Annotated in this window: 47 protein-coding genes and 1 pseudogene; 23 read left to right on the top strand and 25 right to left on the bottom strand. The window is 62.4% G+C overall.

All coding sequences use genetic code 11. The annotated features are described in order from the left end of the window. From ACYP01_RS02350 to ACYP01_RS02320, 7 genes and pseudogenes are all read right to left on the bottom strand, one after another. Positions 1-1,306 (bottom strand): annotated as a pseudogene (locus tag ACYP01_RS02350) (FAD-dependent oxidoreductase); the annotation flags it as partial. Further along, positions 1,303-2,397, bottom strand: a complete 1,095-nt coding sequence (locus tag ACYP01_RS02345; RefSeq protein ID WP_459678496.1) for a Gfo/Idh/MocA family protein — start codon at positions 2,395-2,397, stop codon at positions 1,303-1,305. The pseudogene ACYP01_RS02350 and the gene ACYP01_RS02345, both read right to left, overlap by 4 nt. Beyond that, on the bottom strand, positions 2,397-3,221 hold the full coding sequence (locus ACYP01_RS02340; protein ID WP_322001616.1) for an aldo/keto reductase: 825 nt from the start codon (positions 3,219-3,221) through the stop codon (positions 2,397-2,399). Before ACYP01_RS02340 ends, ACYP01_RS02345 begins: the two co-directional genes overlap by 1 nt. Next, a complete protein-coding gene (locus tag ACYP01_RS02335) occupies positions 3,218-5,170 on the bottom strand; it encodes an NADH:flavin oxidoreductase (protein WP_322001617.1) in 1,953 nt (650 codons plus the stop codon). Before ACYP01_RS02335 ends, ACYP01_RS02340 begins: the two co-directional genes overlap by 4 nt. A gap of 44 nt (positions 5,171-5,214) precedes the next feature. After that, positions 5,215-6,096 carry a shikimate dehydrogenase gene (locus tag ACYP01_RS02330; RefSeq protein ID WP_459678492.1) on the bottom strand — a complete coding sequence of 294 codons (882 nt, stop codon included), beginning with the start codon at positions 6,094-6,096 and terminating at the stop codon, positions 5,215-5,217. Between the two features lie 63 nt (positions 6,097-6,159). Continuing rightward, entirely contained in the window at positions 6,160-7,536 is a 1,377-nt protein-coding gene (locus ACYP01_RS02325; protein ID WP_030535326.1) for an MFS transporter, read from the bottom strand. Positions 7,537-7,675: 139 nt separating this feature from the next. Further along, positions 7,676-8,593: a LysR family transcriptional regulator gene (locus ACYP01_RS02320; protein WP_020970528.1), complete on the bottom strand. Its 918-nt coding sequence runs from the start codon at positions 8,591-8,593 to the stop codon at positions 7,676-7,678. A 134-nt stretch (positions 8,594-8,727) separates the two neighbouring features. On the opposite strand from ACYP01_RS02320, the gene ACYP01_RS02315 reads away from it, so the two are divergent. Continuing rightward, the gene (locus tag ACYP01_RS02315; protein WP_064444223.1) at positions 8,728-9,420 is read left to right on the top strand and encodes an SDR family NAD(P)-dependent oxidoreductase; all 693 of its coding nucleotides are present in this window, start codon (positions 8,728-8,730) and stop codon (positions 9,418-9,420) included. A gap of 22 nt (positions 9,421-9,442) precedes the next feature. Here ACYP01_RS02315 and ACYP01_RS02310 read toward each other — a convergent pair whose 3' ends face one another. Next, positions 9,443-10,216: a hypothetical protein gene (locus tag ACYP01_RS02310; protein WP_459678488.1), complete on the bottom strand. Its 774-nt coding sequence runs from the start codon at positions 10,214-10,216 to the stop codon at positions 9,443-9,445. A gap of 105 nt (positions 10,217-10,321) precedes the next feature. Between ACYP01_RS02310 and ACYP01_RS02305 the strand changes: the two genes are divergently transcribed. Together ACYP01_RS02305 and ACYP01_RS02300 are read left to right on the top strand one after the other, a co-directional pair. Continuing rightward, positions 10,322-11,149: a crotonase/enoyl-CoA hydratase family protein gene (locus ACYP01_RS02305; RefSeq protein WP_387388903.1), complete on the top strand. Its 828-nt coding sequence runs from the start codon at positions 10,322-10,324 to the stop codon at positions 11,147-11,149. Then, positions 11,146-12,684: an AMP-binding protein gene (locus ACYP01_RS02300; protein WP_151098137.1), complete on the top strand. Its 1,539-nt coding sequence runs from the start codon at positions 11,146-11,148 to the stop codon at positions 12,682-12,684. The genes ACYP01_RS02305 and ACYP01_RS02300 overlap by 4 nt, the downstream gene beginning before the upstream one ends. Here the strand turns inward: ACYP01_RS02300 and ACYP01_RS02295 are convergent. After that, positions 12,677-13,309, bottom strand: coding sequence for an alpha-ketoglutarate-dependent dioxygenase AlkB (locus ACYP01_RS02295; RefSeq protein WP_007733562.1), 633 nt, complete (start codon positions 13,307-13,309; stop codon positions 12,677-12,679). The two genes, ACYP01_RS02300 and ACYP01_RS02295, sit on opposite strands and share 8 nt — an antisense overlap. A gap of 147 nt (positions 13,310-13,456) precedes the next feature. On the opposite strand from ACYP01_RS02295, the gene ACYP01_RS02290 reads away from it, so the two are divergent. Continuing rightward, positions 13,457-13,873 carry a DUF7144 family membrane protein gene (locus tag ACYP01_RS02290; protein WP_459678484.1) on the top strand — a complete coding sequence of 139 codons (417 nt, stop codon included), beginning with the start codon at positions 13,457-13,459 and terminating at the stop codon, positions 13,871-13,873. 94 nt (positions 13,874-13,967) lie between these two features. Here ACYP01_RS02290 and ACYP01_RS02285 read toward each other — a convergent pair whose 3' ends face one another. Then, positions 13,968-14,195, bottom strand: coding sequence for a hypothetical protein (locus ACYP01_RS02285; protein ID WP_020970523.1), 228 nt, complete (start codon positions 14,193-14,195; stop codon positions 13,968-13,970). A 248-nt stretch (positions 14,196-14,443) separates the two neighbouring features. Between ACYP01_RS02285 and ACYP01_RS02280 the strand changes: the two genes are divergently transcribed. After that, positions 14,444-15,235, top strand: coding sequence for a MerR family transcriptional regulator (locus ACYP01_RS02280; protein WP_459678481.1), 792 nt, complete (start codon positions 14,444-14,446; stop codon positions 15,233-15,235). A gap of 83 nt (positions 15,236-15,318) precedes the next feature. Then, complete coding sequence (locus ACYP01_RS02275; RefSeq protein WP_459678479.1) at positions 15,319-15,783, top strand: hypothetical protein; 465 nt, start codon at positions 15,319-15,321, stop codon at positions 15,781-15,783. 53 nt (positions 15,784-15,836) lie between these two features. On the opposite strand, the gene ACYP01_RS02270 is transcribed toward ACYP01_RS02275, so the two are convergent. After that, a complete protein-coding gene (locus tag ACYP01_RS02270; RefSeq protein ID WP_459678477.1) occupies positions 15,837-16,211 on the bottom strand; it encodes a hypothetical protein in 375 nt (124 codons plus the stop codon). A 136-nt stretch (positions 16,212-16,347) separates the two neighbouring features. On the opposite strand from ACYP01_RS02270, the gene ACYP01_RS02265 reads away from it, so the two are divergent. After that, on the top strand, positions 16,348-16,716 hold the full coding sequence (locus ACYP01_RS02265; RefSeq protein ID WP_459678474.1) for a hypothetical protein: 369 nt from the start codon (positions 16,348-16,350) through the stop codon (positions 16,714-16,716). Between the two features lie 22 nt (positions 16,717-16,738). On the opposite strand, the gene nicT is transcribed toward ACYP01_RS02265, so the two are convergent. The 3 genes from nicT to ACYP01_RS02250 all read right to left on the bottom strand — a co-directional run bounded on the left by nicT (position 16,739) and on the right by ACYP01_RS02250 (position 19,084). Continuing rightward, on the bottom strand, positions 16,739-17,884 hold the full coding sequence (nicT, locus tag ACYP01_RS02260; protein ID WP_459678472.1) for a Nickel transporter NicT: 1,146 nt from the start codon (positions 17,882-17,884) through the stop codon (positions 16,739-16,741). A 140-nt stretch (positions 17,885-18,024) separates the two neighbouring features. Then, complete coding sequence (locus tag ACYP01_RS02255; RefSeq protein WP_003940007.1) at positions 18,025-18,354, bottom strand: branched-chain amino acid transporter permease; 330 nt, start codon at positions 18,352-18,354, stop codon at positions 18,025-18,027. Then, positions 18,347-19,084 carry an AzlC family ABC transporter permease gene (locus tag ACYP01_RS02250; RefSeq protein WP_003940360.1) on the bottom strand — a complete coding sequence of 246 codons (738 nt, stop codon included), beginning with the start codon at positions 19,082-19,084 and terminating at the stop codon, positions 18,347-18,349. Before ACYP01_RS02250 ends, ACYP01_RS02255 begins: the two co-directional genes overlap by 8 nt. 79 nt (positions 19,085-19,163) lie before the next feature. On the opposite strand from ACYP01_RS02250, the gene ACYP01_RS02245 reads away from it, so the two are divergent. Both ACYP01_RS02245 and ACYP01_RS02240 read left to right on the top strand, forming a co-directional pair. After that, positions 19,164-19,604, top strand: a complete 441-nt coding sequence (locus ACYP01_RS02245; protein WP_020970517.1) for an Lrp/AsnC family transcriptional regulator — start codon at positions 19,164-19,166, stop codon at positions 19,602-19,604. Between the two features lie 57 nt (positions 19,605-19,661). Next, a complete protein-coding gene (locus ACYP01_RS02240; RefSeq protein WP_003940409.1) occupies positions 19,662-20,087 on the top strand; it encodes a VOC family protein in 426 nt (141 codons plus the stop codon). Here ACYP01_RS02240 and ACYP01_RS02235 read toward each other — a convergent pair. Together ACYP01_RS02235 and ACYP01_RS02230 are read right to left on the bottom strand one after the other, a co-directional pair. Beyond that, positions 20,084-21,094, bottom strand: a complete 1,011-nt coding sequence (locus ACYP01_RS02235; RefSeq protein WP_030535335.1) for an AraC family transcriptional regulator — start codon at positions 21,092-21,094, stop codon at positions 20,084-20,086. The genes ACYP01_RS02240 and ACYP01_RS02235 overlap by 4 nt on opposite strands. Next, positions 21,091-22,281 carry a pyridoxal phosphate-dependent aminotransferase gene (locus ACYP01_RS02230; protein ID WP_459678468.1) on the bottom strand — a complete coding sequence of 397 codons (1,191 nt, stop codon included), beginning with the start codon at positions 22,279-22,281 and terminating at the stop codon, positions 21,091-21,093. Before ACYP01_RS02230 ends, ACYP01_RS02235 begins: the two co-directional genes overlap by 4 nt. A gap of 135 nt (positions 22,282-22,416) precedes the next feature. On the opposite strand from ACYP01_RS02230, the gene ACYP01_RS02225 reads away from it, so the two are divergent. The 5 genes from ACYP01_RS02225 to ACYP01_RS02205 all read left to right on the top strand — a co-directional run bounded on the left by ACYP01_RS02225 (position 22,417) and on the right by ACYP01_RS02205 (position 26,239). After that, the gene (locus tag ACYP01_RS02225; RefSeq protein WP_459678466.1) at positions 22,417-23,055 is read left to right on the top strand and encodes a carboxymuconolactone decarboxylase family protein; all 639 of its coding nucleotides are present in this window, start codon (positions 22,417-22,419) and stop codon (positions 23,053-23,055) included. A 65-nt stretch (positions 23,056-23,120) separates the two neighbouring features. Continuing rightward, on the top strand, positions 23,121-23,516 hold the full coding sequence (locus ACYP01_RS02220; protein ID WP_003940157.1) for a TOBE domain-containing protein: 396 nt from the start codon (positions 23,121-23,123) through the stop codon (positions 23,514-23,516). A 25-nt stretch (positions 23,517-23,541) separates the two neighbouring features. Further along, complete coding sequence (modA, locus tag ACYP01_RS02215) at positions 23,542-24,351, top strand: molybdate ABC transporter substrate-binding protein (protein ID WP_459678464.1); 810 nt, start codon at positions 23,542-23,544, stop codon at positions 24,349-24,351. Then, a complete protein-coding gene (locus ACYP01_RS02210) occupies positions 24,348-25,157 on the top strand; it encodes an ABC transporter permease (RefSeq protein WP_020970514.1) in 810 nt (269 codons plus the stop codon). The genes modA and ACYP01_RS02210 overlap by 4 nt, the downstream gene beginning before the upstream one ends. Continuing rightward, positions 25,154-26,239, top strand: a complete 1,086-nt coding sequence (locus tag ACYP01_RS02205) for a sulfate/molybdate ABC transporter ATP-binding protein (RefSeq protein ID WP_378504532.1) — start codon at positions 25,154-25,156, stop codon at positions 26,237-26,239. Before ACYP01_RS02210 ends, ACYP01_RS02205 begins: the two co-directional genes overlap by 4 nt. Here the strand turns inward: ACYP01_RS02205 and fadD11 are convergent. Genes fadD11 through ACYP01_RS02170 form a run of 7 tightly spaced genes read right to left on the bottom strand, consistent with a single transcriptional unit; the run spans position 26,215 to position 34,484 of the window. Beyond that, a complete protein-coding gene (gene fadD11, locus ACYP01_RS02200) occupies positions 26,215-28,017 on the bottom strand; it encodes a fatty acid--CoA ligase FadD11 (protein ID WP_459678461.1) in 1,803 nt (600 codons plus the stop codon). The two genes, ACYP01_RS02205 and fadD11, sit on opposite strands and share 25 nt — an antisense overlap. Then, the gene (locus ACYP01_RS02195; protein ID WP_064073968.1) at positions 28,014-28,976 is read right to left on the bottom strand and encodes an SDR family oxidoreductase; all 963 of its coding nucleotides are present in this window, start codon (positions 28,974-28,976) and stop codon (positions 28,014-28,016) included. Before ACYP01_RS02195 ends, fadD11 begins: the two co-directional genes overlap by 4 nt. A gap of 4 nt (positions 28,977-28,980) precedes the next feature. After that, a complete protein-coding gene (locus ACYP01_RS02190; protein ID WP_047270965.1) occupies positions 28,981-30,414 on the bottom strand; it encodes an aldehyde dehydrogenase family protein in 1,434 nt (477 codons plus the stop codon). Then, entirely contained in the window at positions 30,411-30,911 is a 501-nt protein-coding gene (locus ACYP01_RS02185; protein ID WP_054826303.1) for an SRPBCC family protein, read from the bottom strand. The genes ACYP01_RS02190 and ACYP01_RS02185 overlap by 4 nt, the downstream gene beginning before the upstream one ends. Continuing rightward, positions 30,908-31,999: a PDR/VanB family oxidoreductase gene (locus tag ACYP01_RS02180; RefSeq protein ID WP_007733536.1), complete on the bottom strand. Its 1,092-nt coding sequence runs from the start codon at positions 31,997-31,999 to the stop codon at positions 30,908-30,910. Before ACYP01_RS02180 ends, ACYP01_RS02185 begins: the two co-directional genes overlap by 4 nt. Next, on the bottom strand, positions 31,996-32,928 hold the full coding sequence (locus ACYP01_RS02175) for a metal-dependent hydrolase (protein ID WP_459678458.1): 933 nt from the start codon (positions 32,926-32,928) through the stop codon (positions 31,996-31,998). Before ACYP01_RS02175 ends, ACYP01_RS02180 begins: the two co-directional genes overlap by 4 nt. Beyond that, positions 32,928-34,484: a flavin-containing monooxygenase gene (locus ACYP01_RS02170; RefSeq protein WP_042921712.1), complete on the bottom strand. Its 1,557-nt coding sequence runs from the start codon at positions 34,482-34,484 to the stop codon at positions 32,928-32,930. Before ACYP01_RS02170 ends, ACYP01_RS02175 begins: the two co-directional genes overlap by 1 nt. A 183-nt stretch (positions 34,485-34,667) precedes the next feature. Between ACYP01_RS02170 and ACYP01_RS02165 the strand changes: the two genes are divergently transcribed. Continuing rightward, on the top strand, positions 34,668-35,324 hold the full coding sequence (locus tag ACYP01_RS02165; protein WP_322001648.1) for a TetR/AcrR family transcriptional regulator: 657 nt from the start codon (positions 34,668-34,670) through the stop codon (positions 35,322-35,324). Continuing rightward, on the top strand, positions 35,321-35,947 hold the full coding sequence (locus ACYP01_RS02160; RefSeq protein ID WP_030535343.1) for a TetR/AcrR family transcriptional regulator: 627 nt from the start codon (positions 35,321-35,323) through the stop codon (positions 35,945-35,947). Before ACYP01_RS02165 ends, ACYP01_RS02160 begins: the two co-directional genes overlap by 4 nt. 4 nt (positions 35,948-35,951) lie before the next feature. Here the strand turns inward: ACYP01_RS02160 and ACYP01_RS02155 are convergent, their stop codons facing one another. Continuing rightward, a complete protein-coding gene (locus ACYP01_RS02155) occupies positions 35,952-37,130 on the bottom strand; it encodes an acyl-CoA dehydrogenase family protein (RefSeq protein ID WP_003940501.1) in 1,179 nt (392 codons plus the stop codon). A 187-nt stretch (positions 37,131-37,317) separates the two neighbouring features. Between ACYP01_RS02155 and ACYP01_RS02150 the strand changes: the two genes are divergently transcribed. Continuing rightward, positions 37,318-39,039 (top strand): FUSC family protein, encoded by a 1,722-nt coding sequence (locus ACYP01_RS02150; protein ID WP_459678454.1) that lies wholly within the window; start codon positions 37,318-37,320, stop codon positions 39,037-39,039. Here the strand turns inward: ACYP01_RS02150 and ACYP01_RS02145 are convergent. Continuing rightward, a complete protein-coding gene (locus ACYP01_RS02145) occupies positions 39,015-39,977 on the bottom strand; it encodes a sigma-70 family RNA polymerase sigma factor (protein WP_054831257.1) in 963 nt (320 codons plus the stop codon). The genes ACYP01_RS02150 and ACYP01_RS02145 overlap by 25 nt on opposite strands. A 277-nt stretch (positions 39,978-40,254) precedes the next feature. Between ACYP01_RS02145 and ACYP01_RS02140 the strand changes: the two genes are divergently transcribed. The 6 genes from ACYP01_RS02140 to ACYP01_RS02115 all read left to right on the top strand — a co-directional run. Continuing rightward, positions 40,255-41,334 carry an ABC transporter substrate-binding protein gene (locus tag ACYP01_RS02140; protein WP_459678452.1) on the top strand — a complete coding sequence of 360 codons (1,080 nt, stop codon included), beginning with the start codon at positions 40,255-40,257 and terminating at the stop codon, positions 41,332-41,334. Further along, positions 41,331-42,152, top strand: a complete 822-nt coding sequence (locus ACYP01_RS02135; protein ID WP_003940477.1) for an ABC transporter ATP-binding protein — start codon at positions 41,331-41,333, stop codon at positions 42,150-42,152. Before ACYP01_RS02140 ends, ACYP01_RS02135 begins: the two co-directional genes overlap by 4 nt. Continuing rightward, a complete protein-coding gene (locus ACYP01_RS02130; RefSeq protein WP_459678449.1) occupies positions 42,145-43,017 on the top strand; it encodes an ABC transporter permease in 873 nt (290 codons plus the stop codon). The genes ACYP01_RS02135 and ACYP01_RS02130 overlap by 8 nt, the downstream gene beginning before the upstream one ends. Before the next feature lie 31 nt (positions 43,018-43,048). Next, on the top strand, positions 43,049-44,395 hold the full coding sequence (locus ACYP01_RS02125) for an LLM class flavin-dependent oxidoreductase (protein WP_042921792.1): 1,347 nt from the start codon (positions 43,049-43,051) through the stop codon (positions 44,393-44,395). After that, on the top strand, positions 44,392-45,624 hold the full coding sequence (locus tag ACYP01_RS02120) for an MFS transporter (RefSeq protein ID WP_042451237.1): 1,233 nt from the start codon (positions 44,392-44,394) through the stop codon (positions 45,622-45,624). The genes ACYP01_RS02125 and ACYP01_RS02120 overlap by 4 nt, the downstream gene beginning before the upstream one ends. Positions 45,625-45,637: 13 nt before the next feature. Further along, a partial coding sequence (locus ACYP01_RS02115; RefSeq protein ID WP_459678446.1) for an LLM class flavin-dependent oxidoreductase occupies positions 45,638-45,941 on the top strand: 304 nt, incomplete at its 3' end.

The raw sequence follows: 45,941 nt of genomic DNA, 5'->3' as shown, positions 1-45,941 counted from the left end.
TCTCGGCCAAGTCCCGAAGAGTGCGCCCACGCGTGAGGTACCCCGAGCGCAGGTACGGCTGGATCGGGATCGGCAGGGGCTTCGCCATGCCCAGCGGGAGGTATCGCACATACTGTTGATCGGCGATCAACCACGAGCACACCTCTTCGCCCTCGGGAACCCGCTCGACCATCGCGAGTGTGTAGTCGTGGTAGCCGAGTGCTTCGTTGACAAACCGCTTGCCGTTCGCGAGAACTCCGATGACACCGGGCTTTCCGCGGTCGAGGATGTGCGGGAACACACCTTCCTTGCCGTTGCGGTAGCGAACGATGGAGACGGGGCAGTACGCGACGGGAGAGGCGAGTGTGCGGTCGAGTCGGCCGCCCACGGATTCGCCGAGGGTGATGCCGTCGCCGGTGGTTGTCTTCGGAGTGAGTGACCAGTGCTCGTTTCCGGTGGGGGTACGGGGGAACAGTTCACGTCGGCGGTCGATGTCCTGGGCGAAGCCGCCGGTGGCCAGTACGACGCCGCGCGTGGCAGTTACCGAGTACGCGCCGTCCGGACCTTCGAGGCGGACACCGACAACGCGACCGTCATCGTCAGTCTGCAGCGATGTTGCCGACGTTTTCACCCGAAACTCGACGCCGAGATCGAGCGCTGAGCGAAGCATCATGCCGACAAGCGCAGTGCCGTTGACGAGTTGCTGACCACGACGCTTGGTGGCGAGATCGAACATGTGCTTAGTCACCCGAACACCACAGTGCACAAAGGCTTTTGGTGAGCGGGTCGAGTGCAGGAAAGCTTGCAGGTCGGGCCCGGCCATGATGCCCATACCGAGGAACGACGTTTCGTACAGCTGCCGACGCAGAAGCGCCGCGACATCTGGTCCGAGCTTTCGCAGACTCACCGGTTTCGGTCCGACGGAACGGTGACCCGTACCGGCGCCCGGTGTGTCACCGTGAATATCGGCGATCTTGGCTCCGGGCACGAACTTCAGAGCAGTCTTGCGTTCGAAGAACTCGACCATCTCCGGGGCGCCGTCGAGGAGTGCATCGACCTTGGCGGCGTCGAAGTTGTCGCCGAGTCGGTTCTCCAAATACGTCCGCGGCGCCGAACGATCCTCGACAACCCCGTCGGCGATGGCAAACATGTTGCGCGGGGTCCACATCCACCCGCCCGACCAGGCCGTTGCGCCGCCGCAGGTGTCGGCCTTCTCGACAACGAGTACCGACGCGCCGCCATGTGCTGCGGCAATTGCTGTGGAAAGCCCGCCTGCGCCGGAGCCCACGACAACCACGTCGTAGGTGAGGGGGGTACTGCTACTCATTTCTGCTCCTTGGCAGTTGTTGCGAGGGTCGGTGTCGATGTCAGCTCGACAACCTTGCCCGTTCGTGACGATTCGTAGATTGCGGCGATGATGGCAAGTGACGCGCGGGCGTCTCGACCGGTGACGGCGGGTTCGCGCCCGGTCAGGACGGCGTCGGCGAAGTCTTGCACCTGCAGGGTGTGGAAGTCGGTCAGTGCCGCATTGACCGCTCCCACATCGAGATTGGCGTCGATGTCGGCGGAGTACGGCGACTGGAACTCGACTTCGCCCGGCACGGTCCAGATTTCGTTGACACCCTCGTGCCCTTCAGGAAATTCGAGGACGCTGGCAATGGCGCCGGCGCGCCCGATCACCGTCACGCGGTTACCCAGATTGTGATTGGCACCGGTAGTCGCGGTGACGGTGGCGGTGCCACCCGAGGCAAAGGAGATCACAGCTGACGCACTGTCCTCGGTCTCGATGTGGTCACCGTGGGTGTGGGTGCGGATGAAGCCGCTGACCGAGACGGCCTCGCCCATGAACCAGGCCAGCATGTCGATCTGGTGCACGGCCTGTGTCATGAGCACGCCACCGCCGTCGGTGTCCCAGCGTCCGCGCCACGCATCGGCCGAGTAGTAACTCGATGGGCGATGCAGGATCACCGACGCCTCACCGAGCATGGGTAGTCCGATCCGCCCGTCGTCGATGGCGTCGCGGATCCGACGTGCTGCCGGCCAGAATCGGCGTTGGAAGAGCACCCCGAACGTGATACCGGCGCGGTCGGCGGCCTCGATCATGCGGTCGGCGGCAGCAACATCGACTGCGATGGGCTTCTCGCACAACACATGTACACCCGCGTCGGCAGCGGCCACGACTACCTCTTCGTGTACCGGGTGAGGTGTGCATACCGTGCAGGCGTCGAGGCCTAGAGCAAGCAGTTCGTCAACGGAACGTACGGCGGAGGGAATGCTGTGGAGCGCAGCGAACTCTTGGACACGACCGAGATCGGGATCGCAGCATCCGATCACCTCGACACCGGGGACTTGTTGCAGCGCACGGGCATGGTTGCCGGCGATCTTGCCGCAGCCGACGATTCCGACTTTCAACGCCATCAGAAATGTTCCTCTGCTTCGACGTCCCGCGCCGCAGATTCGCCGCGGTCGAGACTGTTCAGTGCTTCGATGTCCTCGCCGGATAGGGTGACGTCGAGTGCTGCCAGGTTCTCGGCCTGACGCGTCGGGTTCGCTGATCGCGCGACCGGAACCACACCCTGCGCGACGTGCCATGCGAGGACCACTTGAGCTGGTGTGCAACCGATTCGACCGGCGATCTCCCCGACCACGGCGTTGTCGAGCACGTCACCCCGGCCGAGCGGGCTCCACGACTGCGTGAAGATTCCGAGTTCCTCGTTGGCGCGGCGCACCGGAATTCGCGCGAGCGACGGGTCCATCTGAATCTGGTTGACTGCCGGTGCCTCGCCGGTTTCGGCGACGACGCGGCGCAGGTGGTGCTCGAGGAAGTTCGACACACCCACGTACCGAACCAGTCCGGCGTCGCGGCAGGCCAGCATCGCCTCGAACGACGCAACGTAACGATCGATTCGCGGGAGCGGCCAGTGGATCAGGAACAGATCGAGTTGATCCAGTCCCAGTCGTTCCAGGCTCTGCTCGAGCGCTCCGCGGATGTCACCGGAAACCTGGTCGTTTCCACGAAGTTTGGTGGTGACGAACAGTTCTTCTCGCGGTAGAGCAGACTCCGCCAACGCTACGCCGACGGCGTCCTCGTTGCCGTAGATCGCGGCGGTGTCGATGAGGCGGTACCCGGCCTCGATTCCGGAGAGTACCGACTTCGTGGCGTCGGCACCGACCAGTGGCCAGGTTCCGAGTCCAATGGGCGGCAATGCAGTTGCCACGGGTGTGGCTGCCTGTGTGGTCATGCGTGAACCTCCTGACGTGCCGCAGCGGCGGCGGTGATCGCGACGGCAACGTCGGCTGCGGTCACGAGTGCGGCATGGATGGACCCGCCGTCACCGCTCGCGTCGCCGACCGTATGTACTCCGAGTCGTGGTGCCAGTGAACGGAGTTCAGCAATAAGTTCCGAACGCGGCTCGACGCCTTGCGAGATCAGCAGTTCGCCGGGAGCATCGACCTCGCTCAGCACACCGGCCGTCGAAATCGTGACGCGGTCAGCGGCGACTGTGGTGACGATCGAGCTGAGGTAGGTCGTGAGGTTCTCACTTGCGGCCAGGCGCGGCAGCAGCACGATCTTTCCGCGGCGTCCGACGTCGTGCGCGATGGTTTCCTGCGGGCCGATCATCACGACCTGGGTGCCCTTCTGAAGGAGATCGTCGGCGACGGCAGCAGCCTCACGGTCGGCGCCGAAGATGGTGACAGCGGCAGGAGCCGGATCGCCGGAGACGAGGAATTCGCGGACGTCGCGAACGGTACGGGTTGATGCTCCGGGGAGATCGACCACGGGGCCGACGCCGCCGGCGGCAAGAACTATGGCGTCGAAATCGCCTCCGGAGAGCAAAGCAGCATCTGCCCGGGTCGAGGTGTGGCAGTAGACCCCGAGTTCAGTCAGTTCTGCGACGTACCAGTCCACGATCCGCCCATATTCGGGATACTCGTGAAGCTTCGATGCCAGAGCGAAGTCGCCACCGAGGCTGGGTCGCTCGTCGTACAGGTCGACGCGGTGACCGGCAAGTGCGAGGTCGCGGGCAGCGGCCATTCCCGACGGCCCGGCACCGATGACGGCGACCCGCACGGTGGCATCAGCCGGCTTTGTAGGCTGATCCAGTTCGCGGCCGACCCACGGGTTGACGGAGCAGGGAATGGGGCCGGCGGCCAGGCTGTCGATGCAGTAGTTGCAGGCAATGCAAGGGCGGTACCGGCCACCGTCGATGGCGCGATTCGGGAAGTCCGGATCTGCGTGCAGCGTACGAGCCATGCTGACGAAGTTCGCCTGCCCGGATTCGATGATCCGCGCAGCGATCTCCGGCGACGTGATGCGTCCGGCCACTCCCACCGGGATGTCGAAGTCGCGCTGGTACTGCTCGGAGTACGGCGCGAGGAGACCGCGCGACCATTCACCGGGCTGGATGATCCACTGTCCCGCTTCGTAGTTGCCGGCCGAGACGTCGAGGAAATCGAGTCGGTCGGTGTCGATGGCGCCGATGCGAGCGCGAGTCATCTCGGCGTCGAGTCCGCCGTCGATGCCTTCGAAGGCTGAGAATCGGAGTCCCAGAGTGATTCCCGGTGCGTGCTCGTGGACGGAGGCGATGACCTTGTTGACGAACAAGGTGGGGTCTGCCCACTCGTCGTCTCGGTGGTTGTAAGCAGGGGAGAGGAACTGGTGGATCAGATACCCGTGGCCGCCGTGCAGGGAGATGACGTCGACGCCGGCTTTCTGGCAGCGCGCTGCGGCTTCACCGAAACACTCGATGATGTGCTCGATGTCGTCGCCGTCGAGTTGTTCGGGCATCTCGCCGCCGACAACCAAACACGGAATCGGTGTCGGGGCAACGGGAACAAATCCGCTGACCGAACCTTGAGCCGTGCGACCACCATGGTTGAGTTCGACTCCGACGAGCGCTCCATGCGCGTGAATAGCGTCGACCATCTTCTTGATGCCCGGAATCCGTTCGTCGACGTCGACGCCCATCTGCCGGATGCGTCCCTTGCCGTCGGCACGCACGTAGCTCGCTTCGGTGAAGATCAGTGCAGCACCACCTTCGGCGCGGCGGGCGAGGTACGCGATGTACTCGTCCGTCATGGTGCCGTCGACTTCGCAGTAGTTGCGTTCCATCGGGGCCGACACGAATCGGTTTCGGAGGCGGACGCTGCCCATGTCGAGAGGTTCGGCGAACGGCGCAGTCACGTTCATCAGTGCTCCTGGTACTTCGCGAGAAAGTAGGTGTTCGGTTGTGCTCATGCGCGTGCCGTCTCGGAGAGCAGCTCGCTCAGATGGCTACGCATGCGATCCGTATCGGCTTCGACACCCGTCAGGAGTGTGAAGGTGTCAGAGGCTTGAGCCACCAGCATCTGGCCACCGTCGAGGACTCGACATCCGAGAGTAATTGCAGCTTCGAGTAATTCGGTGCGCATCGGGCGATAGACGATGTCCGCGACCCACAAGCCCGCGTGGAGCGCCGCGGGGTCGAACGGAGTTCCGGGATGGCCGACCATCCCGATCGGAGATGCGTTGACGACGCCGTCGCACGTAGTCAGGTTGACAGCGATCTCACTGATCGCCAAAGCCGTTGTGCGCGTGGCAGGAAAGGCCGAGGCGACGCGAGAACACACATCGGCAGCGCGATCGGGATCAATATCTGCGATGCGAAGATCCGTGGTACCGGCGGCGGCGAGTGCGTACGCCACGGCGGAACCCGCCCCGCCAGCGCCTGCGAGTACCACTCGGTCCAAGGCGGCGTCGGGCAAACCGCGCTGCAGTGCTGTGAGGAATCCGCTGTGGTCTGTGTTGTGGCCGATCAAACGGCCGTGGTCGACCACAACCGTGTTGACGGCACCGAGCAACCGCGCGTTGCCGGACAGCTCGTCGAGAGCGTCCACGACAACCTGCTTGCACGGATGGGTGATGTTCAGTCCGGTGAAGCCGGCTGCGACGGCGCTCCGCACCACCTCGCCGGTCTTTTCGACCGAGACCGTCAGGTTCTCGAGGTCTACCAGTTCGTAGCTGTAATCGTCGAGTCCGAGTGCTGATGCTTCGTGCGAATGCAGCGCCGGCGAGAGGGAAGTCGAGATCCCGGCTCCGACAAGGCCGATTCGGTGACGTGTGAATTCGGTAGTCATGACATTCTCCTGCATAAGTGGGGACGGCCCCTCGCGGCAATTCAGCGCGAGGGGCCGGTCCGGTCAAGCGTTGTTGCTGGTGAGCTCCGAGTCCTGCTTGGTTGGCAGGCTCGGCTTCGGTTGGCCCAGTTCAGCTGTGGGCGTGCGGTACGTTTCCGGTCCGGTCATCGCCGCGATGGCGGAGACGACGGCGAAGCCCAGGCACATCCAGGCAACCGGTGTCCAGTTGCTCTTGTCTCCGGCTGATATCGCCTGAGCGATAGCCGGTGTGAAGCCGGCAACAAGGAGTCCGAGCATGAGGCTGACGGCCATTCCGGTGTATCGGACCTTCGCGGGGAACTGCTCCGGGAAGTACGCCGGGTACGTGCCGTTGGGCATCGCGTAGAAGATTCCGATCATGACGATTCCCGAAGCGAAGACCATGGGGACGCTTTGGGTTCCGATCGAATGGAAGAAGACGAAGATCATCAGGCCGGCTCCGATCGCGCCGACGACGAAGATGGGCTTGCGTCCGTAGCGATCCGAGAGGATGCCGAACAGCGGCTGAGTCAGTACGGCAACAAAATTGGCGGTCGCGATAGCCCACAGCATCGTGGAGCGTTCGAAGCCGGATTCGACGGCGTACGCCAGAGCGAAGACGTTGACGATGGTGTTGATCATCGCGAAGGTCGAGCTCATGCTGATACGGATCACGGTGCGCCAGTGCGAGCGGAACATCTCGACGACGGGAATCCCGGCCGTCTCGTCCTGTTCCTTGAGTTCTTCGAATACCTCGGGTTCATCCAGGGCACGACGTAGCCACAGGGCAACGACGGTCACGATGATGCTGAGCCAGAAGGGAACTCGCCAACCCCACGAGTAGAGGTCTTCGTCGGGCAGGCTCGCCACTGGGATGAATACCAGGCTGGAGACGACGATGCCGAACATGATCCCGCTCATGGTGAACGAGGTGAAGAACGAACGACGGTGATCCGGCGCGTGTTCGAGCGTCAGTGCGGAAGAGCCGGGTGATTCACCGCCGGCAGAGAGCCCTTGAAGTAGGCGAAGCAAGACGAGAATGATCGGCGCGGCGATGCCGATCTGGTCGTAGGTCGGCAGGCAACCGACGATGACCGTCGCAACACCCATGAGGAGCAGGCAGGCGAGAAGCGCGTTCTTGCGTCCGTACCGATCGCCGAGGTGACCCCACAGCACCGCGCCGAGCGGGCGGGCGACGTAGGCGACACCTAAGGTGCTGATCGAGAGCAGGGTTGCCGTTGATCCGCCGCCGGGGAAGAAGATCTTGGGGAACACCAGCGCGGCCGCGGAGCCGTAGATGAAGAAGTCGTAGTACTCGAGGGTGCTGCCGAGGAAGCCCGAAACGGCGGCGCGGCGCGCGTTCGCATTCGGATGTTCCTCGGTCGAGTTCGTGGATCCGGTGGAGGTGATCGGAGGTGCCATGTGAAGTCCTTTCGTCCCGATGGGCCGGCCGTGGCGGCACGTTTGGAGATGCACCACGCATCGGTGACGTCCCTCACCTTTCGGCGGCTGAGACGACAGTGCCACGAAGGACTATGGCGCGTCCAACACTAAATGAGTCTCAGATAATGACGTTTTTGGTCTCAATCTCCGGCGTCGGCAGAATTTCCTCGGATGTCTCCAATGCGACGGCGAGCGCATCGGTCATGTGCCGCGGTGACCAGGCAATTCCGTGATTCATGAACGTCGGCTCGCCGGTGAGTGGGACGAACACACTGCCAGGTGGGGTGATAGCAGCCATACCGGACGTCATCAGCGCTACACCGACGCCGGCGGCAACGAGCATCAGGATCATGTACGGATCGGTGATCTCCTGGACGACGCGAGGCCTGAAGTCTGCGTTCATGCAGGCGCGCATCGCGGTTTCCTGGAGGGCCGAGCCGGCCGAGAGCGGGGTGGTCACGAATCCGTCGTCGGCCAATTCGCGGAGATCGATCGCGTCCCTCTCGGCAAGGGGATGGTCGATCGGAAGCACAGCGCCGAACGCCTCCCGTCGGATCAGCCGGGTAGACAGTGATGCGGATTCCACCGGTAGTCCGACGAAGGCGAGGTCGAGGGCGCCGCTCTCGAGTTGAATGACCGCGTCGCGCGTCATGATCCGGCCGAGGAGTGTCAGTTCGACTTCCGGATAGCGCTGACGCAACGCGCGGGTGAGCGGCGGAAGTGCTTGATAGTTGAGCACTCCGGTGAACCCGATCGTGACTCGTCCGTAGACGCCTCCCGACGACGCACGCGTAGCGTGTCGTGCCGTCTCCATGTTCTCGATGACGCGATAGGCGTGGGGGAGAAAGGCATGTCCGCCGGATGTGAGTGCGACGCTGCGAGTGCTTCGTTCGAACAACTTGACGCCGATGTCCTTTTCGAGCTTTCGGATCATCTGGCTGAGCGGCGACTGGGCCATCTGGAGCCGTGATGCGGCCCGCCCGAAGTGAAGTTCTTCCGCAACCGCGACAAACGCGTGCAACCAGCGGGTTTCCATCGGCAAGGCCTCCAGGTATTTGACGTTGACAACAAACGCCATATATTCAGAATTTCTACACAGTGTGACGGCAATTATGCCTGTTTGCAACATAAATTGAGTGCGTAGCGCACAGAAACTCAGGAGTGAATGCGATGCAGGGTTACCCAGAGGGTGTCACCGCGCTCGTTACCGGCGGTGCGAGCGGAATCGGCGCCGCCAGTGCAAAGCTATTGACGGAGAGGGGAGTTCGGGTGGTAACGGCAGATCTTGCCGAAGGCGCGGACGAACAACTCGACGTGAGTGATCCGACAGCAGTCGATGCGCTTCGAACCAGGCTCCGCAGAGTCGACATCTTGATCAACAGTGCGGGAATCGTAGGACCATCAGCGCCACTCGTCGACGTCGACCTCGCGGCTTGGCAGCGTACGTTCCGCATCAACGTCGAAGGGACATTCCTGATGTGCCGGGCGTTCGTGCCGGGGATGGTTGCGTCGGGGTGGGGGAGGGTCGTCAACCTCGCAAGTATTGCGGCCAAGGACGGAAACCCGAATCAGAGTGCATATTCCGCGTCCAAAGCGGCCGTCGTCGCGCTGACGAAATCACTCGGCAAAGAGGTCGCCACCACCGGTGTGCTGGTCAACGCGATAGCTCCGGCGGCCGTGGAAAGTCCTATGAATGCCGGCACCGATCCGGCCATCCTCGCCCGTTCGCAGTCTTTGACGCCGATGGCGCGAATGGGGAGGGCCGACGAGATTGCCGAACTGATCTCCTGGCTGTCGTCGTCGGCGGTAAGTTACTCGACCGGCGCCGTGTACGACGCCAGCGGCGGCCGTGCAACATACTGAATTACCTTCTGGGAGAAATCGATCAGAACCGGAGCAGTGACTGCCACAGTTCGCGAGATGCGTCCTGGTACTCGAGCATGTGCGAGATCAGTTCGCGCAGTGGCTGTGTCGGTTCGAGTTCTTCCGGAAGGAGCGGATTGCGCACGATGACCGCGATCACCGCGCTGCCCAGAGCAAGTGATTCGCGGGCCGCCTCCTCGCGACTGATTGTCGCCAGGCGTGTTTGCGCCTGTGTGAGTGCTTCACGGGCCTCGGCGATGTCGGCCAATAGTGCTTCCGAGTTCCAGAGTGTGCGGATTGTCGAATCATCCTCGGGGGCAAGGTGAGCGATTTCCATGACGGCCGATTCGGGGGCGGCGCCGAGTCGGCGGAGAGTGCGGCGGGCGCTGTCCGTGCCGCCGAGCAGATTGTTCGGGCGGACGGCGAGTGTGGGCTTCCACTCCTCGTAGCCCGCCAGGCGCAGCGCTTGATCGTGTCTTCGGGCGGCGGTGCGGTCGCTACGTTTGAGCGCTGAGTGCTCGACGGCTATCCACGTGCCGTCCCAGGGGCGTATGCGATCGGTACGAGTTCGCCACCCCTCGACCTCGCTGTAGGTGGGGATGCCGTCCGGGTTGAGGACGTACGTTCCACGAGCGGTACGACGCAGTTTGTTCTCGCGGCACAGTCGGCCCGCTGCCACGCGAATGCTTGATGCGCTGATGCCGACGATCTCGCCGGCCCGGGTCAGCACGGCGGTGCTGAACTCGGTGTCCGGGCTCGCTGTTGCGAGGTCCAGCACAACTCGGGTTGCGGACATTCCTCGATCGGTTTGTAACAACTTTTGAACAACTCCTGACAAATTCTGTTACAAGTGGCATGGTGGGTACCGGGAAACCTTATCCGCGAGCAGTGAGGAAATATCGTGACCGACTCCGATCGACCAGGTGGCGATGTCTATGTGGAGCGTGACGGTGGCGTCACCGTCATCGTGATGAATCGCCCTGATCGCAAGAATGCGGTGGACGGGCCGATGGCGGCGCAGTTGCGTGATGCCTTCCTGGAGTTCGAATCGGACGAGAGTCAGAAGGTGGCGATTCTGTGGGGCGCGGGCGGCACATTTTGTGCCGGTGCGGATTTGACCGCAGTCTCCGACCCCGCCCGCGTGCATGAGTTGCATCCGGAAGGCGGCGGCACCGGCCCGATGGGGCCGAGTCGGTTGGTGTTGTCCAAACCGTTGATCGCCGCCATCAGCGGATACGCGGTTGCAGGAGGGCTCGAGCTTTCATTGCTCGCGGACCTGAGGATCTGCGAGGAGGATTCCGTGTTCGGAGTCTTCTGCCGGCGCTGGGGAGTTCCTCTCATCGATGGTGGGACCGTGCGACTGCCGCGAATCGTCGGGCAGGGGCGAGCGCTCGACATGATCTTGACCGGTCGCCCGGTCGACGCTCCGGAGGCGCTGGCCTTCGGACTGGCCAATCGTGTTGTTCCAGTGGGGCAGTCACTCCAGGTAGCCAAGGAGCTTGCGCACCAGTTGTCCGCTTTCCCACAACTCTGCATGCTCGCGGATCGCGCATCGGCCTACCGATCTTTCGATCTACCACTTGCCGAAGCACTGCGGGCCGAGGGCGTCGCGGGAAATCCCATTGTCATCGCTGAGGGTGTGCGCGGCGCTGCTGCGTTCGCCGCGGGCGCCGGCCGGCACGGCCGGTTCGAGAACAACCCGAATTCGAACGAGGAAACTGAACCATGATGCCCATAACCAGAGACCTGATCGCCCGTGGTGCGCGACAGCACGGATCGCGAACAGCCGTCGTTTTCGGCGATCGATCGATGACGTTCACGGAAGTGGACGAACTCAGCAGCCGATTGGCGCACACATTCATCGCCCTCGGTATCGGGCGTGGTGCACGGGTTGCATTGCTGGTCAACAACTCTCTTGCCAGCGTGCCTGTCGATTTTGCGTGTGTCAAAGCCGGCATCAACAGGGTTCCGCTCAACTCGCGACTCTCGCTCGACGAGCACGCACGAATGCTCGAGGACACCGACACCTCGCACGTCGTTTTCGGTACTGACCTTGCCGGCCGAGCTGCTGAACTGTCCGCCAGGTTCCCGGATCGGACGTTCGTCGGGCTGGAAACAGGTGCGGAGGGGCAGCTTTCGCTGTTGGATCGAGCACAGGGCATGTCTTCGGCCACTCCGGACGTCGAGGTAGATCCCGACGACGTGATCCTGACGCTGTTCACTTCCGGGACCACGGGAACGCTGAAGGCCGCGCAGCACACTCAGCGCAGCTACGCCGGAATCTGCCGCAATGTTCTGCTCAATCTGCTTCCGGCGACTCAGGACGACACGATGTTGCACGCAGCATCACTGATTCACGCCAGCGGTGTCTTCGTGCTTCCGTTCTGGCTACGTGGCGGTAAGACCGTCATCCTCCCCGGTTTCGACCCGTCGACCTTCTTGGACTCGATAACCGAGCATCGGGCTACGGCAATCAATCTGGTGCCGACGATGATTCAGATGCTCCTCGAACGCCCTGATTTTGCGAGCGCAGACATCTCGAGTCTGAAATCCGTGATCTACGGTGCGTCGCCGATGCCGCTGGCCACCATCGAACGGGCGATGCAGGCGTGGGGGCAACACCGTTTTCTCCAGTACTACGGGCAGACCGAGGCACCGCTGTGTATTGCAGTCTTACGGCCCGAAGATCACACGGAAGATCGCCTGCTGTCCTGTGGTCAGCCGGCCATCGACGTCGAGATCAGGCTGCTCGACGGCGAGGGAAACGAAGTGCCCCAGGGAGAACCGGGTGAAATCGTGATCCGCTCGCCATCGGCGATCGCCGGATACTTCAATGCACCGGAACTGAATGCGGACACCTTCACCGAAGACGGCTGGGTTCACACCCGTGACATCGGTCAGTTCGACGCCGAAGGATTCTTGTTCTTGAAGGACCGAGCTTCGGACATGATCATCAGCGGCGGATACAACGTCTACCCCCGTGAAGTCGAGGATGCACTCCTGACGCATCCGTCTGTCCGTGAGGTCGCCGTGGTGGGTACCGCCGACGCCAAGTGGGTGGAGGCGGTCACGGCTGTGGTGGTACTCGAGGACGGGACCGTCGAAAACGACGTACTGCAAGCATCATTGGTCGCGCACGTCGGCGAGCGACTGGCGTCGTACAAGAAGCCGCGTCGGGTTGTTTTCGCAGAATCCATACCGAAGACGGCCGTCGGCAAGCTCAATCGGAAGGCGCTGCGAGACGAACTCCGCGACGCTATCTAACTCCGCGAGTGCGGAATTGAACGCTGATTCTCGGCCCGAGGGCCCGCGCACTCTTCGGGACACAGTGTTCCCACGTGCGTTGGCAGGATCCGCCCATGACGAGTAGATCTCCGTGTCCGAGATTGAAGCGGATGGATTCGCCGCCCCCACGAGGGCGCAATAGGAGCGGGCGAGCCGCACCGAGAGACAGGATGGCCACCATCGTGTCCTCGGTGCGACTTCGTCCCGTATCGTCCCCGTGCCAGGCAACGCTGTCGGAACCGTCGCGATAGAAACAGAGACCCGACGTGGCGAATGGTTCACCGAGTTCGTCGAAGTAGTGACTGCTCAGCGCGTCTTTGGCTTCGGTGAGAAGTGCGTCCGGCAGTGGTTGATTCTCTGCGTAGAAACACACCAGACGAGGGACGTCGACAACGCGGTCGTACATCTGACGCCGTTCGGAACGCCACGGCACCGTAGCTTCCAGATTGTCGAACACGGCCTCCGATCCGGTCAGCCAGGCCGGGCGATGGTCGACCCATGCGCCGGCGGTGAGGATACGTCTCTGCACCGTGCCCTCGAGATCGCCCAGAGAGACGCCCAGGTCACCGTTGTCGAACAGAGACGGTTGCATCGTGGCGGTCATAGACTCCACCGTACACCGAAATCGAACATACGTTCCCATGAAATTTGATTGCAGTGCTGGACGGCTGTTCATCCTTGCTGGGTGATGTCCGGCGGCGTGAACCTTTGAATACTGTTCTCACGCTATTTCGCCGAAGAAGGGGATGTCATGACTGCTCCGCACCAATCTCATGCGAACCATCCTGTCCGACAAGGCTTTGCCATCGGGACCACGGTGGTGGCAGCATGCCTGCTCTTCGTCGCGGGAATCGTCGCGTTGCTGCAGGGCATCGCGGCTCTCGCGGACAACGACCTGCTGATCGTCGGAGTCAATTACACCTTCGAATTCGATGTCACGACATGGGGTTGGATCCACATCGTGCTCGGAATCATCGGCATCGCGGTGTCGCTGGGATTGTTCGTCGGCATGGCGTGGGCCCGCGGGATGGCATTCGTCATCGCGGCACTTTCGATCGTGGCGAATTTCCTGTGGATGCCGTACTACCCGCTGTGGTCGATCGTGATCATCGCCCTCGACGTCGCTGTGATCTGGGCCGTCGCGACCTGGCGACCTGACGAGGTGTGATCCTCTGACCGAAGTGAGTGGTTCACCTGCGGTAGGTGAACCACTCACTTCGCTGTGTCCGGGCCTCCACGGTTGGCCTCATCCCTACGCGGCGTCAGCGCCGTTTCGGTGACTCGCGATCCTGGTTCTCGCGCGGACGCATGTCCTTCGTCGATCGGTGTGGGAAGCCATGGATCATCGAGCAAGAGATCCAGCAGATCACTACCGTTGCGATTCCGAGTCCGATCGACGCGAATGGTTCCTGCGTAGCCAGCCAGACGCTCAGTCCGATTGCCGTCCCGACGATCAGAATCAGGATGGTGTCGAGTCGTGTCGTTTGCATCGAAATCATCGCCTGGCACAGATAGTTTCTGGCGGCCCGCTGGTTTTGGCGGCCCGCCGCCCGGCGAGTGACAGCCGGGGGCAGACCTTGCGCGGCTGACCCCTCGCTCTGGAAATCGCCGCCGCAAGTGATCAATACCCGCGAAATTCGTCTGCGAAACTCTTGGCAGGAAGAACAGGACCTTATGCCTCAAGGCCCGACATGCCGGGCCTTGACTATGACGTAGCGTCATAGTTAATGCTGTTCGTATGCGAATCAGCGACGTGGCCAGTGCGGCAGGCACCACTCCGCGGACCGTTCGGCACTATCACCGACTGGGGTTGCTGGCCGAGCCGAGACGACTGTCCAACGGTTACAGAACTTACGAACTTCCCGATCTGGTCAGGCTGATGCGAATTCGTTGGCTCTCCGCCGCCGGCATTCCACTCGGATCCATTGCAGCGATGATCGAACCGACGCCGATCGGTGCACGAGAACCGGACGACTTCGCCGAAGATCTTTCCTCCCTGATCGCGGAGATAGACCGGAAGCAGCGCGTCCTCGCAGACCAGCGAGTGCGCCTCGAGGAAATGCTCACGGCGCGAGGTGCTGGGAGGGTGGTCTCGCCGCTTCCGATGGAGCTGCTGTCGGCGTTCGACGAGTTGATCGCGTCGTCCCCCACGGGTTCGGTGCGACGCTTGTTCGAGCGCGAACGCGACATGTGGGAATTGGTGGCGATCTCGGGCGCAGCGCCGCACGAACTGTTCTCCACGGCTGCGCGATTGCTGTCCGACGAGAGCGACCGGAATCGAATTGTCGATCTGTACCGTCGTTTCGCTGCATTGGCTGGGCGTGAGGTAGTCGACGTTGCAGACGAGATCGCGTGTCTGTCCTGCGAGCTGGAGGAATCGCTGGCCGGGGTGCTCGGCGACGTGTGCTCAGACGGAGACTCTGCAGGTGTCGGCTTTTCGGTCGCGATCGCGGATCTGGTGCCTGATCCAGCGCAACGTGAAGTGGTTGCGCGCGTCGCAACACGTCTCATGTCAGGCGGTACGGCGTGATCCGATCACTGTGGTTGCTCTCGACGGGCAGGAGAGACGGAGGTTCCAGTGATACAGCGACTTTCGGCTACGCGAGGGGGACCATGTCGATACCGGTGGCATTTGTCGCGGCGAGTGTGATCGAGGCCGTGGCGATTCACTTCCTGGTGCCGTGGCAGTGGCTTCGCGTCGTGCTGCTCGTTGCAACGGTGTTGTCGCTGATTGCGATTGGCGGTTGGCTTGCCGGACGCGTCGTGCACCCGCATCTCGTGTCCGCTCGAACGGTGGTGTTTCGTTCCGGCACGGGCGTTCGTGTCGAGGTGGACCGATCACGGATTTCGCGGGTGAGCATGGTCCGAAGATTCGGTGAGACCGCAAACTCGATTGTCGACGACTGCCTGGTTCTACCGGGGCCCGACGGCACTGTCGTGGATGTCGGCTTCGACCGACCCGTCTCGGTCACGCTCCCGAAACGGCTGTCGAAGGGATCTAGCTCCACTCTGATCGATGGGTTGCGGTTGCATGTCGATCAACCCGGCGAATTCTGTGCAGCGTTGTCGCGGGACTGAACTCGCAAAGATCGTCTGGAGTCGGTCAGAGCGGAGACCTAGATGGAAGACCTTCAGGGAATCGGCTCGACAACCAGCCTCTGCACCGTGCCACCGACATTCCATAGTGCGTCGGGGTTGTCGAGCGAGGCCGCGTACGTTGCCGCAGCTCGGTCGCCGGCGATCTCACCGCTCTCGCCCGACGGCGGGTTGGGCTCGAGGAATTCGGAGGGGTGCGGCCCTGGCCATTCAGGCACGTCGAACGGGGAAATGCTGGTGTCGATGAGGCCAGGTCGATGCACGGTCACCCGGTCGGGAACTTGCTTGGTTTCCGCCGCCACGGCGATGCCTGGTCCTTCGGCAGCTTCGCCGTCGCCGCTACCGCAGCCTGCCACTGCAAGAACAAGTCCCGTGATTGCCACACCCACTACCGCATGACGTATCCGCACCGTTTTCTCCTAGCCGGGGCTCACCCCGTTCGAACTCCACTATTGCATCTCGCCAACTCCGCGGGATGCGTCTTTCGATAAATGTGGGAAACGCACTGAAAGTGCTCGACAGGAGAATTGGATTGTACTGTGAGCCATGCCGACCCTGCTTCGACGTGCAATCAAGATCGGCGCGATAGCGCTGGCAACGATTGTGGTGGCGGCCTACCTGTATCTGGCCTTCACTTATCGCAGCGCTGATGTCTTTGCGCCGCCAGGGCGCATCGAGTCTCTGGGCCGGACCTACCTGATCAGCAATTTCCCGCCGCGCACTCGTGAAGATCTCGAACAGCGATTCGCGCAGGGCCATCGTGAGCAGTACACCTTGGAACAAGTGAGTTCCGTATTTCCGTGGCGCGCTGTCTACCAGTGGCAGAACGACCAGATCCGCGGCCAGGCGACGTCGAGCGCGTACCTGAAATGGGGCGAGACGTACATCAGCTATTCGCTTTCGGGTGGCCCGTGATTCTGCGGGGACCGAGTCGAACTCACATCGCTTCGTCTGCTGTCGCTCGTCGGGCTACTGCTGCACCGGACTGAGCCTGCCACCGTTCTTCGATGCGGCCGTACCGCCACACGAGTAGAGCAATCAGCCAGGTGGCGACAAAGAGTCCGACGATGATGAAGCCCATCGCGCCGAGATCCAAGTTCCCGATGGCGCCGAGAAACCCGTCGTGAATGTCGAGTTTGTCGGTGAAAATCGAGATGATTTCCTGGGACCCGATCAGCAGTGCCACTGCCACCGAGAGTCCGGTGATCACCATGTTGTAGTAGATCTTTCGGACCGGCTGAGCAAATGCCCAACCGTAGGCGAAGTTCATGAACGATCCGTCGATCGAGTCGAAAAGCGACATCCCGGCGCAGAAGAGGATCGGCAGAACGAGGATCAAATACCACGGGAGCCCTGTCGCCGCCGCGCCGCCGGCGATCACCAACAGCCCGACTTCGGTGACGGTGTCGAATCCCAATCCGAACAGTAGGCCGACCGGGTACATGTGCCAGGGCTTGCGAACCATCTTCATCACCGGGCCCAGAATCTTGTTCAGGGCGCCACGGCTGTCGAGTTCCTTCTCGAGTTGTTCCTCGTCGAAGGTTCCGGCCTTGTACTTCGTGTACACCCGATGAATCCCGATGAGAGAGACAAGGTTCAAGATTCCGATCAAAATCAGGAACGTGCCGGAAATGGTGGTGCCGAACAAGCCGGTCCACTTCTCCAGATCGGAGTTGTCGTCGGAAAGGCTGGTGGCCAGTTGCCGCACACCCAAAGCCAAGAGGGCGACGAGTACGAAGACGATGGTGGAGTGTCCGAGCGAAAACCAGAACCCGACGGACATCGGTTTCTTGCCGTCCGCTACCAACTTCCGAGTGGTGTTGTCGATAGCGGCGATGTGATCGGCGTCGAAAGCATGGCGCATGCCGAGCGTGTACGCCGTGACACCGAGTCCGACGCCGAAGACACTGCCTTCGATCGTGTAGTGGCCGGGGACAACCAGGCCGAGAAGAACTGCCCACCCGACGACGTTGAGCGCTACGACGGTGACGGTCATCCCGATGATGCTTCGACGCTGGCCTCGATCCAGACTGTGCCAAGCACCGGCGATTCGAGTGCCCGTCGTGGTCATTGTCGTGGACATCGAACCTCACCGATCCTTCAGTCGCGGCCGGCGGCCACGCTACTGAAATCGTATAAGTGTTCAACTGTTCAGATAAGCGCCTGGAGGTTACAAATCACCCATCCGGGGGTAAAACTGCTTTGCTCCCGGATGGGAAATGCTCAGGCGAACACGGTATTGACCAGCGCGACGTAGATCGTCGTTCCGACGACGATGCTCAGGACGGCATTCTTTCGCCAGAGGTGCGCGGCGATCGTGGCGCACACTGCAATCAGTTCGGGTAGGCCGTGAGAAGGGGCGGTGATCGACACCCCTTTGAGTGAATACATGACGAGAATCAACATGACGCCTGCCGGCATGTAGATGCCGAGGTAGCCGACCAGGGCGGAGGAGCGCAGCGGCATGAGCGCGGCGAAGGGGATTGCGCGCAGCGCGAAGGTGACCACGGCCATGACTGCGACCGCCGCAAAGATGTACGAGGTGTCAGGCATCGATCTTCGCCTTTCGTGAGTCGTAGACAAAGCGCCCGATCAGGAAGAGCACGAAGGCGCCCATCGCAATTGGCAGCATGTGGTCCGGCGCTGCGAGCCGGGCGACCAGAGCGCAGGTGACCGCGGCGACCGGCACCGCGAATCCGTTTTGTGCGCGAATCGCTTCGATCGAGAGGACGACGAACAACGCCGTCAGGGCGAAGTCGAGGCCGACGATCGAGTCCGGAATCCACTGTCCTGCCGTCGCGCCCAGGATCGCGCCACCGATCCAGTAGCCGTGCAGGTACAGCTGGGAGTAGACGATGACGCGTCCGGTGAGTGCCTTGGGATCGGCAGTTACCGACATCGCATAGGCCTCGTCGGTCAGCGCGAACATGCTGTAGAAGCGGGCGAAGGGGTTGCGAATCTTTTCCAGCGGAAAACTCAAGGCGTAGAACACATGTCGAAAGTTGACCAGCAGTGCGGTCAGAGCGACGTACGGCAGCGGTGTCATGGCCGCGACCATTCCGACCGCGAGAAACTCCAGCGATCCTGCGTAGATCAGCGAGGTGAAAGCGACTGCCCACCAAGGGCTGAGCCCTTGTTGGACCACAAGAACGCCAAGTGCGATCCCAAGTGGGAGCAGGCCGAATCCAACCGGTAGCGACAGCTGGAAGGCGTGCCGCCACGCCGGGGTTCGCGGTGGGAGTTCGACGGCCGGTGCGGCCGTCGACGATGCTGGTTCGATCACGACGCAAATCTATAACAAAGATCGAGGTGATCGATTGCTCAGAATGCCCACATATTGAACAGTGCGCAATAATAGTGCGATGGATGCCATGGATGACGCAATTTTGTTTCACCTACGCCAGGACTCGAGTTTAACCAATACCGAGTTGGCGGATCTGGTGGGTCTGACACCGTCCCCTTGCCTGCGCCGCGTGAAAAAGCTCGAAGCCGACGGAATCATCACCGGGTACCGCGCGATCGTCAGTCAGGAAGCGCTTGGCCGAGGATTTCAAGTGATCGTCACCGCCGAGATCGGAGTCAACGACCAGGCCACCATCGAGGACTTCGAATCCCAGGTCGCCGCCTTCGACGAAGTGATCGAATGTCGGCGGTTGTTCGGAATTCCCGACTACTTCATTCGCGTCGCGGTGAAAGATCTCGCGACGTACGAGAACTTCATGGTCACCAAGCTCAGCGGGCTTCCGGCTGTCTCGCGGGTGACATCGTTGATCACCATGAAGACCATCAAGAGTGTCGACTGATGCCCGGGCTCGGCTGAACCTTCACTAGGTGTCGGTGGTCGGCGTTAACGTCGGAACATGGGATACGAATTTCAAGTCACAGTAGATTCGGCACATCCGCACGAACAGGCGAAGTGGTGGGCCGCAGCACTCGGGTGGGCAGCGGAGCCCAGCGACGAAGACTTCATCAGGGGCCTCGTCGCCGCTGGTCACGCCAAGGAATCCGACACCACGACCTTCGAGGGAGTCCTCGTCTGGCGCGAAGGTGCGGCCATCAGCGATCCGGAGCATCCCGAACGTCCCCGCGTTCTGTTCCAACTGGTTCCGGAATCGAAGACGGTGAAGAACCGGCTCCATTTCGACATACGAGTGGGCGACAAGCGCGAGGATGTCGCAGCGCACCTCGAGACGGTGGGGGCGACGATCCTGCACCGAGGAGCGCAGGGGCCGAGCGTGTGGATCACGATGACCGATCCCGAAGGAAACGAGTTCTGCGTCAGCTAGCGGTACGAACTCGGAGTGTCGCCGGTCCATCGTTTGAAGGCCCGACGGAAGGCGCTGGGCTCGGAGAACCCCAATCGCGCCGAGAGTACTTCGACGGATTCTCCGCGCCGCAAACCAGCGATGGCTACGTCGCGGAGCACTTCCTCGCGTAGTTGATTGAGTGATGTTCCGTCACGCCGCAGCAGTCGACGCAGATGGGGAACGCTGATCGAGAGCATCTCCGCGATCTCCTCGGCCGTGGAGGTTCGCCCCTTCACCCCGAGTTCCAGGACCCGTCGTACCTGCGCCGACGCAGTGCTGTCGTAATCGCGTTCGGACATGAGCTGAATCGGAGATTCTCGGAGGTACTCCTCCAACGTCTCCTCGGTTTGGATGATCGGTGCACGCATGGCCGAGTTGTCGAATTCCAGTGCCGCGCGCTGCGCGCCGAAGGTGACCGGCGCTCCGAAGATGTAGTCGTAGTCCTGCGCCAACCGTGCATCCGGTGCCGAGTACGGAAATTCGACCGCCCGAAGTCGGACGCGCTTTCCGATCAACCATGCGGAAAATCGGTGCAGCAAGATCAGGACAAAATCGGTTGTGACACGTTCTGCGACATCAGGTTCGGCGACGCCTTCGCGAGCTCGGACAGCGAAACTCACCCGAGTGCTTTCCTCGCCCTTCTCGATCGACAGTGGGGCCAGAGCCGGTAGCGCACGGATCACGTCGGACATTCGAGCGAAGGCCGATCCGAGATCAGGGCAATGGATCAACGTCAGGCAGATCAATCGGAAAGTGCCACGGGGGACCGGGGCGGATCCGAGGCCGAACAATTCGTCGTCGGTGATCTGCCAGGTGGATTGGATGAACGTGGTGACCTGAGTCGGGGTCAGCCGGGCGCGCGGGTCGGACAGTGTCTCGAGGTCGATCCCGGCAGCGCGCAGTGCACCAGACAAGTCGACGTCGTTGTCCGGCGAGAACGCGAGATAGCGGTGGACGAATGCGGTCGGGATGGTCCGCGCTGTCATGGGTGCGCTGCTCCTTGGAGCAGGTGAAGACGGCGTGCAGCTTCGGACAGAATGTGGTCCTGCTTGCAGAAGGCGAAGCGCACCAGGTGCTTCCATTCGTCGCGGTTGTCCGCGAACACGTCGACCGGAACGGCCGCGACGCCGATTCGCTCGGGCAGTGCGCGGCAGAAATCTCCCGCATCGGTTTCGCCCAACGGTCTGATGTCGGCAAGGAGGAAGTACGTGCCGCCACCGGAATGCACCGTGAAACCGGCCTCGGTCAGAGCTTTACCGAGCACGTCGCGTTTGCCTTGCAAGCTCTGTCGAAGTTCGACGACCCACGGCTGTTCGTTGGTGAGCGCGTAGGCAACGGCCGGTTGGAACGGTGCACCGGCAACAAATGACATGAACTGCTTGGCGGCACGGACTCCGTCGATGAGTTCGCGCGGGCCGATCGCCCAGCCGGTTTTCCAGCCGGTGACATTGAAAGTCTTTGCGGCACTGGACACCGTGACAGTGCGCTCACGCATGCCCGGGAGCGACGCCATCGGTGTGTGGGTGAGGCCGTCGAAGACCAAGTGCTCGTAGACCTCGTCGCTCAACACGATCAGGTCGCGTTCGCACGCGAGTTCGGCGATCGCTCGAAGTTCGTGATCGGTGAATACGGTGCCGGTGGGGTTGTGAGGACTGTTGACGATCAGCATCTTCGTCTTGGCGGTGATCGCGCCGCGCAATGCATCGAGATCGACCGCAAATCCGTCTCCCGCGGTTACCAACGGAACTGTGCGGCGTACAGTGCCTGCCAACGCGACGGATGCAGCGTAGGAGTCGTAGTACGGCTCGATCAGCACTACTTCTTCGCCGGGTTCGACCAGTCCGAGAATCGCAGCACTGATCGCCTCGGTGGCGCCGACTGTGACCAGAACTTCGGAGTCGGGATCACTGTCGAGTCCGTAGCGGATGCGCCGATCCTCCGCGATGGCCTGACGCAAGACGGGCATGCCCGGACCGGGCGGGTATTGATTGACGCCCTCGGCGATGGCTCGGCGCGCTACCTCGAGCATGGCAGCAGGACCGTCGGTATCCGGAAAGCCCTGACCGAGGTTGACCGCGTCGTGAAGTGTGGCCAACGCTGTCATCTCGGCGAAGATCGTGGATGCGAACGGCTGCAGACGCGAGACGGTGCGGTTGCGGGGCGTCGAAGGCATCTTTGCAGCTTAGTCGGCTGACACCGCATCCTCACATCTGCTCGGACGCGGTGCTTGTCACGTTTGAATCGCCGCCATCGTCCAACTCTGTAGAGAGCATCGAATCCGGTGCCCCAGAACATACGGAGGCTTGCCATGACTCGCATTCCCGCAGTGACACCGTCAGAAGCCGGTCCGTTGATCAAAGTGGCATACAAATTCGCCGCCAGGCAGTACGACGAAGTCCCCGAGCCCTTTGCCGTCCTGGCCAACCATCGGAAATTGTTCGTCGCGGCTGCCCGTCACGAGATGGCCGTGCAGAAGGCGTCGAAGGTGCTGCCGTCGAACATTCGTGAACTGGCCGTCTATCGCGTCGCCTGGACTGTCGGCTGCTCGTGGTGTGTCGACTTCGGGACGATGCTCTCGCGCTTGGACGGTTTGGACATCGACAAGTTGAAAGAGATCGCGAACTACCGGGATTCATCGAAGTACAGCGAAGACGAGCGGGCCGCGATCGCCTACGCCGACGCCATGACCGGTGACCCCCATGGGGAGAACGGGGTGACGGACGAACAGGTCGCGGATCTCGAGCGCAGGTTCGGGCGAGCGGGCGTCGTGGAACTGACCTATCAGATCGGGCTCGAAAACATGCGCGCCCGGATGTATTCGGCGTTGGGGATTACCGAGCAGGGGTTCAGCACCGACTCCTGCCGTGTGCCCTGGGCAGAAGAATGGTGCGCTGATTCGTCTACGGCAACTATCGACAATGCTCCGCAGATACGTGATCATGATTGACTAGTTCACGCATCTGCGGAGCATTCCGGCTTGTTAGGTCCGCACTTGCGACCTACGATCACCTGGTGCCCAACATTCGAATCCGCGAAGCTGCCGGCCTGCTCGGTGTCAGTGACGACACCGTCCGGCGGTGGGTCGACGGTGGGCTTCTCACCGCGACGACGGACGACTCCGGCCGCAAGGTCATCGACGGTGCCGAGTTGGCGGGCTTCGCCCGGTCCAACGCCGGACCCGCACCGGCCGATCCGCTCACGGGTGCGAGTTCGGCCCGCAACCGGTTCGCCGGCCTCGTCACCAAGGTCGTCACCGACAAGGTGATGGCTCAGGTCGAAATGCAGTGTGGGCCCTTCACTGTCGTCTCGTTGATGAGTACCGACGCGGTTCGGGAGCTCGGACTCGAGGTCGGGAGTATCGGAGTCGCAATCGTGAAGGCCACCACGGTCATCGTGGAAACGCCGTAGTTTTTGAACATACTGGAGGAAATTCGTGAAGCGTGTAGTCGGACTTGTTGCAGCAGGTGCCTTTTCGCTTGCCCTGGTGACCGGTTGTAGTTCCTCCGACAATTCTTCGTCGGAGACGTCGTCGGCCGCTCCGACCACAACCACTTCGAGTGAGAGTGCCACGGGAAGCATCACCGTCTTCGCAGCGGCGTCACTCAAGAACAGCTTCACCGAACTCGGCAAGGAATTCGAGTCCGAGAACCCTGGTTCATCGGTCACTTTCAGCTTTGCCGGGTCCTCGGACCTCGTCGCTCAGATCACTCAGGGCGCACCGGCTGACGTGTTCGCCTCGGCTGACGCCGCCAACATGACCAAGGCCACCGACGCCGGCGTCGTCGCGGGGTCAGCCTCGGACTTCGCGAGCAACACCTTGACGATTGTTGTGCCGCCGGGCAATCCGAAGGGCATCGCGTCGTTCGCCGATCTGGCAAAGGAGGGGACGCAACTGGTGATCTGCGCTCCGCAGGTCCCTTGTGGCGCGGCTACGAAGAAGGTCGAGACGGCCACAGGCGAGACCCTCTCGCCCGTCAGCGAAGAATCGTCGGTGACCGACGTTCTCAACAAGGTGACGTCCGGGCAGGCCGATGCCGGCATCGTTTACGTCACCGACGCGAAGTCCGCTGGTGACAAGGTTCAGACCGTCGCGTTCCCGGAAGCCACCACGGTGGTCAACCTGTACCAGATTGCGGTGCTGAAGGATTCGAAGAATTCGGGAACGGCAACCAAGTTCGTCGATCTCGTGAAGGGGCCCAAGGGCCTGGCAGTTCTGAGTGACGCGGGATTCGCTGCCCCGTGACACACCTAAGACCGGCGGTCCGGGCTCCGCTCGGGTTGCCGGTATGGATTTACCTTCCGGCGCTGATCGGCGGAGCGTTTGTCATCGCGCCCTTGGCGGCGATGCTGGCCACCGTGCAGTGGTCGCAGTTCTGGGAACTCGTGACTTCCGAATCGTCGGTTGCCGCGTTGAAACTGAGTTTGAAGACAGCAGCGATGAGCACGCTGCTGTGCATCCTGTTCGGGGTACCGATGGCCGCGGTGTTGGCGCGCAGTCATTTTCGGGGACTGTCCGTTCTTCGATCGTTGATCCTGCTCCCGCTGGTTCTGCCGCCCGTGGTGGGCGGTATCGCGTTGCTGTACACGTTCGGGCGCAAAGGGTTGATCGGTGAGCAGCTGGAAGTGCTCGGCATCCAGATAGCATTCTCGACAACCGCGGTGGTCCTGGCGCAGACGTTTGTCGCGCTACCGTTCCTCGTCGTCAGCCTCGAAGGTGCGCTACGCACTGCGGGCACACGATACGAGGCCGTAGCCTCGACGCTCGGAGCCCGCCCGACCACCGTGCTTCGCCGGGTGACTTTGCCGCTGGTGCTTCCCGGTCTGGTGTCAGGGGCAGTGCTGGCTTTCGCTCGCGCACTGGGGGAATTCGGTGCAACGCTGACGTTCGCGGGAAGTCTGCAAGGGGTCACGCGTACCCTGCCGTTGGAAATCTATCTCCAGCGTGAGACCGATCCGGATGCAGCGGTAGCGCTTTCGCTGGTGTTGGTCGTAGTCGCGGTGGTCATCGTGGTTGCGGTGCGTGGACGAGGATCGGCGGGTTCGTTGTGAGTGGCCTCCACGTCGACATCGAGATTCCGGAGCGCGACGTCGTTGCGACGTTCGACGTCGCGGCCGGTGAGGTGACCGCTGTCCTCGGACCGAACGGCGCAGGCAAGTCGACGGTACTGGCGGCGATTGCCGGACTACATCACCCGCGGCGTGGGTTGATCGAACTGAATTCTCGCGTTCTCACCGATACCGGTAGGGGAGTCGCGTTGGCGCCGCATCGGCGCGGCACTGCTCTACTCGCGCAAGAGGCACTTCTCTTTCCCCACCTCAGTGCGGCCGCGAACGTGGCGTTCGCGCCGCGCAGTGCAGGGCGGTCGCGTCGCGATTCCGCCGATTCCGCGCGCCACTGGCTCGACGCAGTCGACGCCGCCGAATTGGCTGACCGCAAGCCGTCACAGCTCTCCGGCGGTCAAGCGCAACGAGTCGCAGTGGCGAGGGCATTGGCTGCTGAACCCGAACTACTCCTGCTCGACGAACCGATGTCTGCGCTCGACGTCGCCTCCGCCCCGGCATTGCGGTCGTTGCTGCGTAGGGTGCTCCGAACAGGAGATCGCACGGCCGTGCTCGTCACGCACGACGCTCTGGATGCGCTGGCCCTTGCCGACACCGTTGTCGTGCTGGACGGCGGCCGGGTCGTCGAACGTGGTGACGTACGAACAGTTCTGACTCGCCCGCGTAGTGCATTTGCAGCACGCATCGCAGGGATCAACTTGCGCAGCGGCACGATGGCCGGAGACGGAATGCTCAGAAGTCCGGTCGGGGTGGATATCGCGGGCCAGACGGAGACCGACCTACCGGCCGGCAGTGCCGCCGTGGCAGTCTTCGAGCCGCGAGCAGTGTCGGTCTACCTGGATCCGCCTCACGGGAGCCCACGAAACGCGTTTGCGGTCACGATCGCGGAGATCGAAAATCGAGGCGATGTCGTCCGAGTCCGAGCCGAGGACGAAGCCGGCCAGCCGGGCTTGTCTGCCGACATCACGGCGAGCGCAGCGGCCGAGCTCGATCTGGTTCCGGGATCGGCCGCTACGTTTGTGGTCAAGGCCACCGAGACGCTGATCTATGCGCAGGGCGCAGGCTCGTAGACGTCCTCTACGACCGAATCCGCATAGAGGGCTGCAATTTCGGGCGCGTACTTCTCGGCTATCGGCTTGCGCCTGAGCTTCATCGTCGGTGTCAGCTCGTCGCCGCCTGGCTCCCAGAACGTGGTGAGTACGTGAAACCGCTTGATCTGCTCGGCCCTCGACAGACGCGAGTTTCCCTCGGCGACAGCAGTTGCAACGATGTCGACGATCCGAGCGTCCTTGGCGAGTACCGCGGCCTCGGCCGCAAGTCCCAGTGAGCGTGCCGCTCCGACCGCGGCGTCGGCGCTGAGAGTGATCAACGCTGTGTTGAACTTTCGGCCGTCTCCGATTGCCACGACCTCACCGATCAACGACGACGACGTCTTCACTGCGGTCTCGATGGCAGCGGGGGACATGTTCTTTCCCGACGCATTGATGATCAGCTCCTTCTTGCGATCGATCACCGTGAGGTATCCGTCTGCGTCGGCCGTGACGATGTCTCCGGTCGAAAGCCAACCGTCTGCACTGATCGCTTCGGCCGTTTTTGCCGGTTCGCCGCGGTACCCCTTCATGACCAACGGTCCTCGAACCAGTAGCTCACCGTCCGCCTCGATGCGCATTTCCATGCCTGGAAGCAACTTTCCGACCGTTCCCAGCTTGGTCGGCTCGGCCGGTGCGGTGCTCGCAATGCATGTCAGCTCGGACATTCCCCAGATCTCCGAGATCGGAACTCCCAGGGCTGCAAAGAATGCCAAGGTGTCCGGCGGAATCGGTGCGGCGCCAGAGATGGCCCACTTCAGTTCGGCAAAACCGAGTTTCGCACGCAGTGCGGAGAGGACCATTGCATCGGCTCGGGCGTAGTCCGCTTCCAGTTCGGCGGGGACTGTTTCACCGGCTCGCAAGTGTGCGAGCCGAGTGCGACCGACGTCGAGTGCCCACTGCAATGCCGCTCGCCGCGCGTCGTCCGGTTCGTTGGCGACGGCCGATTCGACTGCAACCTTCAGCTTTTCCCACACACGGGGGACGCTGCCCCAGATCGTGGGGCGACAGTCCGGAAGCGCAGCCGCTACCTGGCTCGGATCCGGCACGACAGTGATCTGGGTGCCGAACACCATTTGCATGTACAGGCAGGTGAGCCGATCGGCGATGTGCGCCGACGGCATGTACGAGGTGATGCGGTCACCGAACTCGACGGGGAGTACAGCACTGACGGCGGTGGTTTCGAACAACAGACAGGCATGAGTCGTCTCGACGCCCTTGGGGTTGCCGGTCGTGCCGGAGGTGTAGATCAACGTGGCGACGTCGTTCGGTTTCACCGCACGCCAGGTGCTCTCGAAATCGAAATCGGCGGCAGCAGAGGACTTCATCTGCTCCAGCGTCAGGGTGCCGGACTGCTGGGCAGACGGTTGCGCGTCGACGACCACGATCGTGTCGAGTGTGGCACCGGATCGGCGAACGGTATCCACGTACTGGGCCTCGCAGACGAGCACTCGCGCACCGGAATTGGCGAGGATGTACTGGATGGCTTCGGGTGCCGACGTGTTGTAGATGGAGAAGGACGTCGCGCCGAGGTGTTGGGCGCCGACGTCGATCGGGTAGAACTCGATGCGGTTACTCATCATCAATGCAACCGTATCGCCATGTCCCACGCCGATTCCGGCCAATCCCGCGGCAACATCGCGAACCTGTTCGCCGTACGCGCGCCACGTCAGTGTTCGCGCATCGCCGATGTCTCGCAAAGCCACCGCGTCGGGCGCTACCGCCGACACTCGCTGGAAGGCTGCACACAACGTAGTCATGATGTTCTCCTGGATGCCTTTGGCAGGGCTGATGCATTCGTCGGGGCCGCAGCGGTGGTTCTGTCTTCGAGTTCGCGGATCAGGTCGTGTGCCTGTTTGTCTTTTGCCAGGTAACCGTCGGCAAGGACATTGATGAAACCGCGTCCCCACGCCCAGGGTTCCCAGGCAGCGGGGGCAAGGGTCCGGGCGGCGCGGCGCGCGATCGCGTCGGCGATCACGGTGGCGGCACGGTCCGGGGAGATTCGATGACGGAGGGGACCAGGTAGTCGAGCGTCGAGTTTGCGCCCGATCTCGTCGTCGTCGAGTGTTGCGCGTGCAAGTTGTGTATCCACCATCCCGAAGTACGCGATGCCGGCAGTAGCGCCGTAGCCGGCAACCTCGAGACGCAGCGCCCGGCCGAGCGCTTCGACCCCAGCCTTGCTGATCATGTACGAAGCGCCGCCCAAACCGGGGGCGAACGACGCCGCCGATGACACGACGACGATGTGCCCACTGTTGCGGATCACCTCGTCGATGGTCGGATGCACGGTGTTGAAGACGCCGGTGAGATTGACGTCGAGCACACGATCGAAGGCGTCGGGATCGATCTGGCGCAATGTTGCCGGGGGAGGGGTGATTCCGGCGTTGGCCACTACGACGTCGATTCTGCCCAGCTGCTCGATGATCGTTTGCACGGCTGCGGTCATGCCGTCCCGATCTCGGACATCGGCCGTCACCGTCACGACTCGCTGTGACTCGAATGAGCGCTCGGCCGTTGCCAATGAACTCTCGTTGACGTCGACCAGTGCCACGGTGGCCCCACGCCGGTGGAGAGTGCGCGCCAGCGCTGCACCGATACCGTCGCCTCCACCGGTGATCAGTACGACCTTCCCGGCGACGTCGTAGTCGAGTCGGCGTCCGGGCAGTGGAATGCCCAGATCGCGGACTGTTCCCGCAATTGCGGACAAGCGTCCCGTCATTGCTTCAGTGCCTTCCGTGTAGTGCGCGGATGAGAACCTTGACCAGCCAGTCGATTCGGGCGGTCCGTCGAAACGTCGTCAGTGGTAGGGGCGAACGGAATCGTTGCCGAGTCGTCGAACGAGCGTAGGTGAACTCCTTCAGACCATCTGGGCCGTGAACGCGTCCGAAACCAGATGCTCCGACCCCACCCAGTGGCAGGTTGGGAACCGCGGCATACATCACGTAAGAGTTCACCGACGCTCCTCCGGATCGGAGCCGATCGGCAACAGCCGCTCCGTCCTTGCCGAACACGCTTGCTCCCAATGCGTATGGCGACGCATTGACCAACTCCACCGCCTCGTCCATCGAGGCGACCTTGGTGATCGTCATCGTCGGGCCGAAAGTTTCCTCCGTGACGGCGAGGCTGTCTTCGGGGACGTCGACCATGATGGTCGGTTGCACGTACTGGCCGGAGATCGAGCCGAGCCCTCCGAGAACGACACGTCCACCCCGCGACATCGCGTCGTCGATGTGGCGCCGGATTACAGCCACTTGCGAGGGCATGGTGATCGGACCGATCTTGTCTTCGGCACCCGGACCCGCATGAACTCGGGCAGCCAAAGTGATTGTCTTGTCGATAAACTCGCCGTAGACATGTTCGTGCACGTATACACGCTCGACGCCCAGACAGGTTTGACCGGAGTTGGACAATGCTCCCCACACCGCAGCATCCGCGGCGGCACCGACATTTCCGTCGGCATCAAGGATGAGCGCGTCCTTACCACCACATTCCATCAACACCGGTGTGAGGGTCTCGGCGCACGCTGCCATGACTTTCTTGCCCGTCGCGGTCGATCCGGTGAACCCGATCTTGTCGACACCGGCCAGGCACAGTGCCGCGCCGACCGAACCATCGCCCGTGACGACCTGCAGCACAGGATGTTCAGGGACGACCTCGGCGAAGGCGCGGCCCAACCATTGCCCGACTGCCGGTGCGAACTCACTCGGCTTGTAGACCACGGCGTTGCCTGCAGCCAGCGAGAACGAGAGCGAACCGAGTGGGGTGAAGACCGGATAGTTCCACGGACCGATCACACCGATCACCCCGAGAGGTCGATACTCCACCGAGGCGGCCTGATTGACCGTCAACAAACTGGAGCGGACGCTGCGCCTGCCCAGTACCTTTCGGGCATTCTTCGACGCCCACGCGAGATGTTCGAGTGCCATGGCGATTTCGAGCATCGCGTCGGGGTGCGGCTTGCCCATGTCCCGGTGCACGACGTCGGCGAGTTCGGATGCTCGACGAGCGATGATTCCTCGCCACCGATCCAGTCGACGAGCGCGTTGCTCGAATGTCAGTTCTGCCCACCATTCGGAAGCAGTACGGGCGTCGCGCACTGCCTGTGTCACCGTGTCGTCGGACGCCTGTGTGGTCGTGTCGATCTCGGTCGCCGTCATCGTGGAGTTCCTTGAAGTGTGTGGTGGACGGCGCCGTCGGCCCAGCCGCGAGTGACGCGTTCGAGGATCGGTCGGGACAGAGACAGAATCGGGGCGAGCCACGGCTCCGCTTGGACAGCGAAGGTCCAGGTGAGGCGGCTGCCAGTCGAAGTCGGTTCCAGCACCAGATCTTCGGCGAAGCGTTTGAACCCCGGAAGTGACGCCGACTCCACGTAGAACGTCATCCGACGCCCCTCGTCCCAGCGGAAGAATCGCTCGTTCAGTGCAGCAAAAGCGCCGGCTCGCACGGTTCGCGTAGTCCCGACGCAGAATGGTCTGTCCGAGGTCCAGTCGGCTCCGGTGATCCCGTGCGCCCACGACGTGAGCGCTCCGTCCGAGGTCAACGTCTGCCACAAGCTTTCACATGTCGCTTCGGATTCGATCCGGTGAGTGATCACCAGCGGAGCGGAGCGGATGAAGGCTGCGTCGGCCGCAGAAAGAGAGAATTTTCCCTTCACAGGTCCACCACCAAAGACCCACCGGTGGAACGTGATCGACAGGTCAACATCGAACCAGTACGTTCGGATTCGGTGAGGAGGGTGTCTCGATGCTCGACGGTCCCGGAAAGCACCCGGACCTTGCATGTACCGCAGAAGCCCTGTTGGCATGAATACGCTACTCCGGGAAGTACGCGTCGTATTGCAGCCAATGCACTTTCGGACTCGCCCACATCGACGGTGAGACCGGTGCGCGCCAGATGCACCGTGAACTCCTTGCCGTCGACTACCGGGAGTGGGGAGAACCTCTCGCTGTGCACCGATCCGGTCGGGTTGGCGGCGAAAGTTGCCGCACGCACCGTGTTCATCAGCGGAACCGGTCCGCACGTGTACACCGCGGCACCTGGATCCGCAGCAGCGACGAGTGTTCCGATATCCGTCGGACCCAGCTCGTCGTCGGGTCGGATGGTTACCCGGCCGCTGGAATACTCCTCGATCTCGTTCAGGAATGGCATAGCTGCCCGAGTTCGTCCGAGATAGTCCAATCGCCACGGGACTCCGCGGCGGTGACAGCGTTGCACCATGGGAAGTATCGGAGTGATCCCGATTCCGCCCGCAACAAAGAGGTACGACGGAGCAGTGACAAAAGGAAATGCATTCCGCGGCCCTCGTACGTCGACAACCATTCCGGGTTTCAGCGACTCGTGTATCTCGCGGGAGCCGCCCCCGCCTTCGTCGATCCGCCGGACGGCGATCCGATACGAGGTCAAGTCGTCGGGGTCTCCGCACAACGAATACTGTCGTTGTCTTCCCGAGGGGAGAATGACGTCTAGGTGAGCGCCGGGAATCCACGACGGCAGGGTGATTCCTTCCCTCGGGGTCAAGGTGACACTCAGGACGTCTGCGCACTCGAACCGGACGGACTTCACGTCCAGCGTCATGTCGAATCCGCTGTAGCGGACCGGGTTGGGACGCGAAAGTATCTGCGCTGCAGGACTTGACGCAAAGATTCGACGGTATGCGCTCGTCGCCTGTGCGGCAATCCTCAACGACCGGGTCGGTGTGAAGTCTTGTGCGTCGTGAGGACGGTCGGCAGTCGTCTTGTTCATCCTTCACTCTTTTCGGAAGAACGATTGGCGGCAGGTGAGCGAGCGAGGTAGCGCATGGCTACGTCCATGTCCCCGATCTGGGACGGATGGAAGCTCGGCCGCAGATACGGAGGAATCTCGGTGATCAGGAATTTCATGTTCGGGACCAGGCCGCGGCGAGTGGCGCTGATCAGTTGCAGAGGCCACAGGCGGCCCTTCGCCTTCGACGGGTCCTGCCGGAAGAGGTAGTTCATCGAGGCGATGAACAACACGAACAACGTGAAGCTGGCGAGCAGCGCCGTGCGAACGCGGCGGGCGTAGCTACCGTCCACGTACATGTAGGCGTCGAAGGCCACGTTGCGGTGCTCGACTTCCTCGGCGCCGTGCCACTTGACCATGTCGAGCATCGTCGGGTGCATGCCGGCATCTTCGAGGGCGGGATCGGTGAGCAGCCATTCCCCGACCACCGCCGTGTGGTGCTCCATCGCGGCAAACAAGCCGAGACGTTCACAGAGCCAGGCGTGCTTGGCTTTTCCGGTCAATCCTTGGTCGCCCAATATCTTGTCCACGAGCCAGTCCATCCGGCGTGACATCGGTTTCATGTCCATGCCGAGGTCCGCAAGATGCTCGCGTGCACCTTTGTGCGACGACGCGTGTGTTGCTTCCTGTCCGACGAATCCCACCACCTCTTCGTGCAGGCGGGGGTCCTCGATGAGCGGGAGTGCTTCGGCGAGCGTTGCGGACATGGCCCGCTCTCCCTCGGGCAACACGAGATGCATGAAGTTGATGACGTGGGTGACCATCGGTTCGTTCGGCACGTAATGCAGTGGTACGCCGTCCCAGTCGAATTCGACGTCACGGGCGGCGATCGCATGTGCTTCGTCGGTGTATCGGCGCGCGCCGGACGGTGCGACGACGGGTGTGCCTCGGAAGGCGTTGATGCCGAGCATTATCGGCTCCTCACGGTTTCTCGGGCAGTGGTGAGTGATTCGGACGAGACGGGTTGTACCTGCGCGTAGTGAGCGAGGTCGGCTCGTTTGGTCCTGGTGCGGAAGGATCGGTTGAATCCGGGATAGAAGGTGTAATTGCGGCCGCCGTCGACGAGGTAGTAACTACTGCACCCGCCGGCGTTCCATACGCTGGTGGCGAGTCGGCGGTCGGTCGCGCGCACGAACTCTCTCTGCACGTCTGCCCGGACGTCGATACTGCCGATGCCGCGCTCGTCCATTTGAAGAATGCAGCTCACGATGTACTCGACCTGCGCTTCGATCGTGACGACCTGCGAGGTGTAGACCACGGAATTGGGGCCGAGGATCATGAAGAAGTTCGGAAACCCGCTGATGGTGGTGCCGAGGAAGGCCTCGGCACTGCCGTTCCACGTCTGCGCGAGGCTGCGGCCGTCCTTGCCCCGGATGATGTCGAACGACGGGTTGTCTCCCATACGAAAGCCGGTTCCCATGACTATGGTGTCGACTTCCCGGAAGGCGCCGTCCGCGGTGAGGACTCCGCGCTCCTGCACCTCGACGATTCCGTCCGTCACCACCTCCACATTGGGTGACGCCAGCGCGGGATAGTAGGTGTTCGAGAACGTCGGACGCTTGCATCCGAATGCGTAGTGGGGGAGCAGCTTTGCGCGAAGCTCCGGGTCCCGCACCTGCCGGCGAAGGTGTGCTCGGCCGAGTGCGGCCAGCCCTTTGAGCAGTGACGGCTTGTACACGAATCCGGGTACCAGGGCTTCTTGGAGCAGGTCGAGTCCCTTGCGTGCCAGTCGTTGGGTGAGCGGCACCCGCTCGAAGAGAGCGCTCGGCCAGCCGGTCATCGGCTGATCCGGGTGCGGCAGGATCCACGTCGGTGTCCGCTGGAACACGGTCAACGTGTCCGCGAGCGGTTGCAGTCTGGGGATGATCTGCACCGCAGAGGCACCGGTGCCGACCACGGCTATCCGCTCACCGCGAAGGTCGTGGTCGTGGTTCCAGTCCGCGGTGTGGAACATCTGACCACGAAACGATTCGAGCCCGGGAAGGTCGGGTGTGGCGGGGGCACTGAACGGGCCGGTGGCCGCGACCAGGAACTGTGTCTCCCACACGGTTTCCGCAGTGTGTACCCGCCAGATCTGGGCTTGCTCGTCCCACGAAGCTTCTGTCACGTCCTGGTTGCAGTGGAAATGACCGGCCAGTCCGAAGCGATGGACGCAATCCCGGAGATAGTCGTAGATCTCGGGCTGTAGCGGATACAGCCGCGTCCAGTTCGGATTTGGCGCAAACGAGAACGAGTACAGAATCGACGGGATGTCGCACTGTGCACCGGGGTAGGTATTGACCTGCCAGGTCCCCCCGGGCTCCGCGGCACGTTCCAGAACGACGAAGTCGTCGATCCCGGACTGCTTCAAGCGGACAGCCGTTCCGATGCCGCCGAAACCGGCTCCGATGACGACGACTCGTGTTCGGCGAGTTCGAGTTTCCTCGTCACCGGCCGATGGCCCCGAGGTTGGGTCGATGTCGACCATGTGTGACGCCTCCTGATTGGTGCGTGAACAACTGAACGAAGAGTAAGTCTGACATCAAGTGATGTCAACAGCGGTTGATGTCAGAATTCAACTGATTGACATCGGGCGATGTCAGTTCGCTTGCGGAGGTCGCCGCGATAACCTGAGGTCGAGAGCGCTGCCGGTCAGTGAGAACATGGGGACATGACGGATACCGAGGCTCGGCGCACCGGCCCGCGCAGGTGGCGTGGGCAGGAACCGGAAGATCGCCGCGCCGCGCGCCGGACACAGCTGATCGAAGCCGGGTTGCAGATCATGGGCACCGAGGGAGCGGCCGCCGCGACCATGCGTGCAACCTGCCGCGAGGCCGCGCTGACCGAACGGTACTTCTACGAGAGCTTCGCCAACCGTGACGAACTGCTGGTCGCCGTGCTCGACGAGGTCGTTCTCGGTGCGCGTGACACTATTCTGGACGCTCTCGAGGCGGCGCCTTCCGCACCGTCGGCCCTGATCCGCCACGTGGTGAAGGCCTTCACCAACTACGTATTCAAAGATCCTCGACGTGGACGCATCATGTTCGTCGAATCCCAGGCGGAACCTGCGCTGTGGGATCGAGGGCGAGAATTGATGGCGGAGTTCACGAATCCGATTTCCGCGTCGCTCGAGCTGATGTACGGCGGCGAGGCAACCGACTCCGCGAACTCCGAACTCAATTCGGTGGGGCTGTTCGGTGCCCTCGCGTTCATCTATCAGGCGCACACCCCGTCCTCCAAGATCTCTCGAAAGCGTTTGGTGGAGCACATTTCGCTCATGGTCGAGGCGCAGGCGACGGTCAACAGCACGCCCGCGAGAAAAGAATGACGTCCGCGTCGGCCACAGGCGGAAGGCGTCTCGGTCCCGAAGACCGGCGTGAGCAGATCATTGTCAGCGCGGCAAAGGTTTTCGAGGAGAAGTCTTTTGCCGACGTCTCGATGACCGAGTTGGCCAAGGCGGCTGGGGTCGGACGTCCGCTGCTCAATCATTACTTCGGCTCCAAGCGTGAGTTGTATCTCGACGTCGTGCGGCGGTTCGTCTTCATTCCCGAAGTGGCGGTGGACCGCATTCCGCGATCGGCGAGCCAGGAGAAGCGGATCGGCGCCGTGATCGATCGGTGGCTCGACGTCGCCTGGCGTCATCGCGACATGTGGATCTCGACAGTCATGTCCGACGACCTCCGCCGTGATCCCGAGATGGATCGGATCCTCCAGGATGCTGACGACGTTGCTGCGCGACGCATGATGGATGCGCTCGAGATTCGACCGAGTGAAGGCAGCGAGGCTGCTGTTCATTCGATGATCGTGGCGTACGGAGGCTTGGCGAAGGCCGCCAGTAAGCAGTGGTTGGTGACGGGAGCCCTCGACCGCGAACAGGTGCACCTTCTGCTGGTACGCAGTTTGCTCGCCATCGTGCGTGACGTTCTGCCGGCGTGCGAGGCGGATTCCTGATTGCTCAGAGTGATCTCGCCACGAGGTCCTTCATGACTTCGTTCGATCCGGCGTAGATTCGCTGAATACGAGCGTCGGCATACATCTGAGCGATGGGATATTCGAGTATGTAGCCGTACCCGCCGTGTAGTTGCACGCAGCGGTCGATCACGGCGCACTGCTGATCGGTGAGCCAGTACTTGGCCATCGCGGCGGTAGTCGCATCGAGCTGCCCGGCAAGGTATTTGACGATGCAGTCGTCGATGAACGTTCGTGAGATACGAGCGATGGACGCGCACTCGGCAAGCTCGAAGCGCGTGTTCTGCAGATCGAAGAGCGTTTGCCCGAACATGTTTCGGGATTTGGTGTACTCGACGGTGAGGGCGACTGCACGATCCATTGCCGCAGTGGCTGCAACTCCGCAGATCAATCGTTCGGGCAGTAGCTGCTGCATCAGCTGGGCAAACCCTGTGCCTTCGCGGTCCCCGAGCAGGTTTGTTGCAGGCACCCGCAAGCGGTCGAAGAACAGCTCGGTGGTGTCCTGGCCCTTCTGTCCGACCTTCTCGAGTATTCGCCCGCGCTCGAAACCCGGTGTGTTGTCATCGACCTCGGCCACGATGAGCGACACTCCACGCGCTCCGAGGCTGGGATCGGTCTTGGCGGCGATGATCACCAGATCACAATTGCGACCGTTGGAGATGAAGGTCTTTGCGCCGCTGATCAGATAGTCGTCACCGTCGCGGACGGCTCGGGTGGTGATGTTCTGCAAGTCGGATCCGGTGCCGGGCTCGGTCATGGCGATTGCGCCCACCCACTCGCCACTCACCAGCTTCGGTAGCCAGCGCAGTTTGTGCTCGTGATCGGCGTAGGCATTGAGGTAGTGCGGCACGATTCCCGAGTGCACGCCGAGTTGGAGTGAATGATCACCCGCCATGACCTGCTCGTGGAACAGCACGGCGTCGTGCGCGAAAGTTCCTCCTCCGCCGCCGTACTCGGTGGGGATCGACATGCCGGCGAGCCCGAGCGCCCCGAGTTCTCGATATGCGGATTTGTCGGGAAAACCTTGGGACGCGAAGCGTTTCTGATGCGGTGTGACGTGTTTGGCGAAGAAGTTCCTTGCCAGGTCGGCCACGGCCTCCAATTCGTCGTCCATCCACGGGGACCGTCGTTCTGCGGTCCGGGTTGCGGTAGATCCTTGCGTCATCGTGATTCTCCCGATCGATGAAGTGCGACCCGCGAGCGGATCCGACTCCACCTATCATCCACACTGTTGACATAGTGTCAATAAAGGGGTGGTCGAATCGACCTCCGGACCCGCCTCGAATTCCACGTCGGCCGCCCGCAAGAATGGGACGACACAGACACGAACAGGCCGGCGCGAAGGATGGGCAGTGGACCCCGAAGAAACATCAGCGGGTCGCGAGTCCAACCTCCCGGCTCCGCGGCCGGCGCGCAGCGTCCTGTTCGGATTGCCGCCGGTGGGAAACAGGTACCCCGGAGCGGTTCGCGTCGCCCTCGCCCTGGCGATTCCGGCGGCCATCGCCACACTGCTCGGATTCGGGTCTGCTTCGCTCCTGGTCGGCCTCGGTGCATTTGCATCGATATACGGTGAGGGTCGTCCGTACCGGAGCAGGTGGAAGGCAGTCGGTATCGCTGCGACGGCGCTGACGATCCTGTCCTTCGTCGGGGCATCGGTGGGTGAGCCCGTCCACCGAGCCATCGCCGGGGGAGCGCCGACGGTGCTGCTCGTCTTTGTCGTGCTGATCATGGCCGTCGTGGTGTCGACCTGCGCCTTCACCGTCGACGCGCTTCGATTGGGTCCACCGGGCGCGTTCTTTCTGTTGCTCACCACCGAGATCAGTTCCGTGATCGCCACTCCCGGTCAGCCGCCGGTCGAGGTCGCGATGTGGACGGCAATCGGTGGGATCAGCGCGGTGGTCGTCTCGATGACGGGAATCCTGTGGGCACCGAGAGCTGTCGAACGCAGCGCTGTACAGGCAGCCGTCTCGGCCGTTGCGGAGTACACGGACGCTCAGGCGACGTACGCCCCACCCGAACTCACGCGAGACAAACGCCACGCTGCAGCACTTCGGCTGCACGACGCGTGGCAGTGCCTCTACCGCGGCGCAATCGTCGGGAAAGACCACCCGTTGACCCGTGAACTCGAACGAGCGCAGATCTCGATGGCCAGGGCGATCTCCGACGACCACGATCCGGAACTCATGGCCGACCCCGCGTTCGACGTCGACGACGTCGGTGCTCACCCGCCTCTGCCCGACCCGACGATCCGATATCGGTTCCTCCGCGCCTGCAATCGGTCCAGCCGAGCGTCGGTGACGGCACTTCGGCTGTCCATTGCCTGTATGGCGGCGGGAACCCTCACCGTCCTGCTCGGCATCGATCGCCCGGACTGGGCGGTGATCGCCGCGGCGATGGTCCTTCATCAAGGACCGGATCGAATACTGGGCACCTATCGCGGAATCCACCGCATCGGTGGGACCGTCCTCGGGTTGATTCTGTTGGGTGCCATCTACTCCTGGAGTCCGACCGGTCTGTGGTTGGTGGCGGTACTTGCAGTCCTGATGGCGGGGATCGAGCTGTTCCTGGTGCGGAATTACGGGATAGCCGTCATCTTCATCACCGCCCTCGCGATTCTCCTCGGCGCGGCCGGTGGTGCGCACGGGACCGTCCGACATCTGATCCTCAGCCGCATGCTCGAGACGGCAATCGGCGTCGTCGTGGCGTTGGTGGTCCTGTGGACGGTGGGGCGCGGTGCGCATCGACGCACTCTGATCTGGGTCGACGAACGGGCGGGTAGCGTCCTGTTCAAGCTGCTGACCGAAATTCGCGCGAGGCACTATGCACCACAGACGAATTGGTCGGAGCTTTCGGAGCTTCGTCGGGACCTGGACTTCGAACTGCGAGGTAGCGCGATGGCCGGGATCGACGCCGCCCACAACGAACCCGAGTGGGCGTCGCAGCAGTGGAGGACGCACACCGAATTGCATCATCTGGGATCGGATGTACTGCACCGACTGTGGTTCGGCACGCAGGTGTCCAGATCACACCTCGAGGAATGGGAGTCTCGCTACTTGCGTTCGGGTTCGGTGTGATCGAGCATCGGCACAGCGCTGAACTTGGCTGGATTCGCAATGTCGTAGGCCGCGCACACGACTCCGTCGCGGACAGTGAAGCCGGCAACGCGAGCGGCGAACTGCGGGTACTGGTCGTCCCCCGGTGAGCCGGCGAATACACCGCCGAGCTGTCCGTTGACGAGAACCGGTGACATCGAGAACACCGCTGCCGGTCCGTACTTGCGGGCCAATCCCAGATAGAACCGCGCCACACGATCACTGCCGCGCACGACGTTGACGGCCGTGCGGGTAGTTCCGCCTGCGTCACCGATCAGGACGGCATCGGGATCGAGTGCATCGATCACGGCGTTCAGATCTCCACTCGCGATAGCCGTCACCAATCGCTCGACGGCGGCAGCATGTTCCTCGCCACTGACCGGGGCCGGCGCCGAAGCTGCGGCTTTACGTGCCCGCGAGGCCAACTGGCGGGCAGTGGCTACTTCGATGTCGAGGATGCGCGCTACCTCGGCGAAGGGCACGTCGAATCCGTCGTGCAGGACGAAGGCAACGCGCTGAGCGGGAGTAAGAGTGTCCAGGACGACGAGGGCAGCAAAACGATTCTGTTCCTGCCTCACGACGTACTCGAGCGGATCGGGTGTCGCTGAGGGTGTGCCCGCGGTGGCGTCGACGGGCGTGACGATCGGCTCCGGAAGCCACTGTCCGACATAGCTTTCTCTTCTGACCGCGGCCGATTTGAGATGATCGAGGCAGATGCGGCCGACAACTGTGGTGAGCCATCCGCGCAGTTCGCGGATCTGCAACTCGTCGCCTCGCGTGTTTTCGGCAACTTGAAGCCGTATCCACGCTTCCTGCACCGCATCCTGAGCGTCGCTGAAACTTCCGGTGAGACGGTAGGCCACCGACGTCAGGTGGCCACGGTGTTGCTCGAAGTCCTGCGCAGTCGTCGGCGAAAGCATGCCCTCATGATACGGACCTCACACATTAAATCCGGCATGAATGTAACCGTTGACCCAGGTAGTGGGTGCCGACGTATGGTTTCGGCACTGCTCACGGCTCGATCCTGTCTGCACATTCATTGGAGTCTCACGTGTTTCGGTCTTTCCCGCTCATGTCGCTCAACTGTTGTCGTTGAACTGACATTCCCCACACCTGCCTGTGCCGAGCGCCGCACACGGCGCTCCGGACAGGTGTAGCCGAGAACTGAACCAATCATCTTCTACAGGAAGCAACTTCATGATTCGCCCTCGTTTCGCGCGCTCGGTAGCCGCGGTCGTCGCTCTTGTCACTCTGTCCAGTTCTGCCGTTGCCTGCTCGGGCTCCTCCGACGAAGTGGTCAAGACCGCCGACGGCAAGACCGTCCTGCGGTACGAGGGCAGCACCGGACAGGTCATCTACCCCGAACTGGCCGCTGACCTCGGCTACTTCAACGACGTGGAGCTCAACTGGATCGGCGATACGACCAGCGGCCCTCAGAGCATTCAGAACGCAGCGACCGGTCAAACCGAGTTCGGGGGAGCGTTCAACGGTGCGGTGGTGAAGTTGGCTTCCGCGGGTTCACCGATCACCTCGGTCATCGGGTACTACGGCTCCGACAAGGAGAGCTTCAACGGGTACTACGTTCTCGACGACAGTCCGATCAAATCGGCGAAGGACCTGATCGGCAAGAAGGTCGGGATGAACACCCTCGGTGCGCACCACGAGTTCGTCGTGCGTGAATGGCTTGCGCGGGAGGGGCTTACACCGGACGAGATCAAGCAGGTGGAACTGATCGTGGTTCCGCCGGTCAACACGGAACAAGCGTTGCGGCAGGGACAGATCGACGTCGCCACCCTCGGCTCGGTCTTCCGTGACTCCGCGCTCGAACGTGGTGGCCTTCGCGAGCTGTTCACGGACGAATCGTTGTTCGGCTCGTTCACCTACGGCACGTTGGTGTTCCGTGACGACTACATCGCGCAGAACAAGGAGGCGGTCGCCGATTTCGTGCAGGGAACAGCGAGGGCCATCCGCTGGACGCAGACACACCCACGAGAAGAAGTGGTCGCGAAGCTGACGTCGATCATCAACAGCCGCGGACGCAACGAGGACACCAAGCTCATCAGCTACTGGAAGAGCCCAGGAGTCGCCGGCCCCGGCGGAACGATCACCGATACCGAGATCAGCACGTGGATCGACTGGCTCACCCGTAACGGCGAACTCGAAGAAGGAAAGTTGAAGCCGTCGGACATCTACACCAACGAATTCAACCCGTACGCCAACGGAACGTATTCACCCGACAGCGGCGCTGACGGACAGGCACTGGAGGCAGCAAAATGAGCACAGAACCGAAACTACGGCTCGAGCACGTCACCAAACAGTTCGACATTCGTGGGACCGACGAAGTTTTCACCGCGGTCGAGGACATCAACATCGACGTGGCGCCGGGGGAGTTCCTGGTCCTCGTCGGGCCGAGTGGTTGCGGCAAGTCGACTCTGCTGGACCTCCTCGGAGGACTCAGTTCGCCCACTTCCGGTCGAATCCTTCTGGACGGCAAGCAGATCACGGGCCCAGGCTTGGATCGGGGAATCGTCTTCCAGCAATACGCGCTGCTTCCATGGCGAACTGCACGTCACAACATCGAGTTCGGACTCGAAGCGAAGGGCGTGAAGAAGAGCGAGCGACGCGAGCTCGCCGAGCATTACCTCGAACTGGTCGGTCTGCAAGGTTTCGCGGATCGCTATCCGCACGAGTTGTCCGGTGGAATGAAGCAGCGAGTCGCGATCGCCCGCAGCCTGGCATTCGACCCCGAAGTGTTGCTGATGGACGAACCATTTGCAGCGCTGGACGCACAGACGCGAGAGTCGCTGCAGGACGAGCTTCTGCGCATCTGGAAGGCCACCGGCAAGACGATCCTGTTCATCACCCACGGAATCGACGAGGCCATCTACCTCGGGCAACGTGTTGCAGTACTGACTTCGCGGCCGGGGCGCGTCAAGACGATCGTCGACATCGACATCGACCGGTCCGGCGACGACGTGCGATCAGGTGAGGAGTTCCGAGTGTTCCGGCACCGGATCTGGACGCTACTGCACGGTGAAGTCGAGCGCGCTCGGGCCGGCGAACTCGATCCTGCCAAGGAGGTTGCACATGTCTAGCGCATTGGCGACGCCGGAGGTGGTCGCCACTCCGAAACCGTTGGCCGACAAAACACCTGACATTGCGCAGCGGAGCCAGGCCGGCGGCAAAGCGGCGCGCTACATTGGTTCCATCGCCTGGCGGATTGCCAAGCCGTCGATTGCGATCGCGATCTTCCTCGGGATCTGGGAAGCGGCACCTCGGCTCGGGCTGGTGGACAAGGTCTTCCTCCCGCCCTTCACCGAAGTTGTGTCCGCATTCTTCACCCTCGCCGAGAACGGACAATTGCAAGAGCATGTTTCCGCCAGTCTGACGCGTGCGCTGACCGGCTTCTTCGTGGCCATCGCGATCGCGATTCCGTTGGGAATTGCGATCGCCTGGTACCGCCCGGTCTCCGACTTCCTCAACCCGATTCTCGAATTGTTCCGCAACACAGCAGCCTTGGCGCTGCTTCCCGTCTTCGTGCTGATTCTCGGAATCGGTGAGGAATCGAAGATCGCCCTTGTGATCTACGCCTGCACCTTCCCGATTCTGCTCAACACGATCTCCGGTGTGCGAACAGTGGACCCCCTGCTGATCAAGTCCGCTGCCTCGCTGGGGTTCTCCTCGATTCGGCTGTTCCAGAAGGTGGTTCTGCCCGCCGCTGTTCCCACGATCTTCACGGGTATCCGCATGGCAGCCGCGTCGTCGATTCTCGTGCTGATCGCCGCCGAAATGGTCGGGGCCAAAGCCGGTCTCGGGTATCTGATCACCGCTTCACAACTCAACTTCCAGATCCCGAACATGTACGCGGGCATCGTCGCGATCTCGTTGTTGGGTCTGACAATCAACGCGATTCTGGTCCTGATCGAACGTCGGCTCTCGCGCTGGCGCGTCACCACCTGACCACACATTCACGGAAAGATTCTGCGAACTCATGTCCGAACGACAATTTCATCTGAACGCCTTCCTGATGGGCGTCGGCCATCATGAGGCGGCGTGGCGCCACCCACGCACAAATGCGGCCAACCTCCTGGACGTCAAGCACTTCCAGGAATTGGGGAGAATCGCCGAGCGTGGAAAGCTGGACTCGGTGTTCTTCGCCGACGGTCTAGCAGTCGGCCCGCGGGTCAAGTACAACACCCAGGCGATCTTCGAACCCGTCACCTTGCTGTCGGCGATCGCGGCGGCCACCGACAAGGTGGGGCTGATTGCAACCGCGTCGACCAGTTACAGCGATCCATACACTCTCGCAAGGAAGTTCGCTTCCCTCGATCACATCAGTGGTGGACGAGGCGGGTGGAACATCGTGACGTCGGCCGGCGCCGACGAGGCCGCGAACTTCGGCCTCGATGCGGTACCGACGCACAGCGGTCGTTACGAGCGCGCCGAGGAGTTTCTCGACGTGACGCTCGGACTCTGGGACAGCTGGGAAGAGGGGGCAGTTGTCCTGGACGAAGAGACCGGAATCTTCGCCGATCCTGATCGTGTCCATCGCATCGACCATGACGGTCAACGATTCACGGTGGCTGGCCCGCTCAATTCGCCGAGGTCTCCACAGGGACGTCCGTTGCTCGTGCAAGCCGGTTCCTCCGAGAGCGGTAAGGACTTCGCGGCGAAGTATGCCGAGGCCGTGTTCACCGCTCAACGAACACTCGAGCAGGGGCAGGATTTCTACACCGACCTCAAAGCGCGGCTGATCAAGTACGGGCGTAGTCCCGACGAGATCAAGGTGCTGCCAGGCATCGTTCCCTTCATCGCGGATACGGAAGAAGAAGCCAAGGCACTGGAGCAGTCGTTCACGGATCTCATCTCACCTGAGTACTCACTGCGCCAACTCTCGAACATGGTGGGCGTCGACCTCACCGAGCATTCGCTGGATGCCCCGCTGCCACCGTTGCCGGACATCGATCGCATCCAAGGAAACAAGAGTCGATACCAGCTCGTCAAAGACCTTGCGGAGAGCGAAAACCTCACCGTCCGTGAACTGATCGGCAAACTCGGCGGTGGCCGTGGGCATCGGACATTTGCCGGGACACCGGAGCAGGTCGCGGACGAGTTGACCGAATGGTTCGACAAGGGCGCCGCGGACGGCTTCAACATCATGCCGCCCTATCTGCCTGGAGGGCTCGAGGTGTTCGTCGACCGGGTCGTGCCGATTCTGCAGGCGCGTGGGATCTTCCGGACCGAATACACGGAATCCACCCTGCGGGGTCACTACGGCCTCGATCGTCCGGCGAATCGGTTTTCGCGGGCCGCTGACGCGGCAGAAGTGAGCGCGTGACGGAAACACTGCCCAAGGAACAGCCGGCGATTGCCGGTCTCAAGCCACTCGTCACAACGGTTTTCGTACCGGCGGCCATCTTCGGGATCGGTCAGGGAGCGGCTGCCCCCATCATGGCCGTCACCGCGCGCGACCTGGGTGCATCGGTTGCCGTCGCCGGCCTGATCGTTGCACTCGGTGGTTTGGGCGCCGTACTCGGTGACCTCCCCGCCGGCAGGATCGTGTCGCGTTTCGGTGAGCGCAGGTCGATCATCGGCGGAAGTTCCTTGGGTGCAACAGGAGTGGTGATTTGTCTCCTTGCGCAGACTCCGTGGATGCTCGGTATCGGCGCACTGTTGACCGGATTGGCGAATGCGGTGTGGGGCCTTGCGCGGCAGAGCTACCTCGCCGAGACCGTGCCACTCGGTCTTCGGGCCCGAGCAATGTCGTCGTTCGCCGCGATGTGGCGGTTGGGTTTCTTCCTGGGACCGCTCATCGGGGCCGGCGTGATTCTCCTGGTGGGAGCGCGCGGAGGATTCCTCGTCCAGTTGGTGGGCGTCGTGCTCGCCGGGGCGCTGATGGCCCGCGTTCCCGACCCGCCACGAAAGGTGCAGGCAGGCAACAGTGATCACGGACACGTCACGCTCCCGGAGATCCTTCGCCGTCATCGTGCCGCTCTGTCGACGCTCGGGACAGGCTCCCTTCTGATGGGCGCCGCCCGCGCTTCGCGTGAGGCCGTTCTTCCATTGTGGGCATTGCACCTCGGATTGGATGCAGCCCAGGTGAGTGTGATCTTCGGTATCGGTGCGGCCGTGGACTTGCTGTGCTCGTACCCGGCCGGACACATCATGGACCGATACGGCCGCAGGCTGGTCGCGGTGCCTTCGCTGACGGTGATCGGTGTGTCGTACCTACTGTTGCCGTTCTCGACGGGTGCAGTGGGATTGACCGTGGTCGCTGTCGTGATGGGGATCGGCAACGGGCTGGGCAACGGCGTGATCATGACCCTCGGTGCCGATATCGCCCCGCCCGAAGAACGCGCCGAGTTCCTCGCTGCATGGCGATTGACTCACGACACCGGCATGTTCGGTGGGCCGCTCGCGATCGGTCTACTCGCCGCGGTGCTCCCACTCGGGTGGGCATTCGCCGCTCTGGGCGCGACGTCGTTCGCCGGCGCGGCGATGATGTTCCGCTTCATTCCGGTCTACTCTCCGCGGGTGTCACCCCGGTCGCGCGTCGGGAAACTGTAGGTAGGCTCGCTACATGCGATTCGGACTGTTCGTACCTCAAGGCTGGCGTCTGGACCTGGTCGGCATCGACCCCGCGAAGCAGTGGGAGGTGATGCGAGACTTCACGCTGCGCGCGGAGGCAGGGCCGTGGGAGTCGGTGTGGGTCTACGACCACTTCCACACCGTTCCCCAGCCGACGGAAGAAGCGACTCACGAGGCGTGGACGTTGATGGCCGCACTCGGTGCATCGACGTCGCGTATCCGACTCGGCCAGATGTGTACCGCCATGAGCTACCGAAACCCGGCGTACCTCGCCAAGGTCGCCGCGACCACCGATC

The sequence above is a fragment of the Rhodococcus sp. no. 34 genome, from assembly GCF_054589475.1.
Note: the sequence above shows the minus strand (reverse complement) of the source record. Positions and strands in the feature narration are given on the sequence as shown.

Coding starts and splice junctions, on each gene's coding strand:
- ACYP01_RS02345 (WP_459678496.1), bottom strand. CDS start 2,397: ATGGCGTTGAAAGTCGGAATCGTCGGCTGCGGCAAGATCGCCGGCAAC.
- ACYP01_RS02340 (WP_322001616.1), bottom strand. CDS start 3,221: ATGACCACACAGGCAGCCACACCCGTGGCAACTGCATTGCCGCCCATT.
- ACYP01_RS02335 (WP_322001617.1), bottom strand. CDS start 5,170: ATGAACGTGACTGCGCCGTTCGCCGAACCTCTCGACATGGGCAGCGTC.
- ACYP01_RS02330 (WP_459678492.1), bottom strand. CDS start 6,096: ATGACTACCGAATTCACACGTCACCGAATCGGCCTTGTCGGAGCCGGG.
- ACYP01_RS02325 (WP_030535326.1), bottom strand. CDS start 7,536: ATGGCACCTCCGATCACCTCCACCGGATCCACGAACTCGACCGAGGAA.
- ACYP01_RS02320 (WP_020970528.1), bottom strand. CDS start 8,593: ATGGAAACCCGCTGGTTGCACGCGTTTGTCGCGGTTGCGGAAGAACTT.
- ACYP01_RS02315 (WP_064444223.1), top strand. CDS start 8,728: ATGCAGGGTTACCCAGAGGGTGTCACCGCGCTCGTTACCGGCGGTGCG.
- ACYP01_RS02310 (WP_459678488.1), bottom strand. CDS start 10,216: ATGTCCGCAACCCGAGTTGTGCTGGACCTCGCAACAGCGAGCCCGGAC.
- ACYP01_RS02300 (WP_151098137.1), top strand. CDS start 11,146: ATGATGCCCATAACCAGAGACCTGATCGCCCGTGGTGCGCGACAGCAC.
- ACYP01_RS02295 (WP_007733562.1), bottom strand. CDS start 13,309: ATGACCGCCACGATGCAACCGTCTCTGTTCGACAACGGTGACCTGGGC.
- ACYP01_RS02290 (WP_459678484.1), top strand. CDS start 13,457: ATGACTGCTCCGCACCAATCTCATGCGAACCATCCTGTCCGACAAGGC.
- ACYP01_RS02285 (WP_020970523.1), bottom strand. CDS start 14,195: ATGCAAACGACACGACTCGACACCATCCTGATTCTGATCGTCGGGACG.
- ACYP01_RS02280 (WP_459678481.1), top strand. CDS start 14,444: ATGCGAATCAGCGACGTGGCCAGTGCGGCAGGCACCACTCCGCGGACC.
- ACYP01_RS02275 (WP_459678479.1), top strand. CDS start 15,319: ATGTCGATACCGGTGGCATTTGTCGCGGCGAGTGTGATCGAGGCCGTG.
- ACYP01_RS02265 (WP_459678474.1), top strand. CDS start 16,348: ATGCCGACCCTGCTTCGACGTGCAATCAAGATCGGCGCGATAGCGCTG.
- nicT (WP_459678472.1), bottom strand. CDS start 17,884: ATGTCCACGACAATGACCACGACGGGCACTCGAATCGCCGGTGCTTGG.
- ACYP01_RS02255 (WP_003940007.1), bottom strand. CDS start 18,354: ATGCCTGACACCTCGTACATCTTTGCGGCGGTCGCAGTCATGGCCGTG.
- ACYP01_RS02245 (WP_020970517.1), top strand. CDS start 19,164: ATGGATGCCATGGATGACGCAATTTTGTTTCACCTACGCCAGGACTCG.
- ACYP01_RS02240 (WP_003940409.1), top strand. CDS start 19,662: ATGGGATACGAATTTCAAGTCACAGTAGATTCGGCACATCCGCACGAA.
- ACYP01_RS02235 (WP_030535335.1), bottom strand. CDS start 21,094: ATGACAGCGCGGACCATCCCGACCGCATTCGTCCACCGCTATCTCGCG.
- ACYP01_RS02230 (WP_459678468.1), bottom strand. CDS start 22,281: ATGCCTTCGACGCCCCGCAACCGCACCGTCTCGCGTCTGCAGCCGTTC.
- ACYP01_RS02225 (WP_459678466.1), top strand. CDS start 22,417: ATGACTCGCATTCCCGCAGTGACACCGTCAGAAGCCGGTCCGTTGATC.
- fadD11 (WP_459678461.1), bottom strand. CDS start 28,017: ATGACTACGTTGTGTGCAGCCTTCCAGCGAGTGTCGGCGGTAGCGCCC.
- ACYP01_RS02195 (WP_064073968.1), bottom strand. CDS start 28,976: ATGACGGGACGCTTGTCCGCAATTGCGGGAACAGTCCGCGATCTGGGC.
- ACYP01_RS02190 (WP_047270965.1), bottom strand. CDS start 30,414: ATGACGGCGACCGAGATCGACACGACCACACAGGCGTCCGACGACACG.
- ACYP01_RS02180 (WP_007733536.1), bottom strand. CDS start 31,999: ATGAACAAGACGACTGCCGACCGTCCTCACGACGCACAAGACTTCACA.
- ACYP01_RS02175 (WP_459678458.1), bottom strand. CDS start 32,928: ATGCTCGGCATCAACGCCTTCCGAGGCACACCCGTCGTCGCACCGTCC.
- ACYP01_RS02170 (WP_042921712.1), bottom strand. CDS start 34,484: ATGGTCGACATCGACCCAACCTCGGGGCCATCGGCCGGTGACGAGGAA.
- ACYP01_RS02165 (WP_322001648.1), top strand. CDS start 34,668: ATGACGGATACCGAGGCTCGGCGCACCGGCCCGCGCAGGTGGCGTGGG.
- ACYP01_RS02160 (WP_030535343.1), top strand. CDS start 35,321: ATGACGTCCGCGTCGGCCACAGGCGGAAGGCGTCTCGGTCCCGAAGAC.
- ACYP01_RS02155 (WP_003940501.1), bottom strand. CDS start 37,130: ATGACGCAAGGATCTACCGCAACCCGGACCGCAGAACGACGGTCCCCG.
- ACYP01_RS02145 (WP_054831257.1), bottom strand. CDS start 39,977: ATGCTTTCGCCGACGACTGCGCAGGACTTCGAGCAACACCGTGGCCAC.
- ACYP01_RS02140 (WP_459678452.1), top strand. CDS start 40,255: ATGATTCGCCCTCGTTTCGCGCGCTCGGTAGCCGCGGTCGTCGCTCTT.
- ACYP01_RS02135 (WP_003940477.1), top strand. CDS start 41,331: ATGAGCACAGAACCGAAACTACGGCTCGAGCACGTCACCAAACAGTTC.
- ACYP01_RS02130 (WP_459678449.1), top strand. CDS start 42,145: ATGTCTAGCGCATTGGCGACGCCGGAGGTGGTCGCCACTCCGAAACCG.
- ACYP01_RS02125 (WP_042921792.1), top strand. CDS start 43,049: ATGTCCGAACGACAATTTCATCTGAACGCCTTCCTGATGGGCGTCGGC.